This is a genomic window from Brucella sp. LJL56 (assembly GCF_054871705.1).
In genome coordinates, this window is the sequence record NZ_JBTXLQ010000007.1 from 1 (window position 1) to 56,002 (window position 56,002).

The window sequence follows — 56,002 nt, forward strand, 5'->3', positions numbered from 1 at the left end:
TGGTTGCGCAGGCGTCTGCGCAGCCGGTCGCCATAGGCACGCTCCACCCCGGTCCGCACCATCCGCGTCGCCCAAAGCAAAAGCGCAACTGCACCGGCCAGATGCAAAAGGACCAAAGAACCGTTCACGGCAAAATCCCTTCGGGTTGGAGGTGAATATCTGTGATTAGGCTAACGCAACAAATGAAGAAAAAATATGTTCCGGCTAATCAATTCTTCAAGAGATATGGGCCTGTTCGCAATTAAAAGCAATCCATTCCCGCAGCGTCATGACGGATATATGACAGTTTTGTGACAATGCGCTCGTTTGACCGCGACATGTGATTAGCGGGGAGGGACATGCCTGCGCGATGGACTGTCGGAACAGGCGCGCCTATATACTCTCTGGAATACACATCCGCTGCCCGCATGACCTGCCCGAACGAACTGAAAGTGAAATCTGTAATGCGTTTTCCGCCATCCTTTCTCGATGAGATCAGAGACCGCGTCCCGATCTCGACGCTGATAGGAACGCGCGCTTCGTTCGACCGCAAGAAAAGCAATCCTCCGAAGGGTGATTTCTGGGCCTGCTGTCCGTTTCACGGCGAGAAGACGCCGAGCTTTCATTGTGAAGATCGCAAGGGCCGTTATCATTGTTTCGGTTGCGGCGTGACTGGCGATCACTTCAAGTTTCTGACGGACCTTGAGGGCTTGAGTTTCCCGGAAGCAGTGGAACGTGTTGCCGATATGGCGGGTGTTCCGATGCCTGCGCGTGATCCGGAAATGGAAAAGCGCGAGGCGCAGCGCGCAACGCTTTATGATGTCATGGAGCTCGCAGCGCAGTTCTTCGAAAACCAGTTGCAAAGCGCCGTCGGCGCCAAGGCGCGCGCCTATCTGCGGGATCGTGGACTTTCGACCGCGACACAGCAGTCGTTTCGCATCGGCTATGCACCGGAATCGCGCAATGCCTTGAAGGAGTTTCTGGCAGGCAAAGGTGTTTCCCGCGAGCAGATCGAAGCATGTGGCCTTGTCGTGCACGGTGAAGGAATTTCCGTTTCCTATGACCGTTTTCGTGATCGTGTCATGTTCCCGATCGAAGATCTGCGCGGGCGGATCATCGCTTTCGGCGGGCGTGCGCTTTCGGCGGACGCTCCGGCCAAATATCTGAACTCCCCGGAAACGGAACTGTTTCACAAGGGGCGGGTGCTCTATAACGGGTTGCGGGCGCGCAAGGCCTGCCAGCCGCAAGGCGGCGAGCCTGCCAAATCGATCATTGCCGTCGAAGGCTATATGGATGTGATTGCACTGGCGCAGGCAGGCATCCATCAGGTGGTGGCCCCGCTTGGCACGGCGCTTACCGAAGAGCAACTCGAACTTCTCTGGCGCATCAGCCCGGAGCCCGTTCTGTGTTTCGACGGCGACGGGGCGGGGCTTCGCGCCGCCTATCGCGCCGTCGATCTGGGACTGCCAGCCTTGCAGCCGGGCAAGTCGCTACGCTTCGCGCTTCTGCCGGAAGGGCAGGACCCGGATGATCTGGTCAAGGCGGAAGGTCCGGCGGCATTTCATGTGGTCTTGCGCGATGCAAAGCCGCTGGTCGATATGGTGTGGACACGGGAAACGACGGGTGGTGTGTTTGATACGCCGGAACGCCGGGCCGAACTTGAAGCGCGCCTGCGTGAAATAACGAGCCGCATCGCGAATGAGGATATCCGGCGCCATTACAGCCAGGATATGCGCGAGCGGGCACAGTCCTTCTTCGGCCAAGGACGTCATCAGGGGCGTCAGGGGTATCAAGGCGGTGGTCAGCGCAATTCGTCTTTCAATAGCAGAAATGAAGGCGGACGTGGGCGCGGCGGGCTGGCTGGCGGCAATGGTCGCCTTGCATTTTCCGACAGTCTTGTCCGCTCGACGCTGGTAAAGGGCGGCAGGCCGGGCGCGGGATCACATGCCCCGTTGCGTGAAACGGCTATCGTGCTGACGCTTCTCAATCATCCGCGTCTGATCGAAGAGGATTTCGAGACGCTGGCTGCGCTCGATCTGGGACATGAAGTCCTCAAGTCGCTGCATCTGGCCATGCTGGATGTGCTGGCCGCCGGACATATGGAAGATGGCATCGCCATGCGGCGTGCATTGGTGAATGCCGGTTATGGCAACCAGATCGAAATGCTGGAACTCGTGGTGAAGGGCGCAAAGCTCTGGACGGCGACAGCGCTGGCGGCTGAAGACGATGCGCGTGAAGCCCTTCGGCAGGCGCTTCACTTGCATCAGCGTGCGCGCACACTACATAAGGAGCTGCGAGCCGTTGAGGCCGCGCTTGAAACAGACGAGACGGGCGAATTGTTCGCACGACTCAGAGATATACAAAATCAGATTTTGAAAGCTGATGCGACTGAAGCTCTGATCGACGGTTTTGGCCTGTCGTCGGGGCGCCCGCCCGGCGGTTTCTGATTCGGTTTTCCGAATCAGCTCTGCGAGAACAGCCGGAAATGCGGGGGTTGCGATCCGGAAAACGTGCTCTATCTGGCCAACGAAGAGGCTGCGACAACAAAATGATTCGCTTTTTAAGCGCGAATCAGGTGAGTCGCTCTTGACGTATGGCGTAAATGACGGAATCACGACAGTTCGAACAAGGAAAAGAACAGAAACCGGTGATATCCGAGGCTGCAGGGCGGCGAGCTGGGGCCGGGCCGGAAAAGTGGCCCGGAAGGCATCGTCTGGTTGACCGCCTGATTTGCCCACAAGAAATCGGAGATGATGAAGCCCGATACCGGTGGCAAGGTTAATCCGCCATTAACAGGAAATCGGCTATTCGCAGAATCAACCGACGGATTGCGACCTCGCAAAACTGTCCGAGAACTCTATATATCTTAGAAGCGACCGGGGTCGCCTGGAGAAGAACATATGGCAACGAAGGTTAAGGAAAACGAAGAAGCTGAAGTCGAGCGCGAAGGTGCCACCGACGGTCCGCTTCTCGACCTTTCTGACGATGCTGTCAAGAAGATGATCAAGCTCGCGAAGAAGCGCGGCTACGTCACCATGGACGAGCTGAACGCTGTGCTGCCTTCCGAGGAAGTGACATCTGAGCAAATCGAAGACACGATGTCGATGCTATCCGATATGGGCATCAATGTCGTTGAAGACGACGAGCAGGACAACGATCGCGAAGAAAACAGCGACGACGACTCGGAAGAAAGCAACGATCTGGTCGAATCCGGCGGCACGGCTGTTGCCACCACGACGACCAAGAAAGAGCCGACCGACCGTACCGACGATCCGGTGCGCATGTATCTGCGCGAAATGGGTTCCGTCGAGCTTCTGTCGCGTGAAGGCGAAATCGCGATCGCCAAGCGCATCGAGGCCGGTCGCGAAACGATGATCGCCGGGCTTTGCGAAAGCCCGCTGACCTTCCAGGCAATCATCATCTGGCGCGACCAGTTGAACGATTCCAATATTCTGCTGCGCGAAATCATCGACCTTGAAACCACCTATGCCGGTCCGGAAGCCAAGCAGGCCCCGGTGATCGAGCGCGTGGAAGAGGAAAAGCCCCGCGATGACAAGCCTCAGCGCCGTTCGCGTGATGACGACGACATTACCAATGTCGGCGGCGACATGCCTGCGGAAGAGGAAGAAGAGGACGAGGACGAAGCCAACCTGTCGCTGGCGGCCATGGAAGCCGAACTGCGTCCGCAGGTCATGGAAACGCTCGACCTCATCGCCGACACCTACAAGAAGCTGCGCAAGCTGCAGGATCAGCAGGTCGAAGGCCGTCTCGCCGCGACGGGTGAACTGTCGTCCAGTCAGGAGCGTCGCTACAAGGAACTCAAGGATCAGCTTATCAAGGCAGTGAAGTCGCTGTCGCTGAACCAGAACCGTATCGAACAGCTCGTCGAACAGCTCTACGACATCAACAAGCGTCTGGTGCAGAACGAAGGCAAGCTGCTGCGTCTGGCCGAATCCTTTGGCGTGCGCCGTGAGGAATTCCTGAAGGAATATCAGGGTCACGAGCTGGACCCGAAGTGGGTAGAGCGCGTTGGTACGCTTTCGGCCCGCGGCTGGAAGGAATTCGCAGCCAAGGAGGAGCGCGCCATCGACCGCCTGCGTTCTGAAATCCAGATGCTGGCGACCGAAACTGCCATTTCCATCGGCGAATTCCGCCGCATCGTCAATCAGGTGCAGAAGGGCGAACGCGAAGCGACCATCGCCAAGAAGGAAATGGTGGAAGCCAACCTTCGTCTCGTTATCTCGATTGCCAAGAAGTACACGAACCGTGGCTTGCAGTTCCTCGATCTCATTCAGGAAGGCAATATCGGCCTGATGAAAGCTGTCGACAAGTTCGAGTATCGCCGCGGTTACAAGTTCTCGACTTATGCGACCTGGTGGATCAGGCAGGCAATCACCCGTTCGATTGCCGATCAGGCGCGCACCATCCGTATTCCGGTGCACATGATCGAAACGATCAACAAGATCGTTCGCACGTCGCGCCAGATGCTGCATGAAATCGGCCGTGAACCGACGCCGGAAGAACTGGCCGAAAAGCTCGCCATGCCGCTCGAAAAAGTGCGCAAGGTGCTGAAGATCGCCAAGGAGCCGATCTCGCTCGAAACGCCGGTTGGCGACGAGGAAGATTCACACTTAGGCGATTTCATCGAGGACAAGAACGCGCTTCTGCCAATCGATGCGGCCATTCAGGCCAATCTGCGCGATACGACGACCCGTGTTCTGGCATCGCTGACGCCGCGTGAGGAACGCGTTCTGCGCATGCGCTTCGGCATCGGCATGAACACCGATCACACGCTGGAAGAAGTCGGTCAGCAGTTCTCGGTTACCCGCGAACGTATCCGCCAGATTGAAGCGAAGGCTCTGCGCAAGCTGAAGCATCCGAGTCGTTCGCGTAAACTGCGTTCGTTCCTCGATAGCTAAGCGGGCCTCGATAGCGAAGCCGAACAAAAACATACGGAAAGGGGAGGCGATATGTCTTTTTTGAAGCGTCTTTTCGGCGGAGGTTCTGCCTCCGAAACACCGGCAGAGCCGAAAGAGGCTGGTCGCCTTGAGCACAAGGACTTTCTGATCATTGCCACGCCTTATAGCGAGGGCGGGCAGTATCAGGTCTGCGGCGTCATTTCCAAGACGATTGGTGGCGAAGCGAAGGAGTATCGTTTCGTTCGTGCCGACCGTTGCCCAGGTATCGAAGATGCCGCCAGCATTGCGCTGAACAAGGGACGGCAGATTGTGGATGAGCAGGGCGAAGCTATTTTCCGCTGAACCACCTGCAAGAAAAATAAAAAGCCGCGCATATATGCGCGGCTTTTTCTGTTTAGAGGTTAATGCGGGTGGCACACCATGGCGACCATTTTGCGCACGACGGGCAGAATGGCGAGGAGGACCGGAAAGGCGACCGCCCAAGAGAGAGCCCATGCCATCATCCAGCTCGATGCGAGATTGGGATGGGTAACGCCAAGGCTCTTGGCGGTCGCAATCAATGAGACGATGAACGTCATCATGATCGATAGAATGAAAGGCATCACAATAGATGCATAGCGTGCTGGCAGCTTTCTGCGGCGTGCGCATTCAAACTGAGACATGTGTATTCCTGAATATTATGCGGGGAAGGCGCAACGAAACATCAATGCGAATTGCCGTTCCCGGCCAGATTGATGCGTTGCCTAACGTAAGACGCTTACGGTCATGATGATGACGCCGGACTATTAACCCGATAAGGACTGGTTTTCAAGTGTTCTTAGAGGGTGTTTCGATCTGATTCAATCAGATCGGCGCTGCAAGATTTTCCTTATAAAGAGTAATCTTATCGATCCTCGTTTCATTCCGGTCGGATTGCATTTCAAATGGCGGCGATTTGTCCATGCCATTCCCGACATAATTCCATTATACGCTGCATCATGAACGACAAACCATTCTGGCGTACCAAGACCTTGAACCAGCTCACCCGCAGCGAGTGGGAGAGCCTGTGTGACGGTTGTGGCCAATGCTGTCTGCATAAATTGCTGGATGACGACACCGACGAGATTTACTGGACGAGCGTAGCCTGCACGCTGCTCAATCCGGATAGCTGCCAGTGCCGTGATTACCCGAACCGGAAGAAGACGGTGCCGGACTGCGTTTTTCTGACACCGGAAATCGTTGATGAGGTGAACTGGCTGCCTGTAACCTGTGCATACCGTCTGGTCGCCGAAGGCTCGGATCTCTACTGGTGGCATCCGCTTGTTTCAGGTTCGCCTGAAACGGTGCACGAGGCTGGCATCTCCGTTCGCGGCAAGGTCACGGCTTTCGATCACGATCTGGAAGATGAGGACGACTATATCGACCATATGGTGATGCCGAGCCACCGATGATGGCTCGCTTGCGTTTTTTAAACATGGCGTAAATTTAATCTGCGCTGCGAATATCGCGGTGCGGTTTTAATCTCACTGTAATATATTGTTTTAATTGAATTTATTTGGATAGTGTTCGGGTATGCGCTTTGTTTTACGGGAAGCTGAACGGCACATGAACGTGAGTTTTTCATTCTGTTCATCTATCGGGCGCTACTTCTTGGGAGTCTCAGGCAAGACCTGAAAACAAATTGAAAGAGGTTCAAAGATGTCTGCTATTTCGCTCAAGTCGTTCGTCGTAACTGCCGCTCTTGGTGTCGCCGCCATCTTCACGACGGCAGCATCGGCCAGCGCCGCATCGCCGGTTGTTGCTCCAGCCATCAGCACGTCGGCAAGCTCTGCCATCGTGAATGTCGACTACAGAGGCTATCACCATGGCCGTCCAGCCTATCGCGGTCGTGCCTGCTCCATTGAAGGCGCCAAGATGAAGGCCAATCGCATGGGCATCCGCAATGCGCGCGTCGTCTATCGCGGCAAGTCAGTTCAGGTTCGCGGCTTCCGTCACGGTCGTCCTGCCGGTGTCGTGTTCGCAAATGTACGTGGCTGCCCGATCATTCGCTAAGAGGCCTGTACACGTATCAAAAGCCCCGGACTGATTGCTCAGGCCGGGGCTTTTCTTTGCCCGACAGACAAAAGAAAAGGGGCGCTGGTGTGCCCCTTCGCAATTCCCAATTGGGTTGCCGCTATTCCTTGATCTCGAAAACGACATTGACCGAAACGTTGTAGCTGTTCTCGCCGGCTGCGACAGGCACGGCATCTTCCGGTGCTCCCGCAGCCATGGTCTTGAACTGGGCGCGGGCGATCGGCATCGGCATGGGTGGACGGCTCTGTTCGTTGATCTCGATGACGCGACCAACGCCTACACCGGCAGCATCGGCAAGGGTCTTTGCCTTGGCGATGGCATCGGCAACGGCGCGTTTGCGCGCTTCATTGATCGTGGCAGACGGGTTGTCGTTGACGAAGCTCAGATCGCCGCCCTGATTGACGCCAAGCGTAACGGATTCATCGAGCACGTTTCCAACCTTGGCCAGATCGCGCACGCGCACCGTCAGGCTGTTTGAAACCGTGTAACCGGTGATGCTTGGCTCTTTCAGGCCATTCTTGTCATCAGGATAGACGTAGCGCGGCTGAATGCTGATGCCGCCGGTCTGCAGATCACGGTCTTCAATGCCGGCTTTCTTCATGGCTTCGAGCACTTTTGCCATGGCTTCGTTGTTGGCGGTCATGGCTTCGCGCGCGGTCTTCGCCTCGCGCAGCACAGAGAGATTGAGGATGGCCATATCGGGCGAGGCAGTCATGGTGCCTTCGCCGGTGACGGCGATACGCGCAGGCTGCTTCGTCATCTGATTCTCCTGTGCCAGAGCTGGCAGCGTTAGCGCGCCTGCGAGCATGATTGCAGAAAATGAGGTTGCAAGAAGAGTGGTAGCGCGGTTGTTCATAAAATCTCCTGTAGAGAAAGTTGAGGCAGCTTTGGCGGAGCTGGTCGTGCCGACAAGGTTGACCGCTTTACCATTGAAATGATTTATTTCTTAAGTTCCCTCTTATGTCTGAAGCCAACGATATCAGATTCGAAATGCGTGCCAATTGCAACTGCCGGTTCAAATCAGAAGCACCGTGGTTCTAGGTTGCATGCATCGCAACTGAATATGTGCGCATTAGGGCAACTGATGCATTTGACAGCTTGTATCCCGGCTTTCTTTAGGGTAGGGCAAGGATGCGTGGGGCCTGTAGCTCAATTGGTTAGAGCCGGCGGCTCATAACCGCTTGGTTGGGGGTTCGAGTCCCTCCGGGCCCACCATTTTCCCCTTCCGTCAGCTTTGTAGCGATGGGCGATATTCCCGTTGGAACCGCGCCTTGTGCGCTGTGCAGGCTATTTCAAGAATCCGGTTTCTGACGTCCTTCTTCATTAGAGCGCGTTTCGATCTGATTGGATCAGATCGGCGCTCTAACTTCTTCTATTTCAAGCATAATCTTATCGATCCTTGTTTCACTCCGTTCGGATTATGCTCCAAGTACAGCCAGCTCGCGCGGTGTTGCCGATAATCGCGTTTGCACAACGCCGCTTGCTTTATCAGGCTGCTGTTTTGATCTTGATCTCAAACTTTCAACAAATTTTAGCAGTTCGTTAAGAAAATAGTAACGCAATGAAACAATTTTTTAAGTGACGTGAACTGGCAACAAAATGGAGGTTTTGGGCGATGAGAAAAAATACAGCCACCGTTGCGCTGGCATTGGCAGGGTTGGTGGCGGGTTCTCTCGCGGCTTCAGCGAAGACGAGTTATTTGGGTGAATTCCGGGATTGGGGTGTTTACCAGAACACCGAGCTTGCGGGTAACAAGTGCTATGCTTTGACTGTACCGATCAATTTTCAGCCGACCGGTGTGCAACATGGCGATAATTTTGTGATTATTTCCAAGGCAGACGGTCAATATAGCCCTCAATTGGTGATGGGATATCAGCTAAAGGCCGACAGTTCGGTCAATGTGATGGTGGATGGCACGCGCTTTCCATTTTTCACCGAGGGCAATCGCGCTTGGGCCGAAAATGTTGGCGATGAGGCCAAGCTGATGCGGGCTATGCGCGCCGGTAAAACGCTCAATGTGCAAGCGACATCGGCACGCGGTACGCAGACCCGCTATACGTTTTCCCTTATGGGACTATCGGCCTCTTTGCAGCGCGTGGATGGTTGTCGTTAGAAATCAAAAAGCCCTGCCATACGGCAGGGCTTTCTCTTGAAGGGTGACTTGTCACGAAAGCCAGGTCTGGCGATTGTACCAATCATCCAGGTCGGAACGTACGCGGTCTTTCTCTATGCCGTAGCGTTCCTGGATTTTGCCTTCCAACTGTTCGCGCTGGCCAGCGATCTGATCGAGATCATCATCGGTGAGTTTACCCCACTGTTCCTTGATCTTACCCTTGGCCTGTTTCCAGTTTCCTTCAACGCGATTCCAGTCCATTGGTCGGTCCTCCGTTCTGGGTTGGTTATGAATAACTAACGCAACGGGGCATGATTGGTTCAGCAAAAATTGCAAAACCTGGTCAGAGACCGAGAAACTTGAAGGGCTCGCTTTCCTTGAAACTGTCATTGACCATGCCATCGAAGGTATTGGTCTGATTGACGCCAAGATCGAGTTTCTTGACCTTGCCTTTCTCCGGTGAAAAATCGATTTCCTTCAGGTCAACCCAGAAGACATTGGGCGTCAGGGCGGATTCGAAGAAATAGAGCTTGCGCTTCTGATCGGCCACTGTCCGCCAGCGTGTCGAAGAAATGTTCGGCTGGTCGGGCGTCGTCAGGCCGTAGGGGACCGAGGTGTTCCGGATGACGCTGAAAACACTGGCAATCGATTCGACAGGGTTTTCGGCTTTCGGGATGGCGTTTACGTAGAAGGAGGCGCGCGCAAAACGGTCGGCAGCGCGGTTGGTGCCCGGCAGCATGACTGTGCCGCCAATCTGGGTCCAGTAAGAGTTGAGCGCTAGCTGCTCGTCATAGGTCGGCGAGTTGGTCATCACCTGATATTGCTTGCCGTGATGGATTACCTGTTTGCCGTTGATATATTCGATAACCGCACTGTCACCGCTGGAATCGGATATCGCCAGATGCAGCGTGGCCAGCCTGTCTTCGCCCGGTACCTTGTCCGTGACGATCGTGAATGGATCGGCACTCAGGTTCTTGACCGCTTCATCGACCGTAGCAAAATTATCGAGCACATACTGCGCCCAGGCCGCGATGCTGAGGCCAGGTGTGGTGCCGTCATATTTGGGATATTCGGATTCGACCAGCCATAGTGCGCCAACGGAAAGCCCTGCTTCGTTCAGCCCATCCGTGGTGGAGATGTCGTAACCAGAAGCGATGACGCTGCCATATTTGGAGGTCCACTGGATCGAGTTCTCACCCGCCTCGCCAGAGCGTTTCATGCCGCGTGGAAAGATCCAGAGGTTGGTCGCGACATCCACTTTCCAGTCCATGGATCGCGCGGTCATCACCTGGTCGTTGGCCCCGTGATACACGAAACGCGTGCAGGCTTCGGCAATCGGCGCGGCAAGCATGCTGCCTGCAACCAGCGCAGTCGTGCAGATGCTGGAAAAAGACCGCTTCAAAATCGGCATGGATCGTCCCCTCTGTGGTGCCCTGTATTCTATCGGGCAGGTCCCGCTTTTCATAGTGAATGGCTGAATGCCCTCGCACCGCGATATAAGGCGAGGATCGTTACTGGGAAGATGGGCGAACGGGTGTTAACGCTCGCCCATATATCCGCGCTGCTTCCATCGCTGCAGTGGCATTATGTCCGGCGGTCCGCCACCTGCCTCATACCAGGAATCAACGGCCCATTTCTGGCCCTGACTGTCCTCGATAACCGCCGTCCAGTGTGGGTAGCGGCCGTCGAAGAAAGCGCCGCGAGAAGTGCGTCGTGCGACGGTGTGCTGCTTCAGCCAGCCACGCGACTGCAGATAACGCAGGAAGTTATCGGTATTGGTCGATTCATCGATGCAATCCATCTGACCCTTGATGCGGGCCTTGCCGAACTGCATTCGCGGCTTGTCGCGAACGCCGATAGCTACGGTGCTGCGCTGTTCGAAGATTGCGACGGCCGTCCGCAACGCTTTTCGTTCGCCATCTGCGCTGCGGCTGCCGCCCTGCAGTAGATTCCGGATGCGCTGCTCATCCTTCGCGGTGAGTGTAACCTTGGTCCGGTAATGGCACTCATAGCCGTGACAGACGCTGAAGGTCCGTGCCGAAGCCTGCCCAACCGGGAACACCAAGCCCATGAGAACCCCAGCACCCAGCAGTTTTATCAAATCGCTACTCCGCGTTCGATTGAACGGATTTCCCTGCAATTTCAGCAGGATAAAATAGACCGAATCTCCTTACATCTTAGCCATGCTTGTGGGTGGTGAAAAGCAGGGAGGGTTCAAGACGTTCCAGCCCCTGATAAGGATTGGCGTGGATTGCGAGAATCCAGAGGCAGAAAGAGGCCGTCAACGAATAGATGACGAGCGCCTTTACACCAGCTCGCACGCGGTCGGCATGGGTTGCTGCGATGGTTATCGCTGTCAGAAATGTCAACGAAAGCACGAGATACCATTTGTAATAATCGATTGAGGTCGACCCGACAGCCAGACGGGTATTGCGTGCGTCCTGGAGTTCATCGAAATCATTGATAAGCTGTGAGATAACCGGAGATGGTACATCGCCGCGCGCCAGATTGATAATCTCGCGCCTTATGTTCTGCAGGGCGGTTTCGACGGAAACCGCCGGCTCGATATTGATCTTGTCACGCCATTCGTCGTCGATGACGGCAAGACGATAGCCGGTCAGGGCGGAGGTGAGGTTCGGTGCGTTCAATATCTCTGTACTGGACGTTCCAATCAGACGGGAAATGGCGGAGCGCTCTTCGCTGGTAGCCTGGTCTGCACGGGAATTGACGCTCCAGATATCTGCTGCGACAAAACCCAGCGATAAAGCCCAGGCCGTTGCAATAGTACTGATGAAGGCCCCGATTGGAATGGATAGAGCGTCGCTGGTTGCATGTTTGGAAAGCATGTCGAGCGCGAAACGTCCAACCATATAGAACACAATGCCCAGTACAACGAAAGCCACAAAAGAAAGATAAATCGGCAGCTCGAAGATATAAGTCATTCATCCCCCACTTAAAGCATTTCCTTTTTTTAATCGAAACATTGGAAATGCTCTATCTTTTTGTCCTTAAGCTCACCTTGCTCCGAAAACCGCTTCACACTTTTCGGGATACGCTCAGGTGCACCTATCCGATTCAATAACATCGAAACGCACTCGAATATCCGGCTTCCTGGTCGCATTGTTATTGGAAATCGTTGAATTGTACTTAGAACATTTCCAGCAAAAAAGAGAAGCGGTTTTGCGTCGGATAATGCGTGAAAACAACGAGATAGAGCGAATCTGTCCTGTGGTCGATAGGTGCCGCAGTTTTGCTGCTATCCTTGAAATTGCCCTGGGGCTTTGTTCCGTACACGTGAACCGGAAGCAGTAAAGGTGGGGCTGAATAGCAAAAGACCCGCCGGTTTAGCGGCGGGTCGAACGACCGGAATTGATTCCGTCGTGAATTAGAGCGCATCCCGAAAAATGTGAAACGCCTACGCAGGGAAATCAGTCCACTGGACTGATTTCTGATCCTGCTTCAATCAGATCGAAACGCGATCTAGAATGTAACAGAGAAACCGATGACCGGCCCATGCTGGGTCACGTCATACTTGAACTTATCAACCGTATCGTTGTCTTTGTAATCCTGATAAAGCGCCCGATAACCGACGCGGAATGTCGTTGGCACATCAAAAACAAGCGTGCGGTAACCGAGATAGATCTGGCCGTTGGCGCTGAGCTTGGTTCCAGCGCCGAAACCACCGATGTCCGCTTCAGCGAAAATGTTCCAACGGTCGTTGATATCGTAGAAGACGCGCGTACCCACGAAAGGATCAGTCCACTCAACCTTGCGCGATCCGCTGAAGCGGCCAACTTCGAGTCCGGCCTCCAGCTTCGTCCAGCGAACGCCGATGGTGGGCTCGATTGCAAAAACACGCTGGTTTCCGAAAAGCGTCGTTCCCTCGAGCTGCTGTTCATAGATGCGATAGTAAGCGCCACCTGCCAGGGTCGTGGCCTTGATGTCGAGAGCAAGCTCGTTGTCGCGGAGGTTTTCATCCTGGCTGGTTTTCACATACTGCCCGTCGATGAAAAAGCCTACCGTACCGTTACCGATATCGACATTGCCCATGAAGCTCATATCGAGATTATCGAAAATCTCGCTGAAGGGGACGTTCACATCAGTGCTGCGACCCAGCAGACCGGCGCTGCCATTCAGCGATGCGCCCCAGACATAAGGGCTGAAGATCACACGCCATCGCTGCTGATCCTGAATTTCTGGTTGTGGCGTAACGGCGTCCGCGGCGACTGATGCCATTGAAGTAGTTAATAAAAAAGAAGTTACTAATATAATAAAACTAGTATATTTTCTCAGTAAATTCCCGTTATGGTTACGCGATTTTTCGTCTTTCACCGAAAAAACCCCCCTGGTTTCTGTATTAGCAATTTCGATAATAAATCAGATGCAGATCTTTATCCATATATATGTTAATCATTACGGAAAATAAACTGAAAATTGATACTTATATTAAGGTTTGTTCTGTTGACTTTGATGAAGTGCAGTCATTTATTCGAAAAGGGAGAGCGCCTCTCTGTTCGTCAGGGTAAGGCAAGGGTTGTTAGTTTGGACATTTTTGAAATGACAAATCGTGGAGTAACGAGGTCATCATGAAAACGAAACATTCTATCCGGAAATCATATCGCCAGATTCTTGCGCGCGGCGTTGCTACGGTTCTTATCGGCGTTGGTCTGGTTGTTCCGCAGGCGGCGTTTGCTTGTACGAGCTTTGTTCTCCCCACAACGGATGATGGCTATGTTTATGCACGCACGATGGAATTCGCGTTCGAGCTGAAATCCGACCTCATCGTCGTTCCGCGCAAGTTTGAAATCACATCGACTGCAGCGGACGGCAAGCCCGGCATGAAGTGGAAAGGCCAGTATGCGGCTGTCGGCATGAATGCTTTTGGCGTACCGGCGCTTACCGACGGTATGAACGAAAAGGGGCTTGCAGGTGGAATTCTCTATTTCCCGGATTTCGCGCAGTATCAGGACCCGGCCACGGCCGATCCGGCGAAGAGTCTTGCACCTTGGGATGTTCTGAGCTGGGCGCTGACCAATTTTGCAACAGTCGCCGAAGTCAAGGCCGCGCTCGATACGATTTCTGTCATCGACGTGAAACAGGAAAATATGGGTATCGCCCCACCGTTCCATTACACGTTGCATGATGCCACGGGTGCTTCGATCGTCATTGAGCCGGTCGATGGCAAGCTCAAGGTTTATGATAATCCGCTTGGTGTCATGACCAATTCACCGAATTTCGACTGGCATCTGACGAACCTGCGCAATTACGTCAATCTGTCACCAGAAAACGCCAAGCCGCTCGTTATAAACAATGCGACCATCAAGCCGCTGGGGCAGGGCTCCGGTCTGCTTGGTATGCCGGGTGATTCAACGCCGCCATCGCGGTTTGTGCGCGCAAGCGCCTATGTATTGTCGGCTGCGGAACTTCCCAGCGGTCCGGAAAGCGTACGTCTGGCTGAACATATCATCAACAACTTCGATATTCCGAAAGGTCTCGTTCGGGATGAAAAAGCGCCGCTGGAATATACCCAGTGGACCTCGATTGCCGATATGAAAAACGACGTTTATTACATCAAGACCTACGACAATCAGGTCCTGCGCAGCATATCCCTCAAGGATATGGACTTAGATGCCAAGGATCTCGTGACGGTCAAGATGGCCCCTCTGCCGGTCGCACCGGCATTGATCGAGAAGAAGTAACGTAGTTCTGCGAAATCAAGGGCGGCGGTCAGCCGCCCTTTTTCGTTTCAGGGTACATCATCGGAGGCAGTCGGGCCGCCTTCGTTCTCCAGATTGGCAATGCGCCGGGTTTCCGAACGATTGAATTTCAGGCGCACCCCAGCACCGCCGCCATTTTCCGGAATGAATAGTGCCCCGGCTTTTTCCAGCGTGTCGGCCAATGCCTGTATTTGTTCGCCAGATGGCGTGCCGAGCTTGCGTTCAAACTGTTCGATGGTCGCTGCATCGATCCCGGATAATTGGGCCAGACGATCGCGAGAGAACTCCACAAGGGCCCTGGCAGCACGGCATTGAGGTCCGGTTATCATCGTTTATTTCTCCCCTTGCGGTCATGAGATGTTGAAAGTGTAGCGCGCCTGCACCTCACCTAAAGCCGCTTCGTGGTTGTAGGTGCCGTTGCCGGAAAGGCTCTAATGATGGTCGGAGTTGCCGCCCTTTTTTCCTGCGCCGTTGATAATCGTTTCGAGCAGCCAGGGCTTATGGTCGATTATTTCGGAGAGCTCATGCAGGCCTATTTGCGAACCGGCTTCCTTGAGTAGCGCGTCGGCGACGGAGGCCGATCCATTCTTGCCTTCCTGTGCCATGCGATGCGCACGCCGGATCAGAAGTTCCGGCTGTGAAAAACTGCTCTCGGCAAGTCTTTTCTCTATTCGACGCTGTAACTCTTCCGGAGCAATCATTTGTTGAATTTCCTCATTTCTGAAGCAGGCGCAATCAACGGCGATGTGCGGCCCTCATTATGAATTTATGTTGAGATAAAGTTTTTGCCACGTGACAATTCGTACAAATCAGGCGTTTCGGAAGATTTTACTGGATGGACGGGTGCATGTGATCGCAGGTCTGTCCTACTTTAGTATGACGGGATAGTAACGAAATATTTCAGCACATCAAATCCGCAAAGTCGCCAATTTATTGCCATGCTTTCTCTTGTTTGCATCTGGCAAGCTACTTACATAGCCGTTACGCCTTGGCGGGAAGAGCAATGGTCAGGTAGAGCGCGTAACGGGAAGCGGGTTTCGCTTCGCGGGTAATATGCGCTGTCGTGGCTGATGTCTGTCCGTTTGATAAACAATAATAATTCGATGGTTTGCAATGGCCACTCTTCGTTACTTTATCTGGCCCATGGTTTTTACCGTATTGGGTCTCGCAGGTGCCGTTTGGCTCGGTTACGAAATGACCGGTACTTTTGGAGGAATGGTCTCCGTCTTCATCATCTGCGCCGTTCTGAGCGTTCTGGAAATCTCGCTTTCCTTTGATAACGCGATCGTCAATGCCCGCATCCTGCGCGACATGACGCCGGAATGGCAGCATCGCTTCCTGACCTGGGGCATTATCATTGCCGTTTTCGGTATGCGCATCATCTTTCCGCTAGCCATCGTGGCGGTTGCCATGTGGACCGATCCGATCTCGGCGCTGAAGCTTGCGATCTGGCAGCCGGATGAATATGCCCGCGTGATCTCGGATTCGCATACAGGCATTGCAGCCTTTGGCGGTACATTCCTGCTGATGGTCGGCATGAAGTACTTCTTCGATGTCGAGAAGGACGTGCACTGGATCAAGGCCATCGAAAGCCGCATGTCGAAGTTTGCTTCGGTTCAAGGTGTCGAGATTGGTGTTGCAATCGCCCTGATCATCTTCTTCTCCTACCAGCTTGATGCTGAACATTCGCACACCTTCCTGATCGCAGCCTTGTTCGGTCTTCTGACCTTCCTCGCTGTCGAAGGACTGGGCGAGGTTCTGGACGCGACGCAGGAGCAGATGGATATGGTCCATCGCGGTGGTCTAGGTGCTTTCATCTATCTTGAAGTGCTCGACGCCAGTTTCTCCTTTGATGGCGTGATCGGCGCGTTTGCCCTGACCACGAACCTGTTCATCATCGCCATTGGTCTTGGTATTGGCGCATTCTATGTGCGTTCGCTGACCATCATGCTTGTGGAGCGCAAGACGCTTGGCCAGTACCGCTATCTCGAACATGGCGCTTTTTATGCGATCCTCGTCCTGGCGGTCATCATGTATGTCCAGACGCTGGTGCATATTCCGGAAGTCATCACCGGCCTTATTGGAGCGGCTTTGATCGGCCTCTCGTTCATGTCTTCGCTGCGCTATAACCGGCTTAATCCGAACTGGCAGGAAGAAGCAGAAGAGGTCACAGAGCATTAATTGCCTTGCGTTACAGAACCAAAGGGCAGCTTCGGGCTGCCCTTTTTGTTGGCCTTGACCGAATCACGGGAGTTGAAGACCATTACCGAATGCGAGTGAGATCGCTTTCATGCTGCAGATTGCTTTCAGGGGGACATGACAGGCGCACTGCGGCCAATTCGGGGAGAGACGTTCCATGATCGTTACACGGTTGAGCAAAACCGCCTTCGTGGCGGCGATTGCCTTTTTCGCAACGCTGGTTTCGTTCGGTAACATTACCGATTACGACACCAATTTCGGGTTTGTGCAGCACGTCCTGATGATGGACACCATTTTTCCCGATGCCACGATCAAATATCGCGCTATCGATAATCCGATGCTGCACAATGCCGCCTATATTCTTATCATCGCGGCGGAGACGTTGACGGCAATTCTGTGCTGGATCGGAACATTCGCCATGCTCGGTCGGCTGACCGAACGGGCAGCGAGTTTCAACCGCTCCAAGAAATGGGCCATTGCCGGTTTGTCGCTCGGTTTCCTGGTCTGGCAGGTCGGCTTCATGTCGGTTGGCGGGGAATGGTTCGGCATGTGGATGTCGCAAACCTGGAACGGGATCGAATCCGCGTTCCGGTTCTTCATCACAATCATCGCCGTGCTGATCTTCGTCGTTATGCCGGATGGCGAGTTAGAGTAGATGCGATGTTGAGGCAGGCTCGTCGATCAATTCGACGCCAGCCTGCTTCATCTTTTGTAGCATGATGTCCATTGAGCCGTTGAGGTCGATGCCACGGCATGCATCCAGACGGACGCGCACCTGAAAGCCTTCCGCCACGGCGTCGAGCGCCGAATAAGCGACGCAGAAGTCAGTGGCCAGACCCACCAGCGTGAGCGAGCCGATGCTGCGTTCGCGTAAGTATCCGCCAAGACCAGTCGGTGTGCTGTGGTCGTTTTCGAAGAATGCCGAATAGCTGTCTATGCCGATGCGAAAGCCTTTTCGAAGGACGAGCTGTGCCCGCGTCCATTGCAGGTCAGCGTGAAAATCCGCGCCATGACTGCCTTGCACGCAATGGTCGGGCCAGAGCGTCTGCAGGCCATAGGCCATTTCGATTGTATCGAAAGGTTTGGCGTGGGCATGGGTCGAGGCGAAGCTTGAATGATTGGTCGGGTGCCAGTCCTGCGTAAGGATGACGTGCTCGCTTTCGTCGATCAGCCGGTTGACGGTGGGAATGATTTCGTTTCCGCGATCAACCGCCAGCGCGCCGCCGGGGCAGAAATCATTCTGGACGTCGACAACCACAAGTGCGTGACCGATCATAGGGTGCTCCCGCTTCGCTTCATCTGTAACCGGACTATAGCCAGACTGGTTTCGCGAGACCAGTAATAAGCCGCGTTCTGGTATAACATGGACAAGGGTGCTACGGACGATTCCAATCAGGAACCAGACAGGAAACCATCATGACAGACGTAATCGTCCGCGACAGCAATGGCACTCAGTTGAATGACGGCGATTCCGTCACGCTCATCAAGGACCTGAAGGTCAAGGGAACATCTACGACATTGAAGCGTGGGACGCTGGTCAAGGGCATTCGCCTCACCGGAAATCCGGACGAAGTCGATTGCAGCACCAAGCAGGTCAAGGGACTGGTGCTGCGGACCGAATTTCTGAAAAAGGCCTAGGTTTTAGGCGTCAATCTCCACGCGTCCGCGTGGGCGGCTGCAGCAGGCGAGGATATAGCCCTCGGCGATTTCATCGTCGCGAATGCCGCCATTGTGGTTCATTTCGGTTTCGCCGCCGAGGCACTTCACCTTGCAGGTGCCACAGATTCCGAACTCGCAGGCGCTCGGAATCTTGAGACCTCCATTGCGGGCTGCAAGCAGAATCGTGTCGTTTTCCGTGCATTCAACTTCCACGCCGGAGAGGCTAAAGACAACGCTGGCCGCGGCAATAGCCGGGGCGACGGGTGCTGCCGCAGTGCTCGCCGGTTCGGAGAGCGACGAAGGCACTGGAACCGACGAAATCTCGCTGGCCGGGTTGAAGCTCTCCTGATGGTAGTTGGCCATGTTGAAGCCAGCGTCTTCCAGCAGGCCGCGTACACCGTTCATGAACGGTTCCGGTCCACAGCAGAACACCTTGCGATGCAGGAAATCGGGCGCCAGCAGTTCAAGCCGGGCGCGGTCGATGCGCCCATGCAGGCCCGGCCAGACATGGCGCGCGGATGACTGCTCGACAATGAAGGCCAGATGCATTGCTTCCATGCGACCGGCAAGCAGTTCCAGTTCACGGCGGAAAATGATGTCGTCTGGCGTGCGCGCGCAATTGATGAAGGCGACATCGGTTGCCGGTGCGCAATCGAAAAGCCAGCGTGTCATGGAGACCATCGGCGTGATGCCGGACCCGGCAGAGACGAAGAGATATTTTTCGCCCGGATGGTTGGCGAGCGAGAAGTCGCCGTTTGGCCCGTAAGCCTTGATCTTCATCGGCGGACGCAGATTGTCGAGCATCCAGCGTGTGCCGATGCTGTCTTTCTGCGCCTTGACCGTGACGGAGACGTGGTAGGGACGGGAAGGGGTCGAGGAAAGCGTATAGGTCCGAAGCACCGGGCCAAGACCATCGGCCCGTTCTATTGGCAGTTCAAGAGTGACGAACTGGCCCGGCGTATAGCGGAACCAGTTGTCCTCGGTGGTCTTGAAGGAGAAGGTCATCACGTCTGGCGCTTCTTCGATGGCCGAGATGCATTCCAGCATCTGCAACCTGTCGTTCCACGGCAGCATCTCGTCCAGATATTTCAGAGGCTGCATGGCCTTCTCACTTCTCAATTCGCATTACACTATCAGGCGACGCGGCTGAGCTTTGCCGCTTCGCCACGCAGACGCGGTGTAATGGTGTTGGTGTACCATTCCAGGAACTGCATTACGCCGCCTTCATGTTCAACCGAATACGGGCCGGGCTGATAGGCGGGCGACCGAATGCCGACCGCGTTTTCTTCGACGATCTGCCTGTCCTGATCGTTGGTCTGGATCCAGACATGGGTCAGTTCATCGAGGTCGTAATCCACGCCCTCCACGGCATCCTTGTGGACGAGCCATTTGGTGGTGACAAGCGTTTCCTCGGCACTGATCGGCAGAACACGGAAGGAGATCGCGTGATCCTTCATCAGGTGGTTCCAGGTTGATGGATAGTTGAACAGCAGCATGGCGCCGATATTCGTGTTGCCAGCCACCTGATCGCTCAAAGGTTTCTTGACCGCTGCCTTACCCGACATGGTGTAGCTCACAGCATCGCGCAGAAGTGGAATGCGGGTGATGCGATAACGACCATCTTCCGACATAGTGAATTCCGCGGGCAGGCCGGCGCTGGCGCAATTCTTCCAGAGCTGGTTGATCTCGGGGTCTTCCATCACGCCTTGCACGCCGGTTGCCGAAGGAGCTTCCGGATAGGTGCGGCAGAGCTCTGGATGGTTCGCGGCGCAGTGATAGCACTCGCGGTTGTTTTCCCAGACGAGCTTCCAGTTGCCCTTCTCGATGATCGAGCTTTCGAAAGCGACCTTTGCGTCCTTGATATTGTGCGGCGCGAGATAGGGCTCAACCAGATTGCGGAAAGCTGTGAAATCAGGCGCTTCATCGGCGACGCAGACATAGATATAGCCCGCGACCGTTTCGCAATGAACCGGCTTCAGGCCATATTCGGCAGGCTTGAAGTCAGGGCCGACCTGACGCGCGAAGAGCAGGCGTCCGTCCAGTTCATAGGTCCACTGGTGATAAGGGCAGACGAGCTTCGCAGCGGTTCCCTTTTCAGCGGCGCAAATGCGCGAGCCGCGATGACGGCAGGAATTATGGAAAGCACGAATGCCCCCCTGCGCATCGCGAACGATGACGACGGGATAGGCACCGATCTGCACGGTCATATAGGAACCGGTCTTCGGCAATTCGCAATCGTGACCGACAAACAGCCAGTCCTTGTAGAAAATGTTCTCCAAATCCAGCTTATGATATTCTGGATCGGTATAGAATTTCTGCTCCAGGCTGAAATTGGGGTCGCGCCCGGTCAACAGCCCCAGCATTTCGTTGCGAACGTCCATAGAATCGAACCCTTGCTTTCCATCTTGGATCGGCCCTCTGCTGTTCTCCCAGCGACTATGGCTCGATCCGATGTTCCCTTTGTCTTCCGGAAGCACGGCTTGTCCCGTTATCTCAATGGCTTGCTCACATCTCCCGAGGTCTGTGAACTAGCTTCCGTTATCGCGATTCAATCACTGAACTATTCTAAACGCGCATTGGGATGCGACATGGTTTTCGCGTAAAGACGACACGTCAAAATGTCGCTTTTGCGGCGTGATCATATCGTAGCAAATATGTGTTACATATGCCTTCGGAGCGTTTCCGGGATTGCAAATTGGTTTAAAAGCCAGTTACCACGTCAACCACATCCCAATCTGTTTCATTCCATGGGAGGCTCGGTGGCCATGAAACGTTCTGAAATCAACGAAATCATCCGCGAAAGCGACGCTTTCATCCGTTCGTTCGGCTACGTCATGCCGCCTTTCGCATATTGGTCTCCCGAGCAATTGAAGGTGCGGACCTCTTCGGATGCGCACGCTATTCGCGACGGGCGCCTTGGCTGGGATATCACCGATTACGGGCAGGGCAAATTTGCCGATCTCGGCCTGTTTCTCTTCACCACGCGCAACGGCAATGCCGAGGACCTCAAGCGCGGCGGTGGCATGCTTTATGCCGAAAAGATCATGATCTCGCGCAAGAACCAGCTTTCTCCGATGCATCGCCATGTGGTGAAAGCCGAGGACATCATCAATCGTGGTGGTGGCACGCTGGTGCTGGAACTGTTCAACTCACTGCCGGATGGCAGTGTGGATGAGGAAACCGACGTGACGGTTGCCACCGACGGACGCCTTGTGACGCAGAAGGCTGGTGCTCACCTGAAGCTGCAGCCGGGCGAAAGCGTGACGCTGCTGCCGGGCAACTGGCATGCTTTCTGGGGCGAGGGCGGCGATGTGCTGATTGGCGAGGTTTCGACTGTCAACGACGACCTGACCGACAATATTTTCCGCGAGCCGATCGGCCGCTTTTCGAATATCGAAGAGAACGAGAAGCCGCTGCATCTTCTGGTATCCGACTACGACAAATGGCTGTGAGCCTACCGATATTTCTGCTCTGGCCGCCTGCAAATGGCGTTGTTTTGTGCTTCCGGTGCTTATGTAACTTTAAGTGCATTGTGCTTCGGTTCTCCAAAGCTACCATTTTCGGCGAACTGGAGGCGGAATTTCGACGGGCTCTCACGAAGGCAAACTGAAGGACTGAACATATGAAGCTGGCGATGATCGGAACGGGCTATGTAGGGCTGGTTTCGGGTGTGTGTTTTGCCGAATTCGGCTTTCACGTCACCTGCGTCGACAAGAACCCGTCGATCATCGAACGGCTGGAGGCCGGGAAAGTCACCATCTTCGAGCCGGGGCTCGATGAACTGATGACCCGCAATATTCGCGATGGCCGGCTGGAGTTCAGTACCGATCTTCCGGCAAGTGTCGCGGACGCTGATGTCATCTTCATCGCGGTCGGCACGCCGTCCCGTCGCGGCGATGGTGAGGCGGACTTGCAATATATCGAAGCGGCTGCGGATGAAATCGCCGCCGCCATGAAGCCCGGCGCTGTGGTCGTCATCAAATCGACTGTCGTGGTCGGCACCAATGCGCGCATACGCGACCGCATCAAGGCTGCCAATCCGGGTGTCTCGTTCTCGATGGTGTCCAATCCGGAATTCCTGCGGGAAGGTTCGGCAATCGAGGATTTCATGCGACCCGACCGTGTGGTTGTCGGGGTGGAAGACGAACGCGGCAGAACCGCAATGCAGCGCCTCTATCGTCCGCTCTACCTGCGTGAAACGCCGATGGTCGTCACGTCGCTGGAAAATGCCGAGATCATCAAATATGCGGCCAATGCCTTTCTGGCCATGAAGGTGACTTTCATCAACGAGGTTGCCGACCTTTGTGAGAAGACTGGCGGCAATGTGCAGGAAGTGGCTCGCGCAATCGGCATGGATAACCGCATAGGCTCGAAATTCCTGCATGCCGGCCCGGGCTTCGGCGGGTCGTGCTTTCCGAAGGACACACGGGCCTTCGCTGCGACCGGTAAAAAATATGATGCGCCGCAATCGTTGATCGAGCAGGTCATTGCGGTCAATGAGGCACGCAAGCAGTCCATGGCCGAACGGATCGTGACTGCTGCCAAGGAAAACGGTGCGGATAAGGTGGCTGTTCTGGGCGTCGCCTTCAAGCCGAACACCGATGATATTCGCGAGTCCCCCGCGCTCGACATTATCACGGCCATTCAGAAAGCCGGGATCAAGGTTCAGGCGCATGACCCTGAGGCCATGGACGCCGCCAGGGCGGTGCTGCCCAATGTTGTCTGGTGCAATTCTGCTTATGAAGCGGCGACGGGTGCAGGCGTTGTTGCCCTGCTGACCGAATGGAACGCTTATCGTGCGCTTGATCTGAAACGGATGGCCAATGTCATGGCCGGAAATGTGCTGATCGATCTGCGCAATGTCTACAAGGCAGAAGACATTGCAGGCACCGGGCTTGATTATCGTTCCGTCGGCCGGACGCTTCGGGCCTGACCAGGGGATTTTCAGCAAAAGTGGAAACAGGTTTTGCGTCCGGAAATGCGCTCTAATCATTTGTTTTTACGCGCATCTTTTCCGAAAACCGTTTCACACTTTTCGGGATGTGCTCTAGAAACGACCGGGGAGTTTACTCCCCGACTGTCAGACGCTTCTTCTCATTGGCGATGAGCCAGAGATTGCGAATATAGACGACGAGGCCAAGCCCTTGCCCGGCGATGAAGACCGGGTCCTTGCGCTGGATCGCATAGATCAGCAGCAAGGCGCCGCCGAAGAGCGAGAAGAACCAGAAGGCGACCGGCATGACGCTGCGCTTCGCCTTTTCGGAGGCGAGCCATTGCACAACGAAGCGCATGGTGAAGCAGGCTTGGGCGATGAATCCCAGCACGATCCAGCCGTCCCACTGCGCCACGAAGACCTCGTGCAACCACTGCGACAGGCTGTTGAAAATATCAGTCATGGGTGATCTCTCTCACACGCGGAACGACCTTGCGGCGCTTCCGCAGCCACCAGACGCCATAAAGGTCGAGAATGCCGCGCATTCCACGGTCCAGAATACCGTAATTGGACTTGCCGTGGCGGCGCTCGCGATCGATGACATCGACATGCACGACATCGAAGCCCTCGCGGATTGCCAAAGCGGGCAGATAGCGATGCCACCCATCAAAGAAAGGCAGTTGCCGGAAGAGGTCTGTGCGCAGCGCTTTCAGGCCGCAGCCGGAATCGCGTGTCTTGTCTTTCAGGATTGCGCCGCGCAGGTTGTTGGCAAAACGAGACGAAAGCTGCTTGAGTTTCGTATCCGTGCGCTTGAGGCGCTGTCCGGCGGCAATGCCGTAATCAGGCCCGGCCTTTATCAGTGCATCCGCCAGAACGGGAAGGTAGGCGGGATTGTTCTGTCCGTCGCCATCCATCGTCACGACGATCGGGCCGCGCGCTGCGAAAACACCGGAACGTACTGCGGCGCTCTGGCCTGACGACCGGTCATGGCGCAGATGGCGGAGTGGCTTGCCCGCATGGATGCGGCCAGCAAGTACATCGCTGGTCGAGTCCGTCGAACCGTCGTCGACGACGATGACTTCGTATGCGCGGCCCTGCATGGCGGCATCGACTTCATCCAGCAGGAATGCGAGATTGTCGGCTTCGTTGCGGCAGGGGATAACCACAGAAATCGTCGGTGTGTCCAAGCGGAGTGTTCCTTTATTCCTCGCGCTATCTGCTTAAGCTCGGCTTTCCTGCCCGGAAACCCGATAACGCGCAAGGCGCGCTCCATAGCATTGATTGGATGGCAAAGCCAAGACGGTTCAAGTAATCGTGAGTTCTGGCCCGGATAATAGCTCGATTGATCGGTTGACTGCCGTTTTTTAGCCGGACATCGCCGGATACGGAAGAGCTTCCGCCAGCCAATCCAGAAAATTCTGCGTCACCTGATCCCGGTTGATCTCGTTGAGGCTCTCGTGGCGGGTGCCGGGCAGGATCGTGCACCCGACGTGCTCGAAACCCATTTTCCGCATTCTGTCCGCCAGCCTGCGCACGGCGGCACCGTTCGCCGTTGCGGGGTCTTCCGCACCGCCAACCAGGTTGAATGGCATGTTTCGCGGGACTTTCGAGAAGTTCCGGTCGTCAGCGCCACGGCGGATCATGCGGAAAATATCGATCCACAACGCCACGCTGGCATCGAAACCGCAAAGCGGATCGGCGACATATGCATCGACTTCCGCCGGGTCGTGCGAGAGCCAGTCGAACAACGTGTGGTGGCCTTGTATGGACCGGCCCCAGGCACGGAAGGTCATTTTCGGCAGAATTGTGCTGGGGACATCCGAGCCTTTCAGCATGCGTTCCATATAAAGAAGTGCCAGTGCCGCAGCACTTTCTACTCCCCCATCGAAATTCGCATTCCAGATTGCCGTCGCGTCGACCGTAGCGGCGTAGTCCAGAACATAGTTCAGCGCGATCAATCCCCCCATGGAATGGCCGAAAAGGACGACCGGCAAGCCCGGGTGGCTCTCGTGAATATGGCGGTTGAGTGTCCTTACATCCTCGATAGCCATAACATGGCCCAGCTTTTGTGCGAACATTCCCTTCGGTGTATGAGGACCGATGTTGTTCCCGTGTCCCCGGTGGTCGTGGATATAGACGTGGTAGCCCGACGCGACCAATGCCGAGGCAAAGCGTTCGTAACGTGCGGAATGTTCGGCGAGGCCGTGACATATCTGGACGACAGCTCGCGGACTGTTGGCGTAGACGACGCGGAACGGGAGTTCTGATTTGTCTGAAGCCGGTAGATGATGAATGGTTTTGAATGTCATTTCGTCATCTGATTTTATGCCGTGCAAATAGTCAATCTCCCGCGATGTGGCGTCGTTAAAACAGGCACTGGAGTTCGGGATGAATGAAATTTAGGCAATTGCGTTTTTTGTGCAGATTCTGCTTGAAAAGCGTAAAAGCTTAAGCAAATCTAGCTTTGAAAACGGGGGTTTTGAAGGGAAGTCAGGGGCGTCTAGACAAAGATTCCACGTCATAACTTGCAGGCCGTCCGATGAAAGGGAGGAAACTTTCGCGGACGGTGGCCAGAGGGGAAACCGGGTGACGGAAATATCCGCGCCCGGTTTCATTATTTATGGTTCTCATCAAACATTGATTGGCTGTTGCCACTGCTTCCGTTTCGCGGGTTGCCGTTTGCTTCCGGGGCATAATTAGCCTACATACGCGTCAACAATTTCCGCGCGGCTCGGTAAGCATTGGACCGATCGCGCTTCTCAACCTGCGGAGACGACGCGCTTTATGGCACGCCAATTCATCTATCATATGTCCGGGCTGAACAAGGCCTACGGCGCCAAGAAGGTTATCGAAAACCTTCATCTGTCATTCTATCCAGATGCCAAGATCGGTATTCTCGGTCCAAACGGCGCCGGTAAATCAACGATCCTCAAGATCATGGCTGGAATGGACAAGGATTTCACCGGCGAAGCCTGGCTCGCGGACGGTGCTACTTGCGGTTACCTGGCGCAGGAACCGCATCTCGATCCAGAAAAGTCTGTGCTCGGCAACGTGATGGAAGGTGTGGCTGCGAAGACCGCCATTCTCGACCGTTACAACGAGCTGATGATGAACTATTCTGATGAAACCGCGGACGAAGGTGCGGCGCTTCAGGATCTCATCGACAGTCAGAATCTCTGGGATCTGGAAAGCCAGGTTGAAATGGCGATGGAAGCTCTGCGCTGCCCGCCAGCGGATGCCGATGTCACCAAGCTTTCGGGTGGTGAGCGTCGTCGTGTTGCACTTTGCAAGCTGCTGCTGTCGAAGCCTGACCTGCTGTTGCTTGACGAACCGACCAACCATCTCGATGCTGAAACCACTGCGTGGCTGGAAAAGCACCTGCGTGAATATGAAGGCGCTGTCCTCCTCATCACGCATGATCGCTACTTCCTCGACAATGTAACAGGCTGGATTCTCGAACTCGATCGCGGTCGCGGCATTCCTTATGAAGGCAACTATTCTGCCTATCTGGAAGCCAAGTCCAAGCGCATGATTCAGGAAGGCCGTGAAGAAGATTCGCGCCAGAAGGCACTGGAGCGTGAGCGCCAGTGGATTGCCGCAAGCCCGAAAGCGCGTCAGTCGAAATCGAAGGCACGTATCAAGGCTTATGACCAGTTGGTCGAAGCTGCCAACAATCAGCGACCGGGCGATGCCCAGATTCTGATCCCGGCAGGCGAGCGTCTCGGTCAGGTGGTCATCGAAGCTGAAGGTCTGACCAAGTCGTTTGGCGACCGCATGCTGATCGAAGACCTGACATTCAAGCTGCCTCCAGGTGGCATTGTTGGTGTTATCGGTCCAAACGGTGCCGGTAAGTCGACGCTGTTCAAGATGATCACCGGTCAGGAAAAGCCGGATTCCGGTTCGATCCGTATCGGCGATACTGTGCATCTTGGTTACGTCGATCAGAGCCGCGACCACCTCGATCCGAACAAGAACGTCTGGGAAGAAATTTCCGGCGGCAACGACATCATCAAGCTCGGCAAGTTTGAAATGAACTCCCGCGCTTATTGCGGCGCGTTCAACTTCAAGGGCGGCGATCAGCAGGCCAAGGTTGGCAATCTGTCCGGTGGTCAGCGCAACCGCGTGCATCTGGCCAAGATGTTGCAGGCAGGCGGCAACGTTCTGCTGCTCGACGAACCGACCAACGATCTTGATACGGAAACGCTGGCAGCGCTCGAAGATGCGCTTGAAAAGTATGCTGGCTGCGCTGTTATCATCTCCCATGATCGTATGTTCCTCGACCGTCTCGCGACGCATATCCTCGCCTTCGAAGGCGATAGCCATGTTGAATGGTTCGAAGGCAACTTCGAAGATTATGAGGCTGACAAGGTTCGTCGTCTCGGACCGGAGAGTGTCAACCCGAAGCGGGTGACGTATAAGCCGCTTACCCGATAATGACTTCCAAGGCCGGTGCATCGCACCGGCCTTTTTATTTCAGACCCTTTTCACGTGATGAAAGGAAAGACGATGAAAGACTGGTCCGCAAAACAGTATCTGAAGTTTGAAGATGAACGCAGCCGCCCGGCGCGCGATCTTCTGGCGCAGATACCCCTGCCAGCGCCGCGCAAGGTGGTGGATATCGGCTGTGGACCCGGCAATTCGACCGAGCTTCTTGTGAAGCGCTGGCCGGATGCGCAGATTTCAGGCTTCGATACGTCGCCAGACATGATCGACAAGGCGAAGACCCGTCTGCCGGACGTGGAGTTTTTCATCAGTGATGCCGCCAGTTTCGAGCCGGATGCCGAAACGGACGTGTTGTTCTCCAACGCTGTCTTCCAGTGGCTGCCCGACCATATCGAGCAATTGCAGCGGCTGTTGTCGTTGCTGCAACCCGGCGCGTTTCTGGCAATACAGATGCCCGACAATATGGGCGAACAAACCCATGTCGGAATGCGCGATGTTGCGAAGACCGCGCCTTTTGCCGTGAAGATCGGCACCAAGGGCAGGGCGGCTTTGCCGCCGGTCGCGACCTACTACAATGCTTTCGCAGGCGATGCGGCGCGGATCGACATCTGGCATACGATCTATAATCATCCGCTCGCTGGCGTGGATGCCATCGTGGAATGGGTGAAGGGGACCGGATTGCGACCATTTCTCGATCCGCTCGATGAACAGGAGCAGGCGGATTATCTAAAGGCTTACAAGGCAAGGATAGCTGAGCATTATCCCGCGACCGCCGACGGGAAAGTCCTGCTGCGGTTCCCGCGTATTTTTCTGGTTGTTCAGAAGAAATAATTGCCCGAAAGATCTCTCTACACGGGGAATTGATCGATTGCCTGTGTAGAGAGAATTGATTATTATATAATTATTTCAATGCATTATGTTTCCGCGTCATTGCGCGATAATGTCAATCATGTCTTTTAGCAACTTCTTATATTGGAATAGATTGCATGCAAACGATTTTGTTCCTATGGTCTGGCCGCATCCTGAAACCGCTCTAGATATGGGGCCGTCATAATCGCAACGCCGCGATGCCCGTCATCCCCGCTGCGATTTTGTTCAGGAGGCCGGTTTCGATGCTCTTGCTCCGTTTTTATTTTTTGATGGGAATGAACACCGAGGCCGCCGGCTCAAGGACTGTTTGAGGCGTCATTGCTCCTTCGCAAATGGGCTGAAACAGCACGATTTTGACCGGGAGGACATTTCAAATGCGAGGCTGCTTTCCGATTGAAATGCGGTTCGTACTTTATGTTTGTGAAGTGAAACAATCGTCGATTTCTGTAATCCCCGCATGAGATCGACAGCTTGCAGGCTGTTTCAGAACCGCCTGTTATCGGGAGTTTTCAGAATGAACAATGCAGAAATGCATGCTGACGCCAATGGCGAGGTCGAAGCGGCACATGATGCCCATGATACGCGCCGCCGCGTCTTTGCCATCGTGGCCAGCGCATCGGGTAATCTGGTGGAATGGTACGATTTTTACGTCTATTCCTTCGGCGCGCTTTATTTTGCATCACAGTTTTTCCCTGCGGAAGACCAGACCAGCCAGTTGCTAAATGCGGCTGCGATTTTTGCGGCTGGCTTCCTGATGCGCCCCATCGGTGGCTGGCTGTTTGGCCGCATTGCCGACAAGCTTGGTCGGCGCACATCCATGCTGATTTCGGTTACGATGATGTGCCTTGGCTCTTTCGCCATCGCCATTTTGCCTACCTATGAAACGATCGGTGTTCTGGCACCATTCCTGCTGTTGATCGTGCGTTTGCTGCAAGGCCTTTCGGTGGGCGGCGAATATGGCACCACTGCTACCTATATGAGCGAGGTGGCGCTGGCCGGGCGCCGTGGCTTCTTCTCCTCGTTCCAGTATGTCACGCTGATTGGCGGGCAGTTGCTGGCCGTTCTGGTGATCGTGGTGCTGCAGTTCTTCCTTACATCGGACGAGCTTCATGCCTGGGGCTGGCGCATACCGTTTGCCATTGGCGGCGTTGCGGCCATCGTCGCTCTTTTCCTGCGGCGGACCCTTCATGAGACCTCGACGGAAGAAACCCGCAGCAACAAGGCGGCAGGTAGCTTTGCCAATATTTGGAAGAACCACCGCAAGGCCTTCCTTGTCGTCGTGGGCTTCACGGCTGGCGGTTCGCTCGCCTTCTATACCTTCACCACCTATATGCAAAAATATCTGGTCAACACTGCTGGTATGAGCAAGGAAACGGCCAGCGAAACCATGACCTTCGTGTTGTTGGCCTATATGCTGATGCAACCGCTTTTCGGCGCGTTGTCCGACAGGATAGGGCGTAAGACGATGATGATTGGCTTTGGCGGTATTTCGATCCTGACGACGATCCCGCTTATGACGTTGATCGGTTCGGTGCAGAGCTCGACCATGGCGTTCATCTATATCGTGATCGCTCTGGCGGTTGTCAGCATGTACACCTCGATCAGCGGCATCGTGAAGGCGGAATTGTTCCCGGCGGAAGTGCGGGCGCTGGGTGTCGGATTTTCTTACGCCATTGCCAATGCGATCTTCGGGGGTACTGCTGAATATGTGGCGCTGTGGTTCAAACAGCAGGGCATGGAAAGCGGCTTCTTTTGGTACGTGACCATCATGATGGTCATCGTGTTTGCGGTCAGCATCTTCATGCCGAACCCGCGTGAGCACGGCTATCTGCAAGGGCACGGTACCGAATAATCAGATCACATTCATCTTTAAAAACGCCGCCTCCGGGCGGCGTTTTTTACATATTCACCGCCTCGTCGTCTTCCGGCGACAGAAGCCGTGTCGCGCGCCATTCGGTCAGCTTGGCATTGATTGCGTCGAGCACGAAGAAGCGCGCTGAATCCCTGTCATATCCATCATCACGCAGCGCATCGTAATCGGTATGCGTATGACGCACATGCGCGATGGTCGCCAGCCAGACGGCAGTGGATGGCGGCAGCATCTTCATATGAGGGCTGAGCGCTGCCGCACGGATCGGCTCGGAATCCGAATAGGGTATCGCCGGAAGCAGAAGCGTCAGCGATTTGGCGATTGCTTTCTGGCGCATTGTGCCTGCACGCATGGCTTATCCTTACAGTCAGTTATTGAGGCGAATCCTTTGCTTGGCCATTCTGTCACGAAAATCGCTTGCACAGGAAACGTTTTCCATATAAACATATCTTTATATCTTTTACGGATATCCGTGATGGGCCGTGAATGAGAAAATGCGTCAACAAAGAGCGGAAGGCATGGCCGGTTTGCAACTGCAACTCGATCTGATGGTAGATGTGCTGAAGGCGGTGGCTGAGCCGAGCCGCTTGCGCATTCTCGCACTTCTTTCGCGCGGTGATCTCACCGTCTCCGACCTCACGACGATATTGGGGCAGTCCCAGCCGCGGGTGTCGCGCCATTTGAAGCTGCTTGGGGAAGCCGATCTCATTGATCGCTATCAGGAAGGCGCATGGGCTTATTTCCGCCTCGCTGACAATGCGATCAGCGGTGACCTCGCGCGCGGGCTTCTGGCTCGCCTCGACAACGCCGATGCCCTTGTTGAACGCGACATGGAACGGCTTTCGCAAGTGAAGTCCAGCCGTCAGGAAAAGGCCGCCGCCTATTTCAGCGCCAATGCCGGTAGCTGGGACCAGATTCGCAGGCTGCATGTTTCCGAGAATGCGGTCGAAGTGGCCCTCAAGAAAGTTGTCGGTGACAAGCCGTTTCAGGCCATGCTGGATGTCGGCACGGGAACGGGCCGGTTGCTGGAGCTTTTTGCGCCGCTTTATCTTCGCGGCGTCGGTATCGATATCAATCGCGATATGCTGGCTATGGCACGCGCCAATCTCGATCTCGCAGCCGTTGGCAATGCGCAGGTTCGTCAGGGCGATGTCTATGCGCTGCCGGTGGAGCGTGAGAGCTTCGATCTGGTGACCATTCATCAGGTTCTGCACTTCCTGGACGATCCACTTGCCGCCATTCGCGAAGCGGCGCGGGCCTTGCGTCCCAATGGGCGATTGCTGATCGTCGATTTCGCACCACACAAACTCGAGTTCCTGCGCGAGGAACACGCACATTTGCGGCTTGGCTTCAGCGATGAACAGATGCTGGGCTGGATGAGAGATGCCGGTCTTGAGCCGGAAAAGACACTGGAACTGGAGCCGAAGGCGGCCAACGGGGATGAGGGGCTGACAGTGAAGCTGTGGCTCGCCCGCGATCCACGCCTTCTCATCGCCGATCCGGTGTCGCATGTCTCCCAAAAATGGGAATCGGTTTTGGGATAAAGACATGAGGCAAAAACAGACAATAAGCATGACGGAGACAGTTTGATGGGTTTTTACGGTCTTTCCCGCCGACCGGATGTTGGCCAGACCACCCGGGTATCGTTCGAATTCTTCCCGCCCAAGACGGAAGAAATGGAACAGCGTCTCTGGGATACGGTCACACGGCTTGCGCCGCTTCAACCTGATTTTGTCTCCGTTACTTATGGGGCCGGTGGTTCCACGCGTGAGCGCACAGTTCGCACGGTGGCCCGCATCCTCAAGGAAACCGATATCAAGCCAGCGGCGCATCTGACCTGCGTGGATGCAACGCGCGAGGACGTCGATCGTGTAGTGCGTGAATTTGCAGAGCTTGGCGTCAACCGTTTCGTGGCCCTGCGCGGCGATCCGGCAGCCGGTATAGGTGAGAAATATGTGCCGACGCCGGGTGGTTATCAGAACGGTGCCGAACTGGTCTCCGGTCTGCGCAATATTGCGGATTTCGACATTTCGGTTTCCGCCTATCCGGAAAAGCATCCGGAAAGCCCGGATTTTGCAACCGATATCGATATGCTGAAGCGCAAGGTCGATAATGGTGCAACGCGTGCCATCACCCAGTTCTTCTTCGAAAACGATCTTTACGAACGTTATGTCGAGCGCGTTCGCCGTGCCGGTATCTATATCCCCATCGTTCCAGGTGTCCTGCCGGTACATAATTTCAAGCAGGTCAAAAATTTCTGTGCGCGGTCGGCGACGCATATTCCGGCTTGGCTGGCGGAACGCTTTGAAGGACTGGACAACGATCCGCAGACGCATCAGCTCGTCGCAGCGGCGATTGCCGCCGAACAGGTGATGGATCTGATCGAACGCGGCGTGCAGGATTTCCATTTCTACACGATGAATCGCGCCGATCTGCCATTTGCGATCTGTCACATGATCGGCATAAGGCCAAATACGGAAGCAACTCTGGAAGTTGCCTAAACATAAAAAGCCCGGTTGTGACGCCGGGCTTTTTAGTTTTCGAGCGGGTCGGCCTATCCTCAAAACCGAAGCCGCCGTAATGGTTTAGGCTAATTCCCCCTAAGGGATGACGCCTGCTATCAACGCTGCAACAAATGCAAATGCCGCACAGATCATGAGGACATTCAAAGATCGCGTAAGTCCCATTGGTCTGTCTCCTTCATATGCGCCCGGCTGACCGGACACGCGCTGGTAGGAAGCTGGAATCTAAGCGCAAAACGTCTCGAACAAAAGAAGATTTCGTACTGCAATCTGCCGTGATGGAGAAATAAACCTATCGTTTACCACCTAAACTATTGAAATATTTGACTAGAAAAATTTGTTCACATTTCATGAAAAAGACACCGAACTGCCACGTTTGGTACTGTTTTCGCCGCAGTTGCCACATGCTTTTTGACATGTTTTTTGTGATTTTCAGCGAATTAGTGCCAAAAATGCCGACAAGGTGAGGATAGATATCACTGTCGAGTAGAGGATGACGTTGGAGGTTATCGCTGCCTCGCGACGATAATGCTCGGCCAGCATGAAGGGACCTGTGCCGGTTGGAAGTGCTGCAAGAAGGGCAGCGCTTTGCGCGAGCAGGGGAGGCAGTCCAAATACATAGACCGCCAGCAGCCAGGTTGCGAGAGGCTGGACGATGAGCTTGACTGAAACAAGAAAAGCAATGGCATTGACGCTTTCGCGTTCGATCTTGCGCGGCTGGGCGAGGAACAGGCCAAGCGCCACCAGCGCGCAAGGGGATGCGGCGCCGCCGAGCATCTTCAGGAAGGTTTCCGCCGGGGCCGGGATGGCGAGCCCCAGAAAGGACACCATAGCGCCAAGCGCCGGAGCGACAAGCAGCGGATTGCGGATCAGGGACCGCATAACCTTCCAGATGAGCTGAAGCGGCTTCTTCTCTGTCTGCAGGCCGATTTCGATCAGCACGATAGCAAAAGCAAAAGTGACGCAGACGGTGATGATGATCGAAATGGTGGTCGCTGCCAAAACGCCTGACCCGAAGGCGATCATCGAAAGCGGAATGCCCATATAGCCGGTATTCGGATAGGCGGCGTTCAGCCCGTCAAGCGCGGTATCCGCCAGAGGCAGTTTTCCGCGCAGCCGCACCAGAAAGGGCAAGGCGAACGCAATTGTGCTTGAAAGCAGAAATACTGCGATGAAGCCCGGCTGCCAGAGCTCGCTGCCATGGGTATTGGCCATGATGTCGAAGAGCAGTGCAGGCAATGCCAGATAGACGACGAAACGGTTCAGCTCCGCTATCGCATGAGGCCCGAGTATTTTCAGCTTGAAGGCGCCCCAGCCGGAGAAAATCAGCGCGAAAACGGGAAGGACGACGAGCAGGGTAGTGAGCATGAAACGGGCATTCGTGGTGAGAGCAGAATAGGAAAAGGCGCGGGGATGATCCCGCGCCTTATGATTTGCTTAGAGCTTGTCGAGAAGCTCCTGGGTCGGCCAGGAATCGGCAGGCATTCCAAGGCGCATCTGTTCAGCGCGCACGGCATCGCGGGTCAGGAGACCGAACACACCGTCGATCTTTTCGCCCATGTCGTAACCGCGGGCCTGAAGCTTGGTCTGAAGTTCCTTAAGCTGCTCCTGCGTCAGGCCCGGAACCGGGTTGCCCGGATCGAAGGCTGGCGCACCAGCGAGGCGGGTCGCGAAATAAGCGGCGGTTGTGGCGTAGACTATGGACTTGTTCCATTCCACGAATACGTCGAAGTTGGGATAAGACAGGAAAGCCGGTCCCTTGCGGCCAAGTGGCAGCAGAAGTGACGCATCGCCATCATCCGCGCCGAGTGGACCGTTGAGGCCCATCACACCCTGCTCAGCCCACCATGAATGCGGCTTGCGGTTGGTGCGGATTGCTTCTTCCCAAGGCAGATCCTTGGTGAGACGCACCTCTTCAAGCCAAGGCTGGCCACGCTTCCAGCCGAGTTCCGAAATCATGCGACCGGCAGTCATCATGGCATCGGGAACGCTGTTCTTCAGATCGACCTTGCCGTCGCCGTCGCCATCGACGCCACGTTCAAGATAATCCTTCGGCAGAAGCTGCATCATGCCGATCTCGCCAGCCCATGCGCCGGTGGTTGCCGCATCGACGACGCCCTGATCGAAAAGCTTGAGAAGGGCAATCAACTGCGGGCGGAACAGGTCTGGACGGCGGCAGTCGTAGGAGAGGGTAACGAGCGCATTCAGCGTGTCGAAATCGCCCTGAATGGCACCATAGTCGGTTTCAAGCCCCCAAAAAGCGGCAAGGACTGGCCCCGGAACGCCATAGGTATCTTCAACCTTCTTGAAGACGTCGGCATATTTGACCAGATTTTCACGGCCTTTTTTCAGGCGCGCTTCCGAGATGAGGCGCTTGGAAAATTCGGTGAAAGTCAGGTTGAAAACAGTCTGCTTGCGGTCGCGATCAAGCACCTTTTGCTCAAGCATGGCCTTGTGCAATTCGGCGATGCCCTTTTCGCCGACACCGGCGTCACGAGCTTCCTTGGTCAGATTGTCCATCCACTGGCCGTAATCGATCTCGCATTCCGGCTTGGGAAGATTGACAGTGTTTTCAGTTGGCGTCGCAGCAGGCGCCGGAGACGCGGCGGCCTGTGCACCCGACATGGTTGTCGATGCAAGCAAGGCGGCTGCGATAACTGAAGCAAAAAACTTCATTGGTAACTCACACTAATAGATTGGGAGCAAAAGGCTCCCTTTCGGGGATTGTTTTAGCTATTGCCCCAACAAGCCCCGGAAATGAAGCAAAACTTGGTGTGAACTGCCAAACTGCGCCGTGTTAGCGGACCTTGTTGCTTTCCAGCCACTTTTTCCATGCGTTGGCATCGCCTGCGAAGACATTGATATCGGCGTCGCCCTTAATGCCGGGAATGGAGCCGGTGCCGGTATATTGCCAGAACGTCCACGGATGCGGGCCGTACTTCTCGTCCGGATGACCGGCAACGGAGCGCAGCCAGAACGGATAGTCTGCCATCTGCCGCAAGTCGTTGTCATCGAAGAAATCGACCGTCGTGTAAACAATCGGACGCTTGCCGTAATGCTTTTCCAGCGCCTGCAGGAAGATGCGCATTTCCTTGCGCACAACGGCAGCATTGGGGCGCAGCTTGCATGTCGGCGACTGCGGGTTCCATTCCATATCGAGAACGGGCGGAAGCGCGCTCGGATCACGCGGTACGTTCCGGATATACCAGCGTGCCTGTTCGATAGCCGGACGGCAGAAATAATAGAAATGATAGGCGCTCCGCGCGATGCCTGCCTGATGGGCGCCGTTCCAGTGTTCCTTGAAACGGTCATCGACGCGGTCGCCGCCCTCCGTCGCCTTGATGAAGGCGAACGAAATGCCGCTGGCGCGCACGGCGCTCCAGTCAATGTTGGTCTGATATTTGGAGACGTCTGTGCCGTGGATCGGATAGTGCCATGGCGTTTTGCCAGTCCAGTCATGCGGGTCTCGATCACCGAAACGCGGTGCTTTCACAGGGCCGGACGGCGGTGCGATCCGGGCTACCGAACTGCCTGATTTCTTTACGTCGGAAAAGTCGTAATCCACCGTCGTGCAGGCGGAGAGAAATAAAGCGCCGAGGGCGAGAATGCTGTAGCTGGCCAGACGGTTCATATAGGGGTTCCGTGTCGCGAATCAGTCCTCTAACGGTTACGCGATCCGGAGCCGGACGTCACCAGTCTGGCGGGCAAGTTTGGTGCTAATCTTTGGGAGCGGGCAACGTTGTCGAACGAATGACCGCTATCCAGGCAAAACCACGATAAAGAATACGCTTTTCAACAACAGCACTGTGTTCCTGTGCGAGCTGTTCGCAAACCGTGAACAAGTCGCAACGCGGCGTGACATGGAACCATTCAAGCCACTTGAAGAGGGCGTTTCCGAACCAGCGCGGCAGGCGAGCCTGATTTCCAAAATCGACGATATGCAATTCCCCATCTGCATTAAGGTGCCGGATGCTTTCACGAATGACCGACTGCCATTGCGGGATCATCGACACGGCATAGGAAATGAAAATCCGGTCGAAGCCGGTTTGTCCGAACAGTCGATCAGGGTCGAACTGGGCTGCATCTGCGCGATCAAGCCGGACGCGATCTTCAATGCCTGTGCGCTCTGCCGCCCGGCGTGCCGTATCCAGCATTTCTGCTGAAATATCGATGCCGAAGAGTTTCGCATCCGGATAATTTTCCGCAGCTTTCACCAGATTGCGACCGGTGCCGCAGCCGATCTCCAGAACTGTGCCCTCCCTGGGTATGGACAGTCCTGCGATCATGGGGTCGCGACCCAGAAGATAATATTTGCGGGTCGCATCATAGAAGTGCCGCTGACGGCGATAGACGCGATCCATGAGATTGGCATGGTCGACACCCTGAACGCTCCATGGGCTGCGCAACATGTCAGGCATCCTTCAGCGTATAAAGATGAAACCCACCGTAGATCGAGGAGCGGTCGCGGTCATGCAGGGCGCGGGATATGTCCGCCTGATATTCCCAGCGATCCAGAATTTGTGGTGCCACCCGTCCCGGAAGCAGGCTCGGTTCCGCTGCAGTACGGAAAATGACACGGGCATTCGCTGCTGCAGTACGGGTAATTTCACTCCAGAGAGCATTGAGCTGTTCGTCATTCATCCAGTCCTGCGCATCCAGCAGAATGTAGCGATCAACAGAAGCGACAGGTTTGGCCGCGAGAAAGTCGGTGTAGCTCGCATTCTGTACGGTCATGCGATCGGCGCGTGCACGTACCGCTTCGAAATTGGTGCGCGACAGATAGGGCGGAAGAGGCCCGGTCTCCTCATTGCCGCTATAGCCGCGCCCGAATGCCTGCCAGGCAAAGTAATTGTCGGTAAGGGGGAAGCCGCAGGCCAGCTTCTCAAGACGGCTGCGCAGGACAAGCGCCATATCGCCGTTTCCGGCAGTAGCAAGGGCATCATATTGCTGTGGCGGTATGCCCAGCCCGAAAAGGGATGATTTGCGGGCCGTGGCCCAGCGCACCATGCGTTTTTCGAAGAGCGGTGCGAGCGCCGTGTCGAAGAAGCTGCGCTGTTCTTCCATCGTCCGTGCCTTCAATATATCGCGCGGGTCGATCCCGTAGAGCCGCGCCACGCGATGACCCATGCCGATGAAGACGCCGAGCAAGCCATGGCGATAGAGGTCGCGCCAGAAAATGGAAATACGCTGGCGGCCATTCCACTTGCGCTTTTCCCAATAGGCGCGGCTTTCGCCGTCCAGATGTGGCCGAATGAAGCGCTTGTAGGCGGCAAGATTGGTCTTGTCGTCGGCCTTTCCATAGAAGCGATAGAATGCATCGTAGTCAGGCAGATTTTTGACCGCGGCAAGTTTCAGCCGGTTGAATGCGACATGGGCCTGATTGAGATCGACTGCCTCCACACGCGCCGGATCGGCGGTCAGGTAGGACATGGCATTGCATCCGCCGGAAGCGATGGTGACGATGCGGTGGCCAGGCTCAATAGCCAGAGCTGCCATATCGACCTCGGGGTCTTCCCATATCTGCGGATAGACCAGCCCTTTGAACAGCCAGGCAAACAGCCTTTCGGAAAAGCCTGCGCGCGAAAGGGCGCTGTTTTGGGTCACGGCGCGTTTGAGAATTGTGTCGCCGGCTGGGCTGTCTGTCATCAAATTCCCCCTAAAGCACGAATCCAGACTTCGGTTTTGCAAAGTTAAACATCGTCCAATGACAGGGGCGTGACGAGTTGATTGCGGGTTTTTAAACCCTGCGCTGGTGGCTATACGCCTGTAATACTGTCGCTTTATTACGCTCGGTAAGACTATTTGAGAGAACTTTTTCGCGCTGTTGCCGTTTTTTTATGTGACGGTCCGAGTCGACGGGATTTCTGTGTCGATGAACGACCGTAAAAGGTGATTGACCGGACAAACCGGTCAGGCACGGAGAAACAGAGAGAGGCGTTTGGCAATATTGCCATTTGATGCCTGAAACTAGGCCAACGAGCCTAATCTAGGAAGGAGAGCCAACGTGAAGAAGTTTCTGATTGCTTCTGTCGCCGCCGTATCACTTCTCGGCCTTGCAGCATGCAACGACAAGAAGGACGACACGAGCAACGCACCGGCACCATCCGCGCCGGCAGCGCCTTCGAACAATGACACGACGACGACGCCAGCCCCAGCCACTCCGGCACCATCGACGCCGGGTACAGGGACGGCACCTGCCAACTAATGGTGCGAAGTCGTGACGCATGATGCGTCTGCATTTGGATGGCGATCCGGTCTCCGGGTCGCCATTCGTGCCAATGGGTTTTGAGATGAACGCCAAAGCAACCACGATGGGAAAAGACGGGCATTCTGCGTTTTCCGTGTTTCAACACAGGCTGGGTTCGGTTATGGCTTTTGTCATGAACCGTAACTTCCTGTTCTTCATATCTGCCATTGTTCTTGTTGCACTTGCCGCTTGCGGCAAGGGAGATGACGAGAGCGCTGCCACAACCAATGGCGGCGAGCAGGGCGCTGCTGCTATATCACAACCTGCCAAACCGGCAGAAAGTGGAAACACCGAAAAAGGTCCCGATCTGGTCAAATCGCTCCGTGATAGTTCCGGCGTCGTAAGCCCGGAAGAGAAAGCGGCAGCCATTGAACGCGCACGCGCAAATGCCGTCGCTGCGGCAAAATCCGTAGGGCAAACAGATCAGCAGGCGCAGGCGGCAGGAGAAGCGGCAGTCACGGCTGCACAGCGCTCCTTCGATGAACGCGAACCACAGCAATAGGTTTGCGACTGGAGAACTCCGCAATATTGTAAGCCAATGCCTTCCCATTCTTTCTAAATGTTTGTTTTTTCGACTTTCGCCTGTGTGGGCGGTTTTCAGTTCATTCGGAATTCTATAGAAAAGTCCCATGTCGATTTGGGTTCGCATTGGTGAGTTTGTCACATCCGTGGCGTCGAATGCCATTTCTGGCGTTATCGAAGCCGTGCGCACCGTTTTCGAAGGTGATGCCGATACACGCCGTCAGGTGGCCTTCTCTATCGCGATGATCGCGCTTTCGGCCAAAATGGCCAAGGCCGACGGGGTTGTCACCCAGGATGAAATCCGCGCTTTTCAGGATATTTTCGCCGTACCGAAGGAAGAAACCGCACATGTCGCGCGGCTTTACGACCTCGCCAGGCAGGATGTTGCAGGCTATGAATCCTACGCTCGCCAGCTCGCCGGATTGTGCAGCGAAGGACAGAGCAATTGTCATCTGCTGGAAGACATTCTCGACGGCCTTTTTCATATCGCCACTGCCGATGGCTATGTGCACGAAAAGGAAATGGCCTTTCTTGCAGGCGTAGCCGATATTTTCGGCTATGACGAGGTTGCTTTCGACCGGATCGCGATCCGGCACGTCCAGCGTGGTGCTGATGATCCTTATGCCATTTTGGGGCTGGAGCGCGGCGTTTCCTTCGAGATGGCCCGCAAGCGCTATCGCGCGCTGGTCAAGGAGCACCATCCTGACCGGCTGGTCGCAGAAGGTTTGCCGCTCGAATTCATAACCATTGCCAACAGGCGTCTGGCGGCGATAAACGCTGCCTGGGCGAGCATAGAGAAGAATCTGGAGGCTGCATGAGCAGCGTGCGCGAAATCGAGAGCGAATTGTTGCAGGAGCTGGCTCTGAACCGGCCTGATTTCGCCGGTGCAACTCTTGATCCGTCACCCAATTTCGGTCCGCGCCGTGACGGCAAAGTGCCTGCCTTTCTTATTCTCCATTATACCGGGTTATCGACTGCCGAAGAGGCAGTGCAGGTTTTGAAGTCGCCGGATATGGAAGTTTCCGCGCATTATCTTGTCCATGAAGACGGACGGATCGTGCAGATGGTTTCGGAAAAAGCGCGCGCATGGCATGCAGGCAAGAGCTTCTGGAAGGGCGAGACCGATATAAATTCCGCTTCCATCGGCATCGAGATCGTCAATCCGGGTAATCTTGAAAATTACCCGGCCTTCAAGGATGCGCAGATCGATGCGGTTATCCGCCTCTGTCGCGATATCTGCGAACGCTATGCCATCAGGCCGGAAAATGTTCTGGCTCATTCGGATATCGCACCGGCGCGGAAGACCGATCCCGGCCATAACTTTCCCTGGAAACGGCTCCACGATGCAGGCGTAGGACACTATATCGAGCCGACGCCCGTCCGGGGTGGACGGTTTCTGGCACGCGGCGAAAACGGCCAGCCGGTCGAAGCCTTGCAATCCATGCTGGCACTTTATGGCTACGAAGTCGCCATCACCGGTGTCTTCGATGAAGGCACCGAAACCGTGATTAAGGCCTTTCAGCGTCATTTTCGGACACAAAATGTGGACGGGGTGGCTGATGTATCTACTATAGATACCCTCTACAGGCTAATTTTTTCCCTGCAAAATGTTACTGTCTGACCAAGTGTGTGCGAGCAAATTTTCTATTCAGCGTTGATTCGCATTTCTGTAATGATTTCAAAAAAATAGTTTGTTTGAAGCCGATCGTCGGGGAGATTTTATAAGGGTTTCGCTTGCCTTCGCGCGAATTGCAAATGTTACAACCTGTAATACTATTTTACTTTTACAACCAATCTTCGGCTGCATTTGCCCTCCACTTCATCGCTCAATCCCAGCGGACAAGGGTTTTAAAACCCATATTGGGCGGGATCAAAAAACAGGGCTGTCTCTCCCAAGACGGGCGGTCTGACAAAAGAAACGTTCCAAGACGGTAGGTTATGAAAATTAAATTTGTTGTTGTTTGCGCCCTTGTTGGCGCGATGAGTTCGTTTGGCCTGAATCCAGCACTGAGTGCCCCTTCATCTGAACCGACCAACCTCGCAGCTCTCCTCAAGGCACGCCAGCAGAACAAGACTGCGGAGGCGGAAAAGCCAACCACAGCGCCGAAAAAGGCATCGGTCGTCAGCCGCCGTGCGGCACCTGCCACCAAAGGTTCCACCGGCAAGCGTTCGCAGTCGAAAGACTCGACTGCCCGTAGTGCCAAGGGTGGTAGCACCTATTCCAGCATCATCAACCGTTATGCATCAACGTACGGCGTGCCTTCCGCACTGGCCCACGCGGTTGTGCGTCATGAAAGCAATTTCCAGCCGAACGTGCGGGGCAAGGCCGGTGAAATCGGTCTGATGCAGATCAAGCTCTCGACCGCACGCGGTCTCGGCTATACGGGTTCCGCCAAGGGCCTCTACGAGCCTTCAACGAACATCCAGTTCGGCATGAAGTATCTGGCCCAGGCGCAGAAACTCGGCGGCGGAAGCACCTGCGGCACGATCCTGAAGTACAATGCCGGTCACGGCGCAAAGCGCATGAACCCGACCTCGGCAAAGTACTGCAGCTCGGTCAAGGCCTATATGAGCGCGCTCTGATGTGATCGCAGATTTACGTCGGCGGTCGCGTAGAGTACAGGCTGCCTGATGTGAACGGAAAGCCGACAGTGGAGACACTGTCGGCTTTTCTGTTTCGAGTGTGTTCATAATTTTTGAGAAATCCGGTTTCACTGTGCCGCTATCGTTGCTATATGCGCGCTGTCAGTCGGTCGGGCAGCCGCGCTTGTCATATGCCGAAAGGCGGCAGGTGAGGAAAGTCCGGGCTCCATGGAAACACGATGCCGGGTAACGCCCGGCGGGGGCGACCCCAGGGATAGTGCCACAGAGAGTAGACCGCCCCGTCTTCCGTACCGCTTGGTAGAGCGGCAGGGATGACGGGGTAAGGGTGAAAGGGTGGGGTAAGAGCCCACCGCGTCCGCAGCAATGTGGATGGCACGGTAAACCCCATCGGGAGCAAAACCGAATAGGGACGGCGCGTCGGTTCGCAAGGACCGGTAATCAGTTTCCGGATCAGCCGTCCGGGTGGGTTGCAAGAGGCGGGTGGCGACATCCGTCCCAGATGAATGGCTGCCACGTCGGGCGCAAGCCCGGCCATACAGAACCCGGCTTACAGACCGGCTGACAATTTTTCTCACAAGACTGTTTCGACATTCGAACGCAAGAAACGGATAGTTGCGTTGCGGCCGGGACCCTAATTGGGACCTCCACGAAATCATGGAGGTCGATATGTCCAGCTTGAAAGACAAGGTTGCAATCATCACAGGTGCATCATCTGGAATAGGGCGTGCTGCTGCATTGCTCTTTGCCAGAGAAGGCGCAGCAATTGTACTGAATGCCCGCGGAGTTTCGGGTCTCGAACGTGTAGCCGAAGAGATCGCTGCGTTCGGCGGGAAAGCCCATTGTGTTGCCGGCGACGTTGCTGAAGTCCAAACCCATGAAGCGCTGGCTACGGCGGCGAAGGACAAATTCGGCGGGCTCGATATCGCATTGAACAATGCAGGCACGGTCGGGCCTGTCGCTCCGCTTGCCGAAATCGCTCCCGATGATTGGCAAGCCGTCCTCTCGGGAAACCTGACTTCGGCGTTTCTGGGAGCCAGATCGCAAATTTCACTGATGCTCGAACGGGGCGGCGGCTCGATTATCTTCACCTCGACATTTGTCGGTACGAGCGTCGGTATACCCGGCATGTCGGTTTACGGAACCTCGAAGGCGGCTCTCATGGGGATGGTCAAGGGTATAACCGCCGACTACGGCGCGCGTGGTATCCGGGCAAATGCGCTACTGCCAGGCGGCGTCGATACGCCGATGGGCGGAGATGAGAAGCATAAGGAATGGGCCGCGGGCTTGCATGCGATGAAGCGGATTGCCCAGCCGGAAGAAATTGCGCAGGCCGCGCTGTTTCTGGCCGGTCCCATGTCGAGTTTTGTCGCCGGTTCGGCGCTTTATGCCGATGGTGGCAATGCGGCAGTGAAATAAAGAGATGGGCGGCTTCGCGATACGAAGCCGCCCATTTGAAAAGCCTCGGGAGGGGCCTAGATTGGTATGCCGGTTAGGAAATCGTAGATCAGCTTCATGTTCAGGACGACGATGATTGCAGCAGTGATGGCGGCAAGGATCGTCACCCAGCGTGGAGCGACCAGCGATCCCATCTTCTTTTTCTCCGCCGTGAACATGACGAGGGGAATGATGGCAAAGGGAAGCTGAAGGCTCAACACGACCTGAGACAGGATTAGAAGCTCGGTCGTTCCTTGCGAACCGTACATGATGGTCACCACCGCAGCCGGAACGATAGCCACGAAACGGGTGATCGCACGGCGCAGCCACGGCTTCAGGCGGATGTCGATAAAACCTTCCATGACGATCTGTCCGGCCATGGTCGCCGTAATGGTCGAGTTCAGACCGCAGCACAGAAGCGCAATGGCGAAGAGTGTGGGTGCGAGGGCTGATCCCAGCAGCGGGTTCAGAAGGGCATGAGCCTTATCCAGATCTTCGACGCCGGTATTGCCGGTGGCGTTGAAGCTCGCCGCCGCCAGGATCAGGATCGATGCATTGACCAAAAGCGCGAAAGTCAGAGCAATTGTGGAATCCCACGTTGCAAAACGTATGGCCTCGCGCTTTTCAGCGGTCGTGTGGCCATAATCGCGTGTCTGGATGATGCCGGAATGCAGATAGAGATTATGTGGCATGACCGTGGCACCAATGATACCGAGCGCAATATAGAGCATGTCCGGATTGCGGATAATGTCGGTCGTCGGTGCAAATCCCTTGATGACAGCGCCCCATTGCGGCTGCGCCATCAGAATCTGGATGAGGAAGCAGAGCGCGATCACGCCCAGAAGGGTGATGATGAGCGCCTCGACACGCCGGAAGCCCTTGTTTTGGAGATAAAGAACCAGAAGCACATCGGCGGCGGTGATGATGACGCCGATTTCCAGCGGAATGCCGAAAAGCAGGTTGAGGCCGATGGCCGTGCCGATGACTTCCGCGAGATCCGTGGCGCAAATCGCAAGTTCGGCCAGAAGCCAGAGCGGCCAGGCAAGGAAACGCGGATAGGCATCGCGACAGGCCTGCGCCAGATCGCGGCCCGTGGCGACGGCAAGGCGCGCGCAGAGCGCCTGCAGGAGCACGGCCATCAGATTGGACAGCAGGACAACGGATAGCAGCGTGTAGCCGAAGCGGGAACCGCCAGCGAGTGAGGTGGCCCAATTGCCGGGGTCCATATAACCAACGGCTACCAGATAGCCGGGACCGAAAAAGGAAAGTGCGCGCCGAAACTTCGAACCGGACCGATTAACTCTGATAGAGCGGTGGACGTCGGACATGGATGCTTCGCCGCGATCTCGCCGCCAGCCTTCAAATGTAACTTCACCAGCGCCGGAGGGACCTGCTCCATGAGGTGCCATGATAAATGCCTTGATTGCTTTATGCAGTTGCAAACTATTTGCATTAAATAATCGGTCGTGTGCCGGGTGTCAACAGGAAGCGAAGGGCAGTAGGGGAATAGGGGAATAGGGGAATAGGGGAATAGGGTGCGATCAGCCTGTGGACAAGGCAAGCAAAATATTCGCCTTGACCGAGAATACGCATCCGGGTGCATTTTCCCTTACTCCCTTACTCCCTTACTCCCTTACTCCCTTACTCCCTTACTCCCTTACTCCCTTACTCCCTTACTCATTTTCCCCCACGCTCAGTCAAAGGATAACGCTTCATTAAGCTTAATATCCGATAACTGACGAACGAATCCGCTATGGCGCCAAGTTGACGGCAAATGGCCGGAATCCGCAAGCAAAGCACTTGAGCATGTCTCCCAAAAGTGGGAACCGGTTTTGGGACAAAGACATGCATGAAACCAAAAGATTAAAGCGCGAGGCGCTTTAGGTATCGGGGCGCGTACCCGGGAAAGGATCGGAATGATGGCAAGCCTCGGCGGAGACAATTCTCAAGCCGGTGGGGCTGAAGTCCGTCACGTTCCGGTGCTGATCGCCGAAGTGATCGACGCCCTGAAGCCTGTACCTGGCGCAGTGATTGTCGATGGAACATTCGGTGCCGGTGGTTACACGCGCCGCATACTGGAAACAGGTGCGGACGTGATCGCGATTGACCGCGATCCGACCGCGATCGAAGCCGGGCGAGCGATGGAAAAGCAGTTTCCGGGCAGGCTAAATCTGGTCGAGTCCCGGTTCTCTGCTCTTGATGAAGCAGTCTCGAAGGTTAAGGGAGCAGGCAGCAAGGTGGACGGCGTTGTGCTCGATATTGGCGTATCGTCGATGCAGATCGATGAGGCCGAGCGCGGCTTTTCCTTTCAGAAGGATGGTCCGCTCGACATGCGGATGTCGAAAAAAGGACCAAGCGCTGCCGATGTAGTGAACCGCCTCAAGACCGGTGATCTTGCCCGCATCTTTAATTTCCTTGGCGAAGAGCGCCACGCGGGCCGCATCGCACGCATGATCGACAAGCGCCGGACCGCACAGCCTTTCACGCGCACGCTCGATCTTGCCAACGCTATCGAAACGCTTGTGGGTCGTAATCCGAAAGTACCTATTCATCCGGCGACGCGCGTATTTCAGGCGCTGCGCGTTTATGTGAATGACGAACTGGGCGAACTGGCGCGTGCGCTACTTGCGGCCGAACGAATCCTGAAGCCAGGCGGTCGGTTGGTTGTCGTGACTTTCCATTCGCTCGAGGACCGCATGGTGAAGCGCTATTTCGCGGACCGTGCGGGCGGCAGTGCGGGGTCGCGCCATCTACCGGAAACGCATGTGCGTCTGCCGAGCTTTACGCCTGCGGTCAAGGGCGCTGTCGGCCCGACCGCAGAGGAAGAAGAACGAAATCCGCGCGCGCGCTCGGCGAAGCTGCGCGCCGGGATCAGGACGGACAATCCACCACTGGAAGATGATCTATCGCTGTTCGGGTTGCCCAAACTGCCCGAGACGAACGAACTGGCCCGGAGTTAAACGAGTGCTGCGTACTTTCGACATCATCATGATAGCGGCGATGCTGGTGGCGGCGACCGTCACCTACACGATCAAATATGACGCGGAAAAGCAGATCGCGGTCATCGCCAAGCTGAAGCGACAGATCGACTCCGAGAAAGACACGATCACGCTCCTGCGCGCCGATTGGGCATTGATGACACAGCCGGGTCGCCTGCAAAGCCTCGTTGGTGTCTATGAAAAGGAACTCAATATCCAGCCGATCGAAGCCGAACAGCTTGTGCTGGGCGTCAACGAAATCCCGGAACGTCCGGTCGACGATATCCAGAAGATCATCTCCGGCAGCGACGAACTGCTTGCAAGCGGCGTGCTCGAAAAGGATGCGATCACCACAGGCAGCGTCAAGAAAAGCGGGGCGAGGCACTGATCATGCGGCTGAGACTATTCGGAAAAAAGAATACGCAAGTAGATGACGGTGTTGGGCCGGTCGGCGATGAAAAGCTGTCCGGCAACATGGCTTTTGTCGGTTCGCGCAAGAAGCATGGCAACCGCGCACGCAATCGCCTCTGGATGGCCATCGCCTGTTTTGTCGGCATCTATGGTGTCATGGGCGGCAAGCTCATCTATTTCGGCGTCATCGGCGGCGAAAACGAAGACAATGCAGGTCCTGCTGTTCACCAGCTTGCATCGCGCCCGGATATTCTTGATCGCAACGGCGAAATTCTCGCCACCGATATCAAGACTGCTTCGCTCTATGCAGAGCCGCGCAAGATCGTAGATCCCGACGAAACCATCGAAATGCTGTCGACAGTGCTGCCCGATCTCGATTGGGAAGCGACGTACAAGCGTCTGAAAAGTGGTGCTGGCTTCGTTTGGGTCAAGCGTGGACTGACCCCGAGACAGCAGAGCCAGATTATGGCGCTCGGCGTGCCGGGCATCGGCTTCCGCACGGAAAAGCGCCGCTTTTATCCAGGTGGGCCGACCGCATCGCATATTCTGGGTCTCGTCAATGTCGATAATCAGGGCATTGCGGGCATGGAAAAATATATCGACAGCCAGGGGCTCACCGACCTGCGTTCGGTTGGTCTTGCGACCGGACAGTCGCTGGAGCCGGTGCGCCTGTCGATCGATATTCGCGTGCAGCACATCATGCGCGACGTGCTGGTCAAGGCTATGGAACGCTACCGGGCGATTGCTGCCGGTGCGGTGGTGCTGAATGTCAAAACCGGCGAGGTGATCGCCATGGCATCGGTGCCGGATTTTGATCCGAACAACCCGGTCCATGCGCTGGACAAGGACCGCCTGAACCGCATGTCGGCAGGCACCTACGAAATGGGCTCGACCATCAAGAGCTTTACCACGGCGATGGCGCTCGATTCCGGCAAGTTCAACCTGCAGTCGAAACTCGATGCCAGCCGTCCGCTGGTATTCGGTCGCCAGACGATCCGCGACTTCCACGGCAAGGGCCGCTGGCTGACGCTGCCGGAAGTTTTCATCTTCTCGTCCAATATCGGTTCGGGTCGTGAAGCGGATGCCGTCGGCATCGAAGGGCATCGCGCATTCCTCAAGAAGATCGGTCTTCTCGACCGCATGCAGACGGAGCTGCCGGAAGTGGCGCGTCCCGTCGAGCCGCGTGTGTGGAAGAAGGTCCACTCGATGACCATTTCGTTCGGTCACGGCATGATGACGACGCCGCTGCAGACGGCGGTTGGTGCTGCCGCTCTGATGAATGGCGGCAAGCTGATGGAGCCGACTTTCCTGATGCGCACGCAGGCTCAGGCCGATCAGGTGGCCAAGCAGGTGGTTCATCCACAGGTTTCTGCGGATATGCGCTACCTCTATCGCCTCAATGCAACTGCCCAGGGCGGTTCCGGCAAGCGGGCGACGGTTCCGGGCTACCGCGTCGGCGGCAAGACCGGCACGGCGGAAAAGGTGGTGCATGGCCGCTACTCGAAGGACGTGCGTTTCAACGCATTTCTTGCTTCATTTCCAATGGATGATCCAACCTATGTCGTCCTGACCATCATTGATGAGCCGAAGCCGGAAGAAGGCAAATTCAGTGCAACCGCAGGTCTCAACGCAGCGCCGATGGTTTCGGAGATCATCCGTCGGTCTGCTTCGTTCCTCGGTGTGAAGCCGGATTTCCAGCTCGAAGCCCAGCCAGCAATGGTTAGCAATTTAAGCGGCAAGCCTGATTTTCAACAGGAAGTGCCGCCAGCAATGGTTTCCAACGAATACGACTGATTCGCATAAAGCAGCCTTTGCAGCGAAACGCGCACAACTGAATCTGGATTTGGTATGACCATGAAACTGAAGGAAATCGCTCTCTTTAAGGAACTGGCCTCCGGCAATGCCGGCGAGGTGGAGATCACCGGCATCACGTCGGACTCCCGCAAGGTCGAACGCGGTTTTCTTTTCGCAGCGCTGAAGGGCGTGAAAGCGGATGGTGCGGCTTTTGTCGCCGATGCCGTCAAGCGCGGCGCCAGCGCCATCATCGCAGGCAAGGAGACGGCCATCGCCCACGCAGGCGTACCGGTCCTTCATGTTGACGATCCGCGCCTTGCGCTCGCAGTCGCGGCAGCACAGTTCTATGGCAAGCAGCCGCAAGTTATGGTTGCCGTCACCGGTACCAGCGGCAAGACTTCCGTCGCGTCCTTTGCCCGCCAGATCTGGGCTTATGCCGGGTTCCCGGCGGCGAATATAGGCACGACCGGCGTGTTTTCGCCGACGCGCAGCGACTATAATTCGCTCACAACGCCCGATCCCGTGGAACTGCATCGCGTTCTGGCAGAGCTTGCCGACGAAGGCGTGACCCATGCGGCTATGGAAGCCTCATCGCATGGTCTCGATCAGCGCCGTCTGGATGGTGTCAAGCTCGCCGCTGGTGCTTTCACCAATCTCGGTCGCGACCATATGGATTATCACGCGACCGTTGAGGAGTATCTCGGCGCGAAGATGCGTCTCTTCAACACGCTTTTGCCGAAGGGCGCGCCAGCCATCATCTTCTCCGACGACCATTTCTCGGCGCAGGCCATCGAAGCAGCAAGGCTTGCCGGTTGTGACGTGAAGACGGTGGGGCGGAAAGGCAATTTCATTGTCCTCAAGCGCGTGGAGCACGAGCGTTTCCGCCAGCATGTCGAAGTGCGCATCGGTGACGATATTTTCGAGATCGAACTGCCGCTCGCTGGAGATTTTCAGGTTGCAAATGCGCTGGTTGCAGCGGGACTTGCGATGGTCACAGGCGTGCCGGCTGCGGCTGCGATGCGCGCGCTGGAGCGTCTGAAAGGTGCTCCGGGACGCCTCGATCTTGTCGGTGCAACAGAAGATGGCGCGCCAGCCTATGTCGATTACGCCCACAAGCCAGAGGCGCTGGAAAATGTGCTGACTTCGGTGCGCCCGTTCACGACGGGTCGGGTGATCGTGGTGTTCGGTTGCGGCGGCGACCGTGACAAGGGCAAGCGTCCGATCATGGGCGAAATCGCCTCGCGACTGGCCGATGTGGCAATCGTTACCGATGACAATCCGCGTTCGGAAGTTCCGGCCCAGATCCGCTCCGAAATCATGGCGGCGGCGCCGGGCGCGACCGAAATCGGTGATCGCCGGGAGGCAATTTTCACCGCCGTATCAATGATGCAACCCGGCGATACATTGGTCGTTGCGGGCAAGGGGCACGAGGAAGGGCAGGTCGTCGGCAACATCACGCTGCCATTCTCGGATCATGCGGAAGTCGCAGCCGCGCTTGCTGCCCGTCTTGAGGAGCGCTCGGAATGAGTGACTGGCTCTGGACGTCCAACGATATGGTTGAAGCCATGGAAGGCAGGCCCTTCGGCAACCTTCCTGCTGGTATAACCGGTATCTCCATTGATAGCCGCTCGCTGAAACCGGGCGAGGCATTTTTCGCGATCAAGGGCGAACAGTTCGACGGGCATGACTTCGTAACCTCTGCCATGGCCGCCGGTGCGGGTCTTCTTGTGGTGGCCGAGCATCGTCTGCCCGCATTCGGCAATTCAAAAGTGCCAATGATCGTCGTTGAGGACGTGCTTGAAGCTCTTACCAAGCTCGGCATTGCTTCGCGGGCGCGCTCGAAGGCACAGATCATTGCGGTGACAGGTTCCGTCGGCAAGACGACGACCAAGGAAGCCTTGCGTCACGTGCTTTCGGAAGTTGGCAAGGTTCATGCTTCTGTGGCGTCATTCAACAATCATTGGGGTGTGCCGCTGACGCTTGCACGCATGCCGGCTGATACCGATTACGGTGTCTTCGAAATCGGCATGAACCATCATGACGAAATCCGTCCGCTGGTGAAAATGGTGCGTCCGCATGTGGCGCTGATTACGCTGATCGCACCCGCACATCTCGGTCATTTCGCCAATCTGGAAGAAATTGCTGTCGCCAAGGCGGAAATTTTTGAAGGCATCGTCCCGGGTGGCTATGCACTTCTCAATCGGGACGACAAACGCTTCAAGCAACTGGAAGAACTGGCTGAAAAGGCTGGTGTCGAACACATTGCCACATTCGGGGAAAATGCCCGTTCCGACTACCGCCTGCGCGAAGTGAAGCTTCATCCTACCTGCTCGTGCATGACGGTGAAGATCGGCACGCATGAAGCAGCAGTCAAGGTCGGCATGCCGGGGCGTCACATTGTGCAGAACATGCTTGCCGTTCTGGGTGCCGCCGACCTTTCCGGTGCCGATATCGCGAAAGTCATGATGGCCATGGCGACGCTTGTCGCCGAGGGTGGACGCGGTGCGCGCCATGTGCTTCAGCATCCCGAGGGCACGTTCACGCTGATCGATGAGAGCTACAACGCCAATCCGACCTCGATGCGCGCAGCCCTGTCGCTGCTGCATTCGACGATACCGGAAGGTTCCCGTGGCCGTCGGATCGCGGTTCTGGGCGATATGCTGGAGCTTGGCCGTCAATCGGGCAAACTTCACGCCGATCTGGCGCGCCCGATCGTGGATGCCGAAGTGAACGCGCTTTTTATCGGTGGACCGGACATGGCGGCGCTTAAAAATGCCTTGCCGGTTGAAATTCAGACCGAGTACAGGCAAAGCACCGACGAATTGTTGCCGCTGGTGGTCAAGGCGGTCCGTCCGGGCGATGTCATTATGGTGAAATCGTCGAAGGGGATAGGCTTTTCCAAAATCGTCAAGGCGCTGATCAGCCAGTTTCCGCCGGTGGAACCCGCGGAGTAAGCGGTATTTGAGGGATTTTTCTCTATATGTTGATGCTTCTCACCTTCTTCGCCGAACATATGACACCGCTCAATGTGTTCCGCTACATTACTTTCCGCACCGGCGGCGCGATGATTACATCGGCGCTGATCGTGTTTCTGTTCGGCCCGTCGATCATCAAGTCGCTCAGGGTGCGTCAGGGGAAAGGTCAGCCGATCCGCGCTGACGGCCCGCAGACCCATTTCAAGAAGGCCGGTACACCCACGATGGGCGGCCTCATGATCATGACCGGCATTCTTGTGTCGTGCCTGCTCTGGGCCAATCTTGCCAGTGTCTATGTCTGGGTGGTGCTGACGGTCACGGTGGGCTTCGGAGCCATCGGTTTCTACGATGACTACCTGAAGGTAACGAAGCAGTCCGACAAGGGCTTTTCCGGCAAGGCCCGTCTCGGGATCGAGTTTCTGATCGCCGCTGTCGCCGCTTTCATCATCATGCGGGCAGGGCAGGAGCCGTTCTCGTCATCCCTGACATTCCCGTTTGCCAAGCAGTTCGTCATCAATCTGAGCTGGTTCTTCATTCCGTTTGCGGCCTTCGTCATGGTTGGCGCAGGCAACGCCGTAAACCTGACCGACGGTCTCGACGGGCTTGCAATCGTGCCGGTCATGGTGGCTGCAGCCTCCTTCGGCTTCATCGCCTATCTTTCCGGTAATGCGATCTTCGCCGACTATCTGCAGATCCATTTTGTGCCGGGCACGGGTGAGCTTGCGGTGGTTCTCGGCGCTGTTATCGGCGCAGGCCTCGGCTTTCTCTGGTTCAATGCACCGCCCGCCGCTATCTTCATGGGCGATACGGGTTCGCTGGCGCTGGGCGGCATGCTCGGCGCGGTCGCAGTTGCGACGAAGCATGAAATCGTTCTCGCCATCATCGGCGGTCTGTTCGTCGTCGAAGCGCTTTCCGTTATCATTCAGGTCGGCTCCTTCAAGCTGACCGGCAAGCGCGTCTTCCTGATGGCACCTATCCACCACCATTTCGAGAAGAAAGGCTGGACCGAGAGCCAGGTCGTGATCCGGTTCTGGATCGTTGCGATCATTCTCGCGATGATCGGTCTTTCCACCTTGAAGCTCAGATAACAGGCATATCGAATGATCCCGATCACCGCCCTCAAGGATAAGACAGTCGCCCTTTTCGGACTGGGCGGGTCGGGCATTGCGACCGCCAAGGCTATTCTTGGCGGAGGAGCAAAGATCATTGCCTGGGACGACAATCCCGACAGCGTTGCCCGTGCCCAGAGCGCGGGCATTGCCACAGGCGATCTGCGGCAGGCCGACTGGTCGCAATTCGCCGCCTTCGTGCTTTCACCGGGCGTCCCGCTAACCCATCCGAAGCCACACTGGACGGTCGATCTGGCTCATGCAGCCGGTGTTGAAATCATCGGCGACGTGGAGCTTTTCGTTCGCGAGCGCAATCATATCGCTCCCGATTGCCCGTTTATCGCCATCACCGGCACCAACGGCAAATCGACGACGACCGCTTTGATCGCCCATATCATCAAGGCTTCTGGCCGGGATATGCAGCTTGGCGGCAATATCGGCACTGCAATCCTGACGCTGGAACCACCGCAGGCAAATCGTTTTTATGTGGTCGAGTGTTCATCCTACCAGATTGATCTCGCGCCATCGCTGAACCCGACGGCGGGCATCCTGCTCAATCTGACGCCGGACCATCTCGACCGTCATGGCTCGATGGAAAACTACGCCGCGATCAAGGAGCGTCTGGTGGCGGCGAGTGATACCGCGATCATCGGCGTTGACGATCCTCACTGCGAAGCCATTGCGGATCGGCTTTATCGTGACGGCGTGCACGTCGTGCGGATTTCCAAGGAAAAGCGCCTCGGCAAAGGTTATTTTGCTGATGGCGCAAAGCTGCTCTGGTCGCAGGATGGCGAAATCGATGAAATCGCTTCGCTGGAAGGCATTGGTTCGCTGCGCGGCGCGCACAATGCACAAAATGCACTTGCAGCTATCGTCGCCTGCCTGTCGGTCGGTTTAAGCATCGAAGAGATACATGCCGGGTTGAGGAGCTTCCCTGGCCTTGCTCATCGCATGGAACAGGTCGGGCATCGCGGGAAAGTCCTGTTCGTCAACGATTCCAAGGCGACCAATGCGGAAGCAACTGCTCCGGCATTGTCTTCCTTCCCGCAGAACATCTACTGGATTGCAGGTGGTGTGCCGAAAGCTGGCGGGATTTCTTCGCTGGCGGGTTTCTTCCCCCGAGTCGCCAAAGCCTATCTGATCGGCGAAGCCGCAGCGCAGTTTGCAGCAACGCTTGGCGATGCGGCGCCGTTCGAGATTTCCGATACGCTTGCAGTCGCTGTCGAACACGCGGCCCGCGATGCCGGTAACGATGCTGCTCCCGAGCCGGTTGTGCTGCTGTCGCCCGCCTGCGCGAGCTTCGACCAGTTTCAGAATTTCGAAAAACGCGGTGATGCATTCCGCAGCGCTGTTCTGGCGCTTGCGGGTGTCGAGCCGATAGGAGGAAAAAGCTGATGGTAAGCCGTGTCGATCGCGGTCCTGTCGCCAATTGGTGGTGGACAATAGACCGCTTCTTCCTCGCCGCATGTCTGGCCCTGATGGGGCTTGGCATTCTGCTGTCATTCGCCGCAAGTCCTGCCGTGGCCCAGCGTATCGGCCTCGACGGGTTCCATTTTGTCGAGCGCCAGATTTTCTTCATGCTTCCGGCTGTGGCCGTCATGATCGGCGTTTCGTTTCTATCGCCGCGTCAGATCAGGCGATTTGCCTTGATCCTGCTTGGTATTTCGCTCGTGCTGATGGTTGCAGCACTGTTTTTCGGCATCGAGGTGAAGGGTGCGCGACGCTGGGTTAATCTGGCGGGCATCTCCATTCAGCCTTCGGAATTCATGAAACCTGCATTCGTGGTGGTCTGCGCCTGGCTGTTCTCGGAGCGTGAACGTGGCGGCGAAATGCCTGGCAATTTTCTTGCCATGCTGCTGTTCGGCACTGTAGCCGCTCTGCTCGTTCTCCAGCCTGACCTTGGCCAGACCATGCTGACCACTGGTACGTGGGGAGCAATGTTCTTCCTCGCCGGCCTGCCAATGTTCTGGATTCTGGTCCTCGGCGGCCTCGCCGTTTGCGGTGGTGTTTCAGCCTATTTCATGTTCGATCACGTCGCAGGGCGTATCAATCGGTTCATGACGGGCGAGGGCGACACGTTTCAGGTCGATGCCGGTCGCGAAGCAATCCTGCGCGGCGGCTGGTTCGGGCAAGGGCCGGGCGAAGGTACTGTCAAGCGCATCATCCCGGATAGCCACACCGACTTCATTTTCTCGGTTGCGGCGGAAGAATACGGCATCATTCTGTGCATGATCATCATGCTGCTGTTTGCCTTCATCGTCGTGCGCGGTCTTTCGATTGCGCTGCGCGAGCGTGATCCGTTCACCCGTCTGGCCGTTTCGGGGATTGTCATTCTGTTCGGCTTCCAGTCGATCATCAACATGGCCGTGAACCTGCATCTCATGCCTGCAAAGGGCATGACTCTGCCGTTCATTTCCTATGGCGGTTCCTCGCTCATCGCCATTGCTATCACGATGGGTATTCTCCTTGCTCTGACACGCCGTCGTCCGGAAGCCCGTATGACCCATACGGTCGGTAGCGGTGTCGATATGGGCAAACGCATTCCTGCGCTGTGAGGGGCAGATGGTAAAAGGCGTAATCGTACTGGCCGCCGGTGGAACGGGCGGCCATCTCTTTCCGGCGGAAGCGCTGGCGCATGAATTGAAGGTGCGC

53 protein-coding genes, 1 tRNA gene, 1 other RNA gene and 1 pseudogene (1 of these 56 cut by a window edge) are annotated in these 56,002 nt (G+C 55.9%); 34 read left to right on the forward strand and 22 right to left on the reverse strand.

Annotated elements, in window-relative coordinates:
• Window positions 1–443 precede the first annotated feature (443 nt).
• The 3 genes from dnaG to ACYSN1_RS17115 all read left to right on the forward strand — a co-directional run bounded on the left by dnaG (window position 444) and on the right by ACYSN1_RS17115 (window position 5,240).
• Complete coding sequence (dnaG, locus tag ACYSN1_RS17105; RefSeq protein WP_461726978.1) at window positions 444–2,426, forward strand: DNA primase; 1,983 nt, start codon at window positions 444–446, stop codon at window positions 2,424–2,426.
• A 453-nt stretch (window positions 2,427–2,879) separates the two neighbouring features.
• On the forward strand, window positions 2,880–4,898 hold the full coding sequence (gene rpoD, locus ACYSN1_RS17110) for an RNA polymerase sigma factor RpoD (RefSeq protein WP_461726797.1): 2,019 nt from the start codon (window positions 2,880–2,882) through the stop codon (window positions 4,896–4,898).
• Window positions 4,899–4,949: 51 nt separating this feature from the next.
• Window positions 4,950–5,240 (forward strand): HlyU family transcriptional regulator, encoded by a 291-nt coding sequence (locus tag ACYSN1_RS17115; protein ID WP_140022471.1) that lies wholly within the window; start codon window positions 4,950–4,952, stop codon window positions 5,238–5,240.
• A gap of 59 nt (window positions 5,241–5,299) precedes the next feature.
• Here ACYSN1_RS17115 and ACYSN1_RS17120 read toward each other — a convergent pair whose 3' ends face one another.
• Window positions 5,300–5,560: a DUF2798 domain-containing protein gene (locus ACYSN1_RS17120; RefSeq protein ID WP_461726798.1), complete on the reverse strand. Its 261-nt coding sequence runs from the start codon at window positions 5,558–5,560 to the stop codon at window positions 5,300–5,302.
• Window positions 5,561–5,875: 315 nt separating this feature from the next.
• Here ACYSN1_RS17120 and ACYSN1_RS17125 point away from each other — a divergent pair, with 315 nt between their 5' ends.
• On the forward strand, window positions 5,876–6,328 hold the full coding sequence (locus tag ACYSN1_RS17125) for a YcgN family cysteine cluster protein (protein WP_140022473.1): 453 nt from the start codon (window positions 5,876–5,878) through the stop codon (window positions 6,326–6,328).
• A 247-nt stretch (window positions 6,329–6,575) separates the two neighbouring features.
• On the forward strand, window positions 6,576–6,929 hold the full coding sequence (locus tag ACYSN1_RS17130; protein ID WP_140022474.1) for an antifreeze protein: 354 nt from the start codon (window positions 6,576–6,578) through the stop codon (window positions 6,927–6,929).
• Window positions 6,930–7,050: 121 nt separating this feature from the next.
• On the opposite strand, the gene ACYSN1_RS17135 is transcribed toward ACYSN1_RS17130, so the two are convergent.
• Window positions 7,051–7,806 carry an SIMPL domain-containing protein gene (locus ACYSN1_RS17135; RefSeq protein ID WP_140022475.1) on the reverse strand — a complete coding sequence of 252 codons (756 nt, stop codon included), beginning with the start codon at window positions 7,804–7,806 and terminating at the stop codon, window positions 7,051–7,053.
• Between the two features lie 282 nt (window positions 7,807–8,088).
• Here ACYSN1_RS17135 and ACYSN1_RS17140 point away from each other — a divergent pair.
• Together ACYSN1_RS17140 and ACYSN1_RS17145 are read left to right on the forward strand one after the other, a co-directional pair.
• Window positions 8,089–8,165: transfer RNA gene (locus ACYSN1_RS17140), tRNA-Ile, on the forward strand.
• A 400-nt stretch (window positions 8,166–8,565) separates the two neighbouring features.
• A complete protein-coding gene (locus tag ACYSN1_RS17145) occupies window positions 8,566–9,063 on the forward strand; it encodes an invasion associated locus B family protein (protein WP_461726799.1) in 498 nt (165 codons plus the stop codon).
• A 51-nt stretch (window positions 9,064–9,114) separates the two neighbouring features.
• Here the strand turns inward: ACYSN1_RS17145 and ACYSN1_RS17150 are convergent, their stop codons facing one another.
• From ACYSN1_RS17150 to ACYSN1_RS17170, 5 genes are all read right to left on the reverse strand, one after another.
• Window positions 9,115–9,324, reverse strand: a complete 210-nt coding sequence (locus ACYSN1_RS17150; protein WP_461726800.1) for a CsbD family protein — start codon at window positions 9,322–9,324, stop codon at window positions 9,115–9,117.
• Window positions 9,325–9,406: 82 nt separating this feature from the next.
• Window positions 9,407–10,474: a linear amide C-N hydrolase gene (locus ACYSN1_RS17155; RefSeq protein ID WP_461726801.1), complete on the reverse strand. Its 1,068-nt coding sequence runs from the start codon at window positions 10,472–10,474 to the stop codon at window positions 9,407–9,409.
• A 126-nt stretch (window positions 10,475–10,600) separates the two neighbouring features.
• On the reverse strand, window positions 10,601–11,161 hold the full coding sequence (locus ACYSN1_RS17160; protein ID WP_461726979.1) for a hypothetical protein: 561 nt from the start codon (window positions 11,159–11,161) through the stop codon (window positions 10,601–10,603).
• 79 nt (window positions 11,162–11,240) lie between these two features.
• Window positions 11,241–12,005 carry a bestrophin-like domain gene (locus ACYSN1_RS17165; protein WP_461726802.1) on the reverse strand — a complete coding sequence of 255 codons (765 nt, stop codon included), beginning with the start codon at window positions 12,003–12,005 and terminating at the stop codon, window positions 11,241–11,243.
• Window positions 12,006–12,543: 538 nt separating this feature from the next.
• Window positions 12,544–13,299: a porin family protein gene (locus ACYSN1_RS17170; RefSeq protein ID WP_461726803.1), complete on the reverse strand. Its 756-nt coding sequence runs from the start codon at window positions 13,297–13,299 to the stop codon at window positions 12,544–12,546.
• A gap of 350 nt (window positions 13,300–13,649) precedes the next feature.
• Here ACYSN1_RS17170 and ACYSN1_RS17175 point away from each other — a divergent pair, with 350 nt between their 5' ends.
• Entirely contained in the window at window positions 13,650–14,762 is a 1,113-nt protein-coding gene (locus tag ACYSN1_RS17175) for a linear amide C-N hydrolase (RefSeq protein WP_461726804.1), read from the forward strand.
• A 47-nt stretch (window positions 14,763–14,809) separates the two neighbouring features.
• Here the strand turns inward: ACYSN1_RS17175 and ACYSN1_RS17180 are convergent, their stop codons facing one another.
• The gene (locus ACYSN1_RS17180) at window positions 14,810–15,109 is read right to left on the reverse strand and encodes a helix-turn-helix domain-containing protein (protein WP_461726805.1); all 300 of its coding nucleotides are present in this window, start codon (window positions 15,107–15,109) and stop codon (window positions 14,810–14,812) included.
• Between the two features lie 102 nt (window positions 15,110–15,211).
• Window positions 15,212–15,481 (reverse strand): hypothetical protein, encoded by a 270-nt coding sequence (locus ACYSN1_RS17185; protein ID WP_140022511.1) that lies wholly within the window; start codon window positions 15,479–15,481, stop codon window positions 15,212–15,214.
• A gap of 412 nt (window positions 15,482–15,893) precedes the next feature.
• Here ACYSN1_RS17185 and ACYSN1_RS17190 point away from each other — a divergent pair, with 412 nt between their 5' ends.
• Window positions 15,894–16,961, forward strand: a complete 1,068-nt coding sequence (locus tag ACYSN1_RS17190) for a DUF475 domain-containing protein (RefSeq protein ID WP_461726806.1) — start codon at window positions 15,894–15,896, stop codon at window positions 16,959–16,961.
• A 175-nt stretch (window positions 16,962–17,136) separates the two neighbouring features.
• Entirely contained in the window at window positions 17,137–17,634 is a 498-nt protein-coding gene (locus ACYSN1_RS17195; protein ID WP_461726807.1) for a DUF2165 family protein, read from the forward strand.
• Here the strand turns inward: ACYSN1_RS17195 and pncA are convergent.
• Window positions 17,626–18,255: a bifunctional nicotinamidase/pyrazinamidase gene (gene pncA / locus ACYSN1_RS17200; RefSeq protein WP_461726808.1), complete on the reverse strand. Its 630-nt coding sequence runs from the start codon at window positions 18,253–18,255 to the stop codon at window positions 17,626–17,628. The genes ACYSN1_RS17195 and pncA overlap by 9 nt on opposite strands.
• 140 nt (window positions 18,256–18,395) lie before the next feature.
• On the opposite strand from pncA, the gene ACYSN1_RS17205 reads away from it, so the two are divergent.
• Entirely contained in the window at window positions 18,396–18,617 is a 222-nt protein-coding gene (locus tag ACYSN1_RS17205; RefSeq protein WP_010659694.1) for an alkylphosphonate utilization protein, read from the forward strand.
• A gap of 3 nt (window positions 18,618–18,620) precedes the next feature.
• On the opposite strand, the gene ACYSN1_RS17210 is transcribed toward ACYSN1_RS17205, so the two are convergent.
• The gene (locus ACYSN1_RS17210; RefSeq protein WP_461726809.1) at window positions 18,621–19,739 is read right to left on the reverse strand and encodes an FAD-binding oxidoreductase; all 1,119 of its coding nucleotides are present in this window, start codon (window positions 19,737–19,739) and stop codon (window positions 18,621–18,623) included.
• 32 nt (window positions 19,740–19,771) lie between these two features.
• On the reverse strand, window positions 19,772–21,019 hold the full coding sequence (locus tag ACYSN1_RS17215) for an aromatic ring-hydroxylating oxygenase subunit alpha (RefSeq protein WP_461726810.1): 1,248 nt from the start codon (window positions 21,017–21,019) through the stop codon (window positions 19,772–19,774).
• A gap of 384 nt (window positions 21,020–21,403) precedes the next feature.
• On the opposite strand from ACYSN1_RS17215, the gene ACYSN1_RS17220 reads away from it, so the two are divergent.
• Both ACYSN1_RS17220 and ACYSN1_RS17225 read left to right on the forward strand, forming a co-directional pair.
• Complete coding sequence (locus ACYSN1_RS17220) at window positions 21,404–22,090, forward strand: D-lyxose/D-mannose family sugar isomerase (RefSeq protein ID WP_461726811.1); 687 nt, start codon at window positions 21,404–21,406, stop codon at window positions 22,088–22,090.
• Window positions 22,091–22,260: 170 nt separating this feature from the next.
• Entirely contained in the window at window positions 22,261–23,571 is a 1,311-nt protein-coding gene (locus ACYSN1_RS17225) for a UDP-glucose dehydrogenase family protein (RefSeq protein WP_461726812.1), read from the forward strand.
• A 133-nt stretch (window positions 23,572–23,704) separates the two neighbouring features.
• On the opposite strand, the gene ACYSN1_RS17230 is transcribed toward ACYSN1_RS17225, so the two are convergent.
• The 3 genes from ACYSN1_RS17230 to ACYSN1_RS17240 form a co-directional block, all read right to left on the reverse strand.
• Window positions 23,705–24,034, reverse strand: a complete 330-nt coding sequence (locus ACYSN1_RS17230) for a lipid-A-disaccharide synthase N-terminal domain-containing protein (protein WP_461726813.1) — start codon at window positions 24,032–24,034, stop codon at window positions 23,705–23,707.
• Complete coding sequence (locus ACYSN1_RS17235) at window positions 24,027–24,758, reverse strand: glycosyltransferase family 2 protein (protein WP_461726814.1); 732 nt, start codon at window positions 24,756–24,758, stop codon at window positions 24,027–24,029. Before ACYSN1_RS17235 ends, ACYSN1_RS17230 begins: the two co-directional genes overlap by 8 nt.
• A 177-nt stretch (window positions 24,759–24,935) precedes the next feature.
• Window positions 24,936–25,880 carry an alpha/beta fold hydrolase gene (locus ACYSN1_RS17240; protein WP_461726815.1) on the reverse strand — a complete coding sequence of 315 codons (945 nt, stop codon included), beginning with the start codon at window positions 25,878–25,880 and terminating at the stop codon, window positions 24,936–24,938.
• A gap of 475 nt (window positions 25,881–26,355) precedes the next feature.
• Here ACYSN1_RS17240 and ettA point away from each other — a divergent pair, with 475 nt between their 5' ends.
• The 3 genes from ettA to ACYSN1_RS17255 all read left to right on the forward strand — a co-directional run bounded on the left by ettA (window position 26,356) and on the right by ACYSN1_RS17255 (window position 30,736).
• Window positions 26,356–28,005 carry an energy-dependent translational throttle protein EttA gene (gene ettA, locus ACYSN1_RS17245; protein WP_461726816.1) on the forward strand — a complete coding sequence of 550 codons (1,650 nt, stop codon included), beginning with the start codon at window positions 26,356–26,358 and terminating at the stop codon, window positions 28,003–28,005.
• 72 nt (window positions 28,006–28,077) lie between these two features.
• Window positions 28,078–28,845 carry a trans-aconitate 2-methyltransferase gene (gene tam / locus ACYSN1_RS17250; protein ID WP_461726817.1) on the forward strand — a complete coding sequence of 256 codons (768 nt, stop codon included), beginning with the start codon at window positions 28,078–28,080 and terminating at the stop codon, window positions 28,843–28,845.
• A 553-nt stretch (window positions 28,846–29,398) separates the two neighbouring features.
• Window positions 29,399–30,736 (forward strand): MFS family transporter, encoded by a 1,338-nt coding sequence (locus tag ACYSN1_RS17255; RefSeq protein WP_461726818.1) that lies wholly within the window; start codon window positions 29,399–29,401, stop codon window positions 30,734–30,736.
• Between the two features lie 46 nt (window positions 30,737–30,782).
• Here ACYSN1_RS17255 and ACYSN1_RS17260 read toward each other — a convergent pair whose 3' ends face one another.
• A complete protein-coding gene (locus ACYSN1_RS17260) occupies window positions 30,783–31,106 on the reverse strand; it encodes a DUF2293 domain-containing protein (protein ID WP_461726819.1) in 324 nt (107 codons plus the stop codon).
• A 166-nt stretch (window positions 31,107–31,272) separates the two neighbouring features.
• Between ACYSN1_RS17260 and ACYSN1_RS17265 the strand changes: the two genes are divergently transcribed.
• Together ACYSN1_RS17265 and metF are read left to right on the forward strand one after the other, a co-directional pair.
• A complete protein-coding gene (locus ACYSN1_RS17265) occupies window positions 31,273–32,298 on the forward strand; it encodes an ArsR/SmtB family transcription factor (protein WP_461726980.1) in 1,026 nt (341 codons plus the stop codon).
• 45 nt (window positions 32,299–32,343) lie between these two features.
• A complete protein-coding gene (gene metF, locus ACYSN1_RS17270) occupies window positions 32,344–33,255 on the forward strand; it encodes a methylenetetrahydrofolate reductase [NAD(P)H] (protein WP_461726820.1) in 912 nt (303 codons plus the stop codon).
• 453 nt (window positions 33,256–33,708) lie between these two features.
• On the opposite strand, the gene ACYSN1_RS17275 is transcribed toward metF, so the two are convergent.
• The 5 genes from ACYSN1_RS17275 to ACYSN1_RS17295 all read right to left on the reverse strand — a co-directional run bounded on the left by ACYSN1_RS17275 (window position 33,709) and on the right by ACYSN1_RS17295 (window position 38,922).
• Complete coding sequence (locus ACYSN1_RS17275; protein ID WP_461726821.1) at window positions 33,709–34,644, reverse strand: AEC family transporter; 936 nt, start codon at window positions 34,642–34,644, stop codon at window positions 33,709–33,711.
• 69 nt (window positions 34,645–34,713) lie between these two features.
• Complete coding sequence (locus ACYSN1_RS17280) at window positions 34,714–35,952, reverse strand: lytic murein transglycosylase (protein ID WP_461726822.1); 1,239 nt, start codon at window positions 35,950–35,952, stop codon at window positions 34,714–34,716.
• 121 nt (window positions 35,953–36,073) lie between these two features.
• Window positions 36,074–36,907 carry a glycoside hydrolase family 25 protein gene (locus ACYSN1_RS17285; RefSeq protein ID WP_461726823.1) on the reverse strand — a complete coding sequence of 278 codons (834 nt, stop codon included), beginning with the start codon at window positions 36,905–36,907 and terminating at the stop codon, window positions 36,074–36,076.
• Between the two features lie 85 nt (window positions 36,908–36,992).
• A complete protein-coding gene (locus ACYSN1_RS17290; protein ID WP_461726824.1) occupies window positions 36,993–37,685 on the reverse strand; it encodes a class I SAM-dependent methyltransferase in 693 nt (230 codons plus the stop codon).
• 1 nt (window position 37,686) lies between these two features.
• Complete coding sequence (locus tag ACYSN1_RS17295; RefSeq protein WP_461726825.1) at window positions 37,687–38,922, reverse strand: BtaA family protein; 1,236 nt, start codon at window positions 38,920–38,922, stop codon at window positions 37,687–37,689.
• Between the two features lie 358 nt (window positions 38,923–39,280).
• Between ACYSN1_RS17295 and ACYSN1_RS17300 the strand changes: the two genes are divergently transcribed.
• The 7 genes and pseudogenes from ACYSN1_RS17300 (at window position 39,281) to ACYSN1_RS17330 (ending at window position 44,065) form a co-directional block, all read left to right on the forward strand.
• Window positions 39,281–39,481, forward strand: coding sequence for a hypothetical protein (locus ACYSN1_RS17300; protein ID WP_461726826.1), 201 nt, complete (start codon window positions 39,281–39,283; stop codon window positions 39,479–39,481).
• Window positions 39,482–39,606: 125 nt separating this feature from the next.
• Window positions 39,607–40,025: pseudogene (locus ACYSN1_RS17305) on the forward strand (hypothetical protein).
• Window positions 40,026–40,152: 127 nt separating this feature from the next.
• Window positions 40,153–40,863, forward strand: a complete 711-nt coding sequence (locus ACYSN1_RS17310; protein WP_461726827.1) for a TerB family tellurite resistance protein — start codon at window positions 40,153–40,155, stop codon at window positions 40,861–40,863.
• On the forward strand, window positions 40,860–41,666 hold the full coding sequence (locus ACYSN1_RS17315) for an N-acetylmuramoyl-L-alanine amidase (protein ID WP_461726828.1): 807 nt from the start codon (window positions 40,860–40,862) through the stop codon (window positions 41,664–41,666). Before ACYSN1_RS17310 ends, ACYSN1_RS17315 begins: the two co-directional genes overlap by 4 nt.
• Before the next feature lie 317 nt (window positions 41,667–41,983).
• Window positions 41,984–42,628, forward strand: a complete 645-nt coding sequence (locus ACYSN1_RS17320; RefSeq protein ID WP_461726829.1) for a lytic transglycosylase domain-containing protein — start codon at window positions 41,984–41,986, stop codon at window positions 42,626–42,628.
• 162 nt (window positions 42,629–42,790) lie between these two features.
• Window positions 42,791–43,215: RNase P RNA component class A (gene rnpB, locus ACYSN1_RS17325), an RNA gene on the forward strand.
• 100 nt (window positions 43,216–43,315) lie between these two features.
• Window positions 43,316–44,065 (forward strand): SDR family oxidoreductase, encoded by a 750-nt coding sequence (locus ACYSN1_RS17330; RefSeq protein WP_461726830.1) that lies wholly within the window; start codon window positions 43,316–43,318, stop codon window positions 44,063–44,065.
• Window positions 44,066–44,121: 56 nt separating this feature from the next.
• On the opposite strand, the gene ACYSN1_RS17335 is transcribed toward ACYSN1_RS17330, so the two are convergent.
• Window positions 44,122–45,492: an Nramp family divalent metal transporter gene (locus ACYSN1_RS17335; RefSeq protein WP_461726831.1), complete on the reverse strand. Its 1,371-nt coding sequence runs from the start codon at window positions 45,490–45,492 to the stop codon at window positions 44,122–44,124.
• A 507-nt stretch (window positions 45,493–45,999) separates the two neighbouring features.
• Here ACYSN1_RS17335 and rsmH point away from each other — a divergent pair.
• The 9 genes in view from rsmH to murG are tightly spaced (at most 54 nt apart) and all read left to right on the forward strand, a layout consistent with a single transcriptional unit that may run on beyond the window.
• The gene (gene rsmH, locus ACYSN1_RS17340) at window positions 46,000–47,043 is read left to right on the forward strand and encodes a 16S rRNA (cytosine(1402)-N(4))-methyltransferase RsmH (RefSeq protein WP_461726832.1); all 1,044 of its coding nucleotides are present in this window, start codon (window positions 46,000–46,002) and stop codon (window positions 47,041–47,043) included.
• A 4-nt stretch (window positions 47,044–47,047) separates the two neighbouring features.
• Entirely contained in the window at window positions 47,048–47,449 is a 402-nt protein-coding gene (gene ftsL, locus ACYSN1_RS17345) for a cell division protein FtsL (protein ID WP_105542253.1), read from the forward strand.
• A gap of 2 nt (window positions 47,450–47,451) precedes the next feature.
• Window positions 47,452–49,266, forward strand: coding sequence for a peptidoglycan D,D-transpeptidase FtsI family protein (locus ACYSN1_RS17350; protein WP_461726833.1), 1,815 nt, complete (start codon window positions 47,452–47,454; stop codon window positions 49,264–49,266).
• A 54-nt stretch (window positions 49,267–49,320) separates the two neighbouring features.
• A complete protein-coding gene (locus tag ACYSN1_RS17355; RefSeq protein ID WP_461726834.1) occupies window positions 49,321–50,793 on the forward strand; it encodes a UDP-N-acetylmuramoyl-L-alanyl-D-glutamate--2,6-diaminopimelate ligase in 1,473 nt (490 codons plus the stop codon).
• Window positions 50,790–52,220 (forward strand): UDP-N-acetylmuramoylalanyl-D-glutamyl-2,6-diaminopimelate--D-alanyl-D-alanine ligase, encoded by a 1,431-nt coding sequence (locus ACYSN1_RS17360; protein ID WP_461726835.1) that lies wholly within the window; start codon window positions 50,790–50,792, stop codon window positions 52,218–52,220. The genes ACYSN1_RS17355 and ACYSN1_RS17360 overlap by 4 nt, the downstream gene beginning before the upstream one ends.
• A 26-nt stretch (window positions 52,221–52,246) precedes the next feature.
• Entirely contained in the window at window positions 52,247–53,329 is a 1,083-nt protein-coding gene (gene mraY / locus ACYSN1_RS17365; protein WP_461726836.1) for a phospho-N-acetylmuramoyl-pentapeptide-transferase, read from the forward strand.
• A 12-nt stretch (window positions 53,330–53,341) separates the two neighbouring features.
• Window positions 53,342–54,745: a UDP-N-acetylmuramoyl-L-alanine--D-glutamate ligase gene (murD, locus tag ACYSN1_RS17370; RefSeq protein ID WP_461726837.1), complete on the forward strand. Its 1,404-nt coding sequence runs from the start codon at window positions 53,342–53,344 to the stop codon at window positions 54,743–54,745.
• Window positions 54,745–55,905 carry a putative lipid II flippase FtsW gene (gene ftsW / locus ACYSN1_RS17375; RefSeq protein ID WP_461726838.1) on the forward strand — a complete coding sequence of 387 codons (1,161 nt, stop codon included), beginning with the start codon at window positions 54,745–54,747 and terminating at the stop codon, window positions 55,903–55,905. Before murD ends, ftsW begins: the two co-directional genes overlap by 1 nt.
• 7 nt (window positions 55,906–55,912) lie before the next feature.
• Window positions 55,913–56,002, forward strand: the beginning of a protein-coding gene (murG, locus tag ACYSN1_RS17380; protein WP_461726839.1) for an undecaprenyldiphospho-muramoylpentapeptide beta-N-acetylglucosaminyltransferase. The gene runs 1,038 nt beyond the window's last position; the window shows 90 of its 1,128 coding nt (coding positions 1–90); it begins with the start codon at window positions 55,913–55,915; the stop codon falls past the right edge of the window.

Excerpts from the sequence above, each read along its gene's own strand:
- ACYSN1_RS17265 (WP_461726980.1), top strand. The coding sequence starts at position 31,273 with ATGGCCGGTTTGCAACTGCAACTCGATCTGATGGTAGATGTGCTGAAG.
- ACYSN1_RS17360 (WP_461726835.1), top strand. The coding sequence starts at position 50,790 with ATGAGTGACTGGCTCTGGACGTCCAACGATATGGTTGAAGCCATGGAA.
- ACYSN1_RS17335 (WP_461726831.1), bottom strand. The coding sequence starts at position 45,492 with ATGGCACCTCATGGAGCAGGTCCCTCCGGCGCTGGTGAAGTTACATTT.
- ACYSN1_RS17295 (WP_461726825.1), bottom strand. The coding sequence starts at position 38,922 with ATGACAGACAGCCCAGCCGGCGACACAATTCTCAAACGCGCCGTGACC.
- ACYSN1_RS17355 (WP_461726834.1), top strand. The coding sequence starts at position 49,321 with ATGACCATGAAACTGAAGGAAATCGCTCTCTTTAAGGAACTGGCCTCC.
- ACYSN1_RS17135 (WP_140022475.1), bottom strand. The coding sequence starts at position 7,806 with ATGAACAACCGCGCTACCACTCTTCTTGCAACCTCATTTTCTGCAATC.
- ACYSN1_RS17320 (WP_461726829.1), top strand. The coding sequence starts at position 41,984 with ATGAAAATTAAATTTGTTGTTGTTTGCGCCCTTGTTGGCGCGATGAGT.
- ACYSN1_RS17115 (WP_140022471.1), top strand. The coding sequence starts at position 4,950 with ATGTCTTTTTTGAAGCGTCTTTTCGGCGGAGGTTCTGCCTCCGAAACA.
- ftsW (WP_461726838.1), top strand. The coding sequence starts at position 54,745 with ATGGTAAGCCGTGTCGATCGCGGTCCTGTCGCCAATTGGTGGTGGACA.
- ACYSN1_RS17155 (WP_461726801.1), bottom strand. The coding sequence starts at position 10,474 with ATGCCGATTTTGAAGCGGTCTTTTTCCAGCATCTGCACGACTGCGCTG.
- ACYSN1_RS17130 (WP_140022474.1), top strand. The coding sequence starts at position 6,576 with ATGTCTGCTATTTCGCTCAAGTCGTTCGTCGTAACTGCCGCTCTTGGT.
- ACYSN1_RS17190 (WP_461726806.1), top strand. The coding sequence starts at position 15,894 with ATGGCCACTCTTCGTTACTTTATCTGGCCCATGGTTTTTACCGTATTG.
- ACYSN1_RS17280 (WP_461726822.1), bottom strand. The coding sequence starts at position 35,952 with ATGAAGTTTTTTGCTTCAGTTATCGCAGCCGCCTTGCTTGCATCGACA.
- ACYSN1_RS17125 (WP_140022473.1), top strand. The coding sequence starts at position 5,876 with ATGAACGACAAACCATTCTGGCGTACCAAGACCTTGAACCAGCTCACC.
- ACYSN1_RS17165 (WP_461726802.1), bottom strand. The coding sequence starts at position 12,005 with ATGACTTATATCTTCGAGCTGCCGATTTATCTTTCTTTTGTGGCTTTC.
- ACYSN1_RS17285 (WP_461726823.1), bottom strand. The coding sequence starts at position 36,907 with ATGAACCGTCTGGCCAGCTACAGCATTCTCGCCCTCGGCGCTTTATTT.
- ACYSN1_RS17310 (WP_461726827.1), top strand. The coding sequence starts at position 40,153 with ATGTCGATTTGGGTTCGCATTGGTGAGTTTGTCACATCCGTGGCGTCG.
- ACYSN1_RS17210 (WP_461726809.1), bottom strand. The coding sequence starts at position 19,739 with ATGCAGCCTCTGAAATATCTGGACGAGATGCTGCCGTGGAACGACAGG.
- ACYSN1_RS17290 (WP_461726824.1), bottom strand. The coding sequence starts at position 37,685 with ATGTTGCGCAGCCCATGGAGCGTTCAGGGTGTCGACCATGCCAATCTC.
- mraY (WP_461726836.1), top strand. The coding sequence starts at position 52,247 with ATGTTGATGCTTCTCACCTTCTTCGCCGAACATATGACACCGCTCAAT.
- ACYSN1_RS17120 (WP_461726798.1), bottom strand. The coding sequence starts at position 5,560 with ATGTCTCAGTTTGAATGCGCACGCCGCAGAAAGCTGCCAGCACGCTAT.
- ACYSN1_RS17180 (WP_461726805.1), bottom strand. The coding sequence starts at position 15,109 with ATGATAACCGGACCTCAATGCCGTGCTGCCAGGGCCCTTGTGGAGTTC.
- rpoD (WP_461726797.1), top strand. The coding sequence starts at position 2,880 with ATGGCAACGAAGGTTAAGGAAAACGAAGAAGCTGAAGTCGAGCGCGAA.
- ACYSN1_RS17205 (WP_010659694.1), top strand. The coding sequence starts at position 18,396 with ATGACAGACGTAATCGTCCGCGACAGCAATGGCACTCAGTTGAATGAC.
- ACYSN1_RS17225 (WP_461726812.1), top strand. The coding sequence starts at position 22,261 with ATGAAGCTGGCGATGATCGGAACGGGCTATGTAGGGCTGGTTTCGGGT.
- ACYSN1_RS17195 (WP_461726807.1), top strand. The coding sequence starts at position 17,137 with ATGATCGTTACACGGTTGAGCAAAACCGCCTTCGTGGCGGCGATTGCC.
- ACYSN1_RS17240 (WP_461726815.1), bottom strand. The coding sequence starts at position 25,880 with ATGACATTCAAAACCATTCATCATCTACCGGCTTCAGACAAATCAGAA.
- ACYSN1_RS17185 (WP_140022511.1), bottom strand. The coding sequence starts at position 15,481 with ATGATTGCTCCGGAAGAGTTACAGCGTCGAATAGAGAAAAGACTTGCC.
- ACYSN1_RS17145 (WP_461726799.1), top strand. The coding sequence starts at position 8,566 with ATGAGAAAAAATACAGCCACCGTTGCGCTGGCATTGGCAGGGTTGGTG.
- ettA (WP_461726816.1), top strand. The coding sequence starts at position 26,356 with ATGGCACGCCAATTCATCTATCATATGTCCGGGCTGAACAAGGCCTAC.
- ACYSN1_RS17255 (WP_461726818.1), top strand. The coding sequence starts at position 29,399 with ATGAACAATGCAGAAATGCATGCTGACGCCAATGGCGAGGTCGAAGCG.
- dnaG (WP_461726978.1), top strand. The coding sequence starts at position 444 with ATGCGTTTTCCGCCATCCTTTCTCGATGAGATCAGAGACCGCGTCCCG.
- murD (WP_461726837.1), top strand. The coding sequence starts at position 53,342 with ATGATCCCGATCACCGCCCTCAAGGATAAGACAGTCGCCCTTTTCGGA.
- ACYSN1_RS17275 (WP_461726821.1), bottom strand. The coding sequence starts at position 34,644 with ATGCTCACTACCCTGCTCGTCGTCCTTCCCGTTTTCGCGCTGATTTTC.
- rsmH (WP_461726832.1), top strand. The coding sequence starts at position 46,000 with ATGATGGCAAGCCTCGGCGGAGACAATTCTCAAGCCGGTGGGGCTGAA.
- ACYSN1_RS17220 (WP_461726811.1), top strand. The coding sequence starts at position 21,404 with ATGAAACGTTCTGAAATCAACGAAATCATCCGCGAAAGCGACGCTTTC.
- ACYSN1_RS17350 (WP_461726833.1), top strand. The coding sequence starts at position 47,452 with ATGCGGCTGAGACTATTCGGAAAAAAGAATACGCAAGTAGATGACGGT.
- pncA (WP_461726808.1), bottom strand. The coding sequence starts at position 18,255 with ATGATCGGTCACGCACTTGTGGTTGTCGACGTCCAGAATGATTTCTGC.
- ACYSN1_RS17170 (WP_461726803.1), bottom strand. The coding sequence starts at position 13,299 with ATGGCATCAGTCGCCGCGGACGCCGTTACGCCACAACCAGAAATTCAG.
- tam (WP_461726817.1), top strand. The coding sequence starts at position 28,078 with ATGAAAGACTGGTCCGCAAAACAGTATCTGAAGTTTGAAGATGAACGC.
- ACYSN1_RS17260 (WP_461726819.1), bottom strand. The coding sequence starts at position 31,106 with ATGCGTGCAGGCACAATGCGCCAGAAAGCAATCGCCAAATCGCTGACG.
- metF (WP_461726820.1), top strand. The coding sequence starts at position 32,344 with ATGGGTTTTTACGGTCTTTCCCGCCGACCGGATGTTGGCCAGACCACC.
- ACYSN1_RS17150 (WP_461726800.1), bottom strand. The coding sequence starts at position 9,324 with ATGGACTGGAATCGCGTTGAAGGAAACTGGAAACAGGCCAAGGGTAAG.
- ACYSN1_RS17175 (WP_461726804.1), top strand. The coding sequence starts at position 13,650 with ATGAAAACGAAACATTCTATCCGGAAATCATATCGCCAGATTCTTGCG.
- ACYSN1_RS17315 (WP_461726828.1), top strand. The coding sequence starts at position 40,860 with ATGAGCAGCGTGCGCGAAATCGAGAGCGAATTGTTGCAGGAGCTGGCT.
- ACYSN1_RS17215 (WP_461726810.1), bottom strand. The coding sequence starts at position 21,019 with ATGGACGTTCGCAACGAAATGCTGGGGCTGTTGACCGGGCGCGACCCC.
- ACYSN1_RS17230 (WP_461726813.1), bottom strand. The coding sequence starts at position 24,034 with ATGACTGATATTTTCAACAGCCTGTCGCAGTGGTTGCACGAGGTCTTC.
- ACYSN1_RS17330 (WP_461726830.1), top strand. The coding sequence starts at position 43,316 with ATGTCCAGCTTGAAAGACAAGGTTGCAATCATCACAGGTGCATCATCT.